The organism is Amycolatopsis sp. NPDC024027 (assembly GCF_040638975.1).
In the GTDB taxonomy this organism is placed as follows: Bacteria; Actinomycetota; Actinomycetes; order Mycobacteriales; family Pseudonocardiaceae; genus Amycolatopsis.
Genome location: NZ_JBEZYY010000023.1, coordinates 1 through 54,049 on the forward strand (window position 1 = coordinate 1; position 54,049 = coordinate 54,049).

General features: G+C 71.2%; 58 protein-coding genes and 1 pseudogene. 21 read left to right on the forward strand and 38 right to left on the reverse strand.

Translation table 11 applies throughout. The annotated features are described in order from the left end of the window. From AB0F52_RS40300 to AB0F52_RS40315, 4 genes are all read right to left on the reverse strand, one after another. On the reverse strand, positions 1-958 hold a 958-nt coding region (locus AB0F52_RS40300; protein WP_360182721.1), incomplete at its 3' end, for a 3-deoxy-7-phosphoheptulonate synthase. Between the two features lie 117 nt (positions 959-1,075). Then, positions 1,076-1,390 (reverse strand): hypothetical protein, encoded by a 315-nt coding sequence (locus tag AB0F52_RS40305; RefSeq protein WP_360182723.1) that lies wholly within the window; start codon positions 1,388-1,390, stop codon positions 1,076-1,078. Between the two features lie 50 nt (positions 1,391-1,440). Then, positions 1,441-2,835, reverse strand: a complete 1,395-nt coding sequence (locus tag AB0F52_RS40310; protein ID WP_360182725.1) for an alpha/beta hydrolase — start codon at positions 2,833-2,835, stop codon at positions 1,441-1,443. Positions 2,836-2,917: 82 nt separating this feature from the next. Next, complete coding sequence (locus AB0F52_RS40315) at positions 2,918-3,805, reverse strand: peptidase (RefSeq protein ID WP_360182727.1); 888 nt, start codon at positions 3,803-3,805, stop codon at positions 2,918-2,920. 143 nt (positions 3,806-3,948) lie between these two features. Here AB0F52_RS40315 and AB0F52_RS40320 point away from each other — a divergent pair, with 143 nt between their 5' ends. After that, positions 3,949-5,301: a pentapeptide repeat-containing protein gene (locus tag AB0F52_RS40320; RefSeq protein ID WP_360182728.1), complete on the forward strand. Its 1,353-nt coding sequence runs from the start codon at positions 3,949-3,951 to the stop codon at positions 5,299-5,301. A 52-nt stretch (positions 5,302-5,353) separates the two neighbouring features. On the opposite strand, the gene AB0F52_RS40325 is transcribed toward AB0F52_RS40320, so the two are convergent. Together AB0F52_RS40325 and gltB are read right to left on the reverse strand one after the other, a co-directional pair. Beyond that, positions 5,354-6,862, reverse strand: a complete 1,509-nt coding sequence (locus tag AB0F52_RS40325; protein WP_360182730.1) for a glutamate synthase subunit beta — start codon at positions 6,860-6,862, stop codon at positions 5,354-5,356. Next, complete coding sequence (gene gltB, locus AB0F52_RS40330; protein ID WP_360182995.1) at positions 6,855-11,408, reverse strand: glutamate synthase large subunit; 4,554 nt, start codon at positions 11,406-11,408, stop codon at positions 6,855-6,857. The genes AB0F52_RS40325 and gltB overlap by 8 nt, the downstream gene beginning before the upstream one ends. Positions 11,409-11,707: 299 nt before the next feature. Here gltB and AB0F52_RS40335 point away from each other — a divergent pair, with 299 nt between their 5' ends. Then, positions 11,708-12,496, forward strand: a complete 789-nt coding sequence (locus AB0F52_RS40335; RefSeq protein WP_360182732.1) for an SDR family oxidoreductase — start codon at positions 11,708-11,710, stop codon at positions 12,494-12,496. Between the two features lie 155 nt (positions 12,497-12,651). Here the strand turns inward: AB0F52_RS40335 and lgt are convergent, their stop codons facing one another. Genes lgt through AB0F52_RS40355 form a run of 4 tightly spaced genes read right to left on the reverse strand, consistent with a single transcriptional unit; the run spans position 12,652 to position 17,473 of the window. Continuing rightward, positions 12,652-13,725: a prolipoprotein diacylglyceryl transferase gene (gene lgt / locus AB0F52_RS40340; protein ID WP_360182734.1), complete on the reverse strand. Its 1,074-nt coding sequence runs from the start codon at positions 13,723-13,725 to the stop codon at positions 12,652-12,654. An 18-nt stretch (positions 13,726-13,743) separates the two neighbouring features. Further along, the gene (locus tag AB0F52_RS40345) at positions 13,744-14,913 is read right to left on the reverse strand and encodes an amidohydrolase (protein WP_360182736.1); all 1,170 of its coding nucleotides are present in this window, start codon (positions 14,911-14,913) and stop codon (positions 13,744-13,746) included. Next, complete coding sequence (locus AB0F52_RS40350) at positions 14,910-16,034, reverse strand: amidohydrolase family protein (protein ID WP_360182738.1); 1,125 nt, start codon at positions 16,032-16,034, stop codon at positions 14,910-14,912. Before AB0F52_RS40350 ends, AB0F52_RS40345 begins: the two co-directional genes overlap by 4 nt. Beyond that, on the reverse strand, positions 16,031-17,473 hold the full coding sequence (locus tag AB0F52_RS40355) for an APC family permease (RefSeq protein ID WP_360182740.1): 1,443 nt from the start codon (positions 17,471-17,473) through the stop codon (positions 16,031-16,033). Before AB0F52_RS40355 ends, AB0F52_RS40350 begins: the two co-directional genes overlap by 4 nt. A gap of 45 nt (positions 17,474-17,518) precedes the next feature. On the opposite strand from AB0F52_RS40355, the gene AB0F52_RS40360 reads away from it, so the two are divergent. Further along, on the forward strand, positions 17,519-18,880 hold the full coding sequence (locus tag AB0F52_RS40360) for a glutamine synthetase family protein (protein WP_360182742.1): 1,362 nt from the start codon (positions 17,519-17,521) through the stop codon (positions 18,878-18,880). On the opposite strand, the gene AB0F52_RS40365 is transcribed toward AB0F52_RS40360, so the two are convergent. From AB0F52_RS40365 to AB0F52_RS40400, 8 genes and pseudogenes are all read right to left on the reverse strand, one after another. After that, complete coding sequence (locus AB0F52_RS40365) at positions 18,872-19,531, reverse strand: peptidoglycan recognition family protein (protein WP_360182744.1); 660 nt, start codon at positions 19,529-19,531, stop codon at positions 18,872-18,874. The genes AB0F52_RS40360 and AB0F52_RS40365 overlap by 9 nt on opposite strands. Positions 19,532-19,578: 47 nt before the next feature. Then, positions 19,579-20,028 (reverse strand): annotated as a pseudogene (locus AB0F52_RS40370) (Uma2 family endonuclease); the annotation flags it as partial. A gap of 36 nt (positions 20,029-20,064) precedes the next feature. Next, entirely contained in the window at positions 20,065-20,442 is a 378-nt protein-coding gene (locus tag AB0F52_RS40375) for a MerR family transcriptional regulator (RefSeq protein WP_360182746.1), read from the reverse strand. Positions 20,443-20,475: 33 nt separating this feature from the next. Further along, positions 20,476-21,267, reverse strand: a complete 792-nt coding sequence (trpA, locus tag AB0F52_RS40380; RefSeq protein WP_360182748.1) for a tryptophan synthase subunit alpha — start codon at positions 21,265-21,267, stop codon at positions 20,476-20,478. Next, complete coding sequence (gene trpB, locus AB0F52_RS40385; protein ID WP_360182750.1) at positions 21,264-22,475, reverse strand: tryptophan synthase subunit beta; 1,212 nt, start codon at positions 22,473-22,475, stop codon at positions 21,264-21,266. The genes trpA and trpB overlap by 4 nt, the downstream gene beginning before the upstream one ends. Continuing rightward, positions 22,472-23,281 carry an indole-3-glycerol phosphate synthase TrpC gene (gene trpC, locus AB0F52_RS40390; protein ID WP_360182752.1) on the reverse strand — a complete coding sequence of 270 codons (810 nt, stop codon included), beginning with the start codon at positions 23,279-23,281 and terminating at the stop codon, positions 22,472-22,474. Before trpC ends, trpB begins: the two co-directional genes overlap by 4 nt. Positions 23,282-23,405: 124 nt before the next feature. Beyond that, the gene (locus AB0F52_RS40395) at positions 23,406-23,933 is read right to left on the reverse strand and encodes a Trp biosynthesis-associated membrane protein (RefSeq protein WP_360182997.1); all 528 of its coding nucleotides are present in this window, start codon (positions 23,931-23,933) and stop codon (positions 23,406-23,408) included. Positions 23,934-24,027: 94 nt separating this feature from the next. Further along, positions 24,028-25,587, reverse strand: a complete 1,560-nt coding sequence (locus AB0F52_RS40400; RefSeq protein WP_360182754.1) for an anthranilate synthase component I — start codon at positions 25,585-25,587, stop codon at positions 24,028-24,030. Between the two features lie 77 nt (positions 25,588-25,664). On the opposite strand from AB0F52_RS40400, the gene AB0F52_RS40405 reads away from it, so the two are divergent. Then, positions 25,665-26,297 carry a TetR family transcriptional regulator gene (locus AB0F52_RS40405; RefSeq protein WP_360182756.1) on the forward strand — a complete coding sequence of 211 codons (633 nt, stop codon included), beginning with the start codon at positions 25,665-25,667 and terminating at the stop codon, positions 26,295-26,297. Here AB0F52_RS40405 and AB0F52_RS40410 read toward each other — a convergent pair. Together AB0F52_RS40410 and AB0F52_RS40415 are read right to left on the reverse strand one after the other, a co-directional pair. Continuing rightward, on the reverse strand, positions 26,273-27,277 hold the full coding sequence (locus AB0F52_RS40410) for a DUF3592 domain-containing protein (RefSeq protein WP_360182758.1): 1,005 nt from the start codon (positions 27,275-27,277) through the stop codon (positions 26,273-26,275). The two genes, AB0F52_RS40405 and AB0F52_RS40410, sit on opposite strands and share 25 nt — an antisense overlap. After that, the gene (locus AB0F52_RS40415; RefSeq protein WP_360182760.1) at positions 27,274-28,293 is read right to left on the reverse strand and encodes a DUF3592 domain-containing protein; all 1,020 of its coding nucleotides are present in this window, start codon (positions 28,291-28,293) and stop codon (positions 27,274-27,276) included. The genes AB0F52_RS40410 and AB0F52_RS40415 overlap by 4 nt, the downstream gene beginning before the upstream one ends. Before the next feature lie 209 nt (positions 28,294-28,502). Between AB0F52_RS40415 and AB0F52_RS40420 the strand changes: the two genes are divergently transcribed. Beyond that, a complete protein-coding gene (locus tag AB0F52_RS40420) occupies positions 28,503-29,336 on the forward strand; it encodes a helix-turn-helix transcriptional regulator (protein ID WP_360182762.1) in 834 nt (277 codons plus the stop codon). A 13-nt stretch (positions 29,337-29,349) separates the two neighbouring features. Beyond that, positions 29,350-29,532 (forward strand): DUF397 domain-containing protein, encoded by a 183-nt coding sequence (locus tag AB0F52_RS40425; protein ID WP_103339784.1) that lies wholly within the window; start codon positions 29,350-29,352, stop codon positions 29,530-29,532. Here AB0F52_RS40425 and AB0F52_RS40430 read toward each other — a convergent pair. The 5 genes from AB0F52_RS40430 to hisF form a co-directional block, all read right to left on the reverse strand. Beyond that, complete coding sequence (locus AB0F52_RS40430; protein WP_360182764.1) at positions 29,508-29,939, reverse strand: hypothetical protein; 432 nt, start codon at positions 29,937-29,939, stop codon at positions 29,508-29,510. The two genes, AB0F52_RS40425 and AB0F52_RS40430, sit on opposite strands and share 25 nt — an antisense overlap. Positions 29,940-30,039: 100 nt before the next feature. Next, positions 30,040-30,402: a DUF1304 domain-containing protein gene (locus AB0F52_RS40435; protein ID WP_360182766.1), complete on the reverse strand. Its 363-nt coding sequence runs from the start codon at positions 30,400-30,402 to the stop codon at positions 30,040-30,042. Then, positions 30,399-30,761, reverse strand: a complete 363-nt coding sequence (gene hisI / locus AB0F52_RS40440) for a phosphoribosyl-AMP cyclohydrolase (RefSeq protein WP_360182768.1) — start codon at positions 30,759-30,761, stop codon at positions 30,399-30,401. The genes AB0F52_RS40435 and hisI overlap by 4 nt, the downstream gene beginning before the upstream one ends. Next, positions 30,758-31,135: a hypothetical protein gene (locus tag AB0F52_RS40445; RefSeq protein WP_360182770.1), complete on the reverse strand. Its 378-nt coding sequence runs from the start codon at positions 31,133-31,135 to the stop codon at positions 30,758-30,760. Before AB0F52_RS40445 ends, hisI begins: the two co-directional genes overlap by 4 nt. Next, positions 31,132-31,905: an imidazole glycerol phosphate synthase subunit HisF gene (gene hisF / locus AB0F52_RS40450; protein ID WP_285989544.1), complete on the reverse strand. Its 774-nt coding sequence runs from the start codon at positions 31,903-31,905 to the stop codon at positions 31,132-31,134. The genes AB0F52_RS40445 and hisF overlap by 4 nt, the downstream gene beginning before the upstream one ends. A gap of 129 nt (positions 31,906-32,034) precedes the next feature. On the opposite strand from hisF, the gene AB0F52_RS40455 reads away from it, so the two are divergent. From AB0F52_RS40455 to AB0F52_RS40465, 3 genes are all read left to right on the forward strand, one after another. After that, positions 32,035-33,207, forward strand: coding sequence for a phytase (locus tag AB0F52_RS40455; RefSeq protein WP_360182999.1), 1,173 nt, complete (start codon positions 32,035-32,037; stop codon positions 33,205-33,207). Between the two features lie 69 nt (positions 33,208-33,276). After that, complete coding sequence (locus tag AB0F52_RS40460) at positions 33,277-33,777, forward strand: SigE family RNA polymerase sigma factor (protein ID WP_360182773.1); 501 nt, start codon at positions 33,277-33,279, stop codon at positions 33,775-33,777. Beyond that, on the forward strand, positions 33,774-34,754 hold the full coding sequence (locus AB0F52_RS40465; protein ID WP_360182774.1) for a hypothetical protein: 981 nt from the start codon (positions 33,774-33,776) through the stop codon (positions 34,752-34,754). The genes AB0F52_RS40460 and AB0F52_RS40465 overlap by 4 nt, the downstream gene beginning before the upstream one ends. Here the strand turns inward: AB0F52_RS40465 and AB0F52_RS40470 are convergent. Continuing rightward, positions 34,744-35,682 carry a hypothetical protein gene (locus AB0F52_RS40470; protein ID WP_360182776.1) on the reverse strand — a complete coding sequence of 313 codons (939 nt, stop codon included), beginning with the start codon at positions 35,680-35,682 and terminating at the stop codon, positions 34,744-34,746. The genes AB0F52_RS40465 and AB0F52_RS40470 overlap by 11 nt on opposite strands. A 414-nt stretch (positions 35,683-36,096) precedes the next feature. Here AB0F52_RS40470 and AB0F52_RS40475 point away from each other — a divergent pair, with 414 nt between their 5' ends. Further along, positions 36,097-36,483, forward strand: a complete 387-nt coding sequence (locus tag AB0F52_RS40475; RefSeq protein ID WP_360182778.1) for a PPOX class F420-dependent oxidoreductase — start codon at positions 36,097-36,099, stop codon at positions 36,481-36,483. Here the strand turns inward: AB0F52_RS40475 and AB0F52_RS40480 are convergent. The 3 genes from AB0F52_RS40480 to AB0F52_RS40490 form a co-directional block, all read right to left on the reverse strand. Further along, positions 36,467-36,943, reverse strand: a complete 477-nt coding sequence (locus AB0F52_RS40480; protein WP_360182780.1) for a GNAT family N-acetyltransferase — start codon at positions 36,941-36,943, stop codon at positions 36,467-36,469. The genes AB0F52_RS40475 and AB0F52_RS40480 overlap by 17 nt on opposite strands. 48 nt (positions 36,944-36,991) lie before the next feature. Next, positions 36,992-37,333, reverse strand: a complete 342-nt coding sequence (locus AB0F52_RS40485) for a DUF1330 domain-containing protein (protein WP_360182782.1) — start codon at positions 37,331-37,333, stop codon at positions 36,992-36,994. Positions 37,334-37,397: 64 nt separating this feature from the next. Next, the gene (locus AB0F52_RS40490) at positions 37,398-37,988 is read right to left on the reverse strand and encodes a TetR family transcriptional regulator (RefSeq protein ID WP_360182784.1); all 591 of its coding nucleotides are present in this window, start codon (positions 37,986-37,988) and stop codon (positions 37,398-37,400) included. A 90-nt stretch (positions 37,989-38,078) separates the two neighbouring features. Here AB0F52_RS40490 and AB0F52_RS40495 point away from each other — a divergent pair, with 90 nt between their 5' ends. Then, entirely contained in the window at positions 38,079-38,369 is a 291-nt protein-coding gene (locus tag AB0F52_RS40495) for a hypothetical protein (protein WP_360182786.1), read from the forward strand. A gap of 50 nt (positions 38,370-38,419) precedes the next feature. After that, a complete protein-coding gene (locus AB0F52_RS40500; protein WP_360182788.1) occupies positions 38,420-38,650 on the forward strand; it encodes a dihydrofolate reductase family protein in 231 nt (76 codons plus the stop codon). Here AB0F52_RS40500 and priA read toward each other — a convergent pair. Then, the gene (gene priA, locus AB0F52_RS40505) at positions 38,647-39,384 is read right to left on the reverse strand and encodes a bifunctional 1-(5-phosphoribosyl)-5-((5-phosphoribosylamino)methylideneamino)imidazole-4-carboxamide isomerase/phosphoribosylanthranilate isomerase PriA (RefSeq protein ID WP_360182790.1); all 738 of its coding nucleotides are present in this window, start codon (positions 39,382-39,384) and stop codon (positions 38,647-38,649) included. The genes AB0F52_RS40500 and priA overlap by 4 nt on opposite strands. A 122-nt stretch (positions 39,385-39,506) precedes the next feature. Here priA and AB0F52_RS40510 point away from each other — a divergent pair, with 122 nt between their 5' ends. Next, positions 39,507-40,295, forward strand: coding sequence for a hypothetical protein (locus AB0F52_RS40510; protein ID WP_360182792.1), 789 nt, complete (start codon positions 39,507-39,509; stop codon positions 40,293-40,295). Here the strand turns inward: AB0F52_RS40510 and AB0F52_RS40515 are convergent. Genes AB0F52_RS40515 through AB0F52_RS40525 form a run of 3 tightly spaced genes read right to left on the reverse strand, consistent with a single transcriptional unit; the run spans position 40,292 to position 42,288 of the window. Continuing rightward, positions 40,292-40,768 (reverse strand): hypothetical protein, encoded by a 477-nt coding sequence (locus tag AB0F52_RS40515; RefSeq protein WP_360182793.1) that lies wholly within the window; start codon positions 40,766-40,768, stop codon positions 40,292-40,294. The genes AB0F52_RS40510 and AB0F52_RS40515 overlap by 4 nt on opposite strands. After that, entirely contained in the window at positions 40,769-41,392 is a 624-nt protein-coding gene (hisH, locus tag AB0F52_RS40520) for an imidazole glycerol phosphate synthase subunit HisH (protein ID WP_360183001.1), read from the reverse strand. Between the two features lie 32 nt (positions 41,393-41,424). Further along, positions 41,425-42,288 carry a hypothetical protein gene (locus AB0F52_RS40525; RefSeq protein WP_360182794.1) on the reverse strand — a complete coding sequence of 288 codons (864 nt, stop codon included), beginning with the start codon at positions 42,286-42,288 and terminating at the stop codon, positions 41,425-41,427. Positions 42,289-42,458: 170 nt separating this feature from the next. On the opposite strand from AB0F52_RS40525, the gene AB0F52_RS40530 reads away from it, so the two are divergent. Genes AB0F52_RS40530 through AB0F52_RS40540 form a run of 3 tightly spaced genes read left to right on the forward strand, consistent with a single transcriptional unit; the run spans position 42,459 to position 44,463 of the window. Continuing rightward, positions 42,459-42,635 (forward strand): hypothetical protein, encoded by a 177-nt coding sequence (locus tag AB0F52_RS40530; protein WP_360182795.1) that lies wholly within the window; start codon positions 42,459-42,461, stop codon positions 42,633-42,635. A gap of 48 nt (positions 42,636-42,683) precedes the next feature. Next, positions 42,684-43,859 (forward strand): acyl-CoA dehydrogenase family protein, encoded by a 1,176-nt coding sequence (locus AB0F52_RS40535; RefSeq protein ID WP_360182797.1) that lies wholly within the window; start codon positions 42,684-42,686, stop codon positions 43,857-43,859. 37 nt (positions 43,860-43,896) lie between these two features. Beyond that, positions 43,897-44,463, forward strand: coding sequence for an NIPSNAP family protein (locus tag AB0F52_RS40540; protein WP_360182799.1), 567 nt, complete (start codon positions 43,897-43,899; stop codon positions 44,461-44,463). Here the strand turns inward: AB0F52_RS40540 and AB0F52_RS40545 are convergent. Then, on the reverse strand, positions 44,449-45,018 hold the full coding sequence (locus tag AB0F52_RS40545) for an NUDIX hydrolase (protein ID WP_360182801.1): 570 nt from the start codon (positions 45,016-45,018) through the stop codon (positions 44,449-44,451). The two genes, AB0F52_RS40540 and AB0F52_RS40545, sit on opposite strands and share 15 nt — an antisense overlap. Positions 45,019-45,321: 303 nt before the next feature. On the opposite strand from AB0F52_RS40545, the gene AB0F52_RS40550 reads away from it, so the two are divergent. Next, positions 45,322-46,440: a hypothetical protein gene (locus AB0F52_RS40550; protein WP_360182803.1), complete on the forward strand. Its 1,119-nt coding sequence runs from the start codon at positions 45,322-45,324 to the stop codon at positions 46,438-46,440. Here AB0F52_RS40550 and AB0F52_RS40555 read toward each other — a convergent pair. Both AB0F52_RS40555 and AB0F52_RS40560 read right to left on the reverse strand, forming a co-directional pair. Beyond that, positions 46,418-47,308, reverse strand: a complete 891-nt coding sequence (locus AB0F52_RS40555; protein ID WP_360182805.1) for a transketolase — start codon at positions 47,306-47,308, stop codon at positions 46,418-46,420. The genes AB0F52_RS40550 and AB0F52_RS40555 overlap by 23 nt on opposite strands. Before the next feature lie 5 nt (positions 47,309-47,313). Then, a complete protein-coding gene (locus tag AB0F52_RS40560) occupies positions 47,314-48,006 on the reverse strand; it encodes a thiamine pyrophosphate-dependent enzyme (RefSeq protein WP_360182807.1) in 693 nt (230 codons plus the stop codon). A 52-nt stretch (positions 48,007-48,058) separates the two neighbouring features. Here AB0F52_RS40560 and soxR point away from each other — a divergent pair, with 52 nt between their 5' ends. Together soxR and AB0F52_RS40570 are read left to right on the forward strand one after the other, a co-directional pair. Further along, the gene (gene soxR / locus AB0F52_RS40565) at positions 48,059-48,520 is read left to right on the forward strand and encodes a redox-sensitive transcriptional activator SoxR (protein ID WP_103339802.1); all 462 of its coding nucleotides are present in this window, start codon (positions 48,059-48,061) and stop codon (positions 48,518-48,520) included. Between the two features lie 34 nt (positions 48,521-48,554). Then, positions 48,555-49,088 (forward strand): RNA 2'-phosphotransferase, encoded by a 534-nt coding sequence (locus tag AB0F52_RS40570; protein ID WP_360182809.1) that lies wholly within the window; start codon positions 48,555-48,557, stop codon positions 49,086-49,088. A gap of 218 nt (positions 49,089-49,306) precedes the next feature. Here the strand turns inward: AB0F52_RS40570 and AB0F52_RS40575 are convergent, their stop codons facing one another. Then, entirely contained in the window at positions 49,307-49,900 is a 594-nt protein-coding gene (locus AB0F52_RS40575; RefSeq protein WP_360182811.1) for a TetR family transcriptional regulator, read from the reverse strand. A gap of 206 nt (positions 49,901-50,106) precedes the next feature. Between AB0F52_RS40575 and AB0F52_RS40580 the strand changes: the two genes are divergently transcribed. Further along, positions 50,107-52,293, forward strand: coding sequence for an MMPL family transporter (locus AB0F52_RS40580; protein WP_360182813.1), 2,187 nt, complete (start codon positions 50,107-50,109; stop codon positions 52,291-52,293). Positions 52,294-52,334: 41 nt separating this feature from the next. Here AB0F52_RS40580 and AB0F52_RS40585 read toward each other — a convergent pair whose 3' ends face one another. Continuing rightward, positions 52,335-53,375, reverse strand: a complete 1,041-nt coding sequence (locus AB0F52_RS40585) for an epoxide hydrolase family protein (protein WP_360182815.1) — start codon at positions 53,373-53,375, stop codon at positions 52,335-52,337. A 38-nt stretch (positions 53,376-53,413) separates the two neighbouring features. Between AB0F52_RS40585 and AB0F52_RS40590 the strand changes: the two genes are divergently transcribed. After that, a complete protein-coding gene (locus tag AB0F52_RS40590) occupies positions 53,414-53,974 on the forward strand; it encodes a helix-turn-helix domain-containing protein (RefSeq protein ID WP_360182817.1) in 561 nt (186 codons plus the stop codon). The last annotated feature ends 75 nt before the right edge of the window (positions 53,975-54,049 follow it).

A 54,049-nucleotide genomic window follows, 5' to 3' on the forward strand; every position in this document is an offset into this window, starting at 1 on the left:
ACTCCAGCGCCTGCTCCGGCGTGGTCGTCGGGCCGATCTTCAACCCGATCGGGTTGGCCAGCAGCTCGGCGAACGCGATGTGCGCGCCGTCCAGCTGGCGGGTCCGCTCGCCGATCCAGAGGAAGTGCGACGAGAGGTTGTAGAGCTTCGGGTTGGCGGCGTCGGCGTTGTCGAGGCGCAGCATCGAACGCTCGTAGTCGAGCAGCAGCGCCTCGTGGCTGGCGAAGATCTCCGTCGACTGCAGGGACGTGTCGGTGACGCCGCACGCCGACATGAACCGCAGGCCGCGGTCGATCTCGTTGGCCAGCGACTCGAAGCGCTGCGCGGCCGGCGAAGCCGATACGAAGTCCTTGTTCCAGTCGTGCACCTGGTGCAGGTCGGCCATGCCGGCGGCGGTGAGGGCCCGGACCAGGTTCATCGCCGCGCCCGCGTTCGCGTAGGCGCGGATCATCCGGCCGGGGTCCGGCACGCGCAGCTCGGGCTTGGCGACCAGGGAGTTGATGATGTCGCCGCGGTACACCGGCAGGCCCAGCGCGTCCGTCGCGGCCGAGCGCGGCTTCGCGTACTGGCCGGCGATGCGGCCGACCTTGACCACCGGCAGGCTCGCGCCGTAGGTGAGCACGACGGCCATCTGCAGCAGCGTGCGCAGGTTGGCGCGGATGTGCGGCTCGGTGTTGGACTCGAACGTCTCCGCGCAGTCGCCGCCCTGCAGGAGGAAGGCCTCGCCGTTGGCGACCATCGCCAGCCGGCTCTTCAGCCGGTCGATCTCGGCCGGGACGGTGATCGGCGGCACGCTCTCCAGCACGCCGCGGACCCGCCGGGTCGCCTCGGGGTCGGGCCACTCCGGCTGCTGGGCGGCCGGCAGCGCCAGCGCCTTGTCGAGCCGCGTCCGCAGTTCGGGCGGCAGCGGCGGCAGCTCGGGCAGTGTGTCGACGGGGACGTCCACAGTCCAGTTCACGCAGACCAGGATAAGGTTCGCGCCTCGAAGCGCTTCGCCCGGTTGGCCACCGCGGCCGGTGACCGGGGTGGCGCGGTCACGCTGCGCGACCACCCCACCCCGGCGGGTGCGTCCCGCTCAGCAGGGCCGGGCCGAGGCGACCGTCAGCCACACATTGGCGCTCGAGAACGCCGGGATCCGCGTCGGGAAACCGACGTAGTTCGGCCGGGAATACAGGCACCAGTCGTCCTGACTGCCATTGCTTTCGGAAACCGCGGTGAACGGCGGGACGATCGACGGTTTCGGCGCTGCCGTGCAGATCGCGGTTCCGTCCGCCCCACGGAGCCAAAGGGCTTCCGGAATGCAGAACGGCCCTGGCGATGCGGCCTGCGCGGACGCCGAAGGGGCGGCCAGCAGGCCCACGGCCAGCACGGACACGACGAAGAACAACATTCTTTTCATCAGTTTTTCCCCTCATTTCCCCCGAGGGGGAAATGTCCCCCTCACCCTCCAGACTGACAGGCTCCATCGGTCGCGGGGAAGACCCCGTCACGCAGATAGCCCAGCACCGCCGCGTTTCCACAAGCGTTTTCCCGCGTGAAGACGCCGTGCCCGCCGGCGTCGACGGTCACCATCCGCGCGCGGGATCCGAACGCCGCCCGCGTCTCGCGCGCGCCGGACAGCGGGGTCGCCGGGTCGCGCAGGTTCTGCACCAGCAGGACGTTCGCCGGGCCGGGGCCGCCGACGCGCACCGGCGGCTCGGCGCGTTCGACGGGCCAGAACGCGCACGGGTTCACGTTCGCCGCGGCCGGGCCGAACATCGGGTGCCGCACCCGTTCGCGTTCGACCGCGCGCTGGTAATAGCCGACCTGCTCGGGCCAGTCGGCGTCGTTGCAGAGCACCTGCAGCTGCAGCGCGGCGTGGTTGTCGCCGTCGAGCGGCCCGGCCGCCGTGCGCGCGGTGCCCGCCCAGTTCCGGGCCACGGCCGGGAAGGACGCGTCGTCGTAGAGGCCGTTCCACGTGTCGGACCGGAACTCCGGCCCGCGGACGGCGGCGAGCTCGAAGAACTTCGCCGTCACCGCCGCCGGCGTCCGCCCCAGGTGGTAGCCGTCGTCGCGCTGGGCGGCCCACGCGGCGAAGTCCGGGAAGCGGTCGTCGAAGCCTTCGGCGAACCGCTGGTTGCCGCGGACGTCGAGGCCACGCGGGCCGAGGACGCTGTCGAGCACGATCCGGTCCGTGCGGGCCGGGAACATCGACGCGTAGGCGGCGCCGAGGTAGCTGCCGTAGGAGACGCCGTAGTAGGAGATCTTCTTCTCCCCCAGCGCTTCCCGGATCCGATCGAGGTCGCGGGCGGTGTTCGCGGTCGTCATGTGCGGTAGAAGGTCCGTTGTGGACGAGGCGCCGCACTTTTCGGCCACGGCCCGCGCTTTCTCGGCCGTGGCGACGACGTCCCGCGGCCCGCCGGCGTAGGGACCGAGCACGGCGCCGCGCTCTTCCGGCGTCGTCATGCCGCAGGTCACCGGCGTGCTGTAGGTGGTGCCGCGGGGGTCGAAGCCGATGACGTCGTAGGCGTCCGGCAGGCCGGAGCCGCCCATGCGCTGCTGCAGCTGGGCGGGCATGGCGAGCCCGGGGCTGCCCGGCCCGCCGGGGTTCATCAGCAGCACGCCGCGGCGCCGGCCGGGGGTGCCGAGGTGGCGGGACAGGGTGAGCTCGATGGTGCGGTCCGGGTGCGCGTAGTCGAGCGGCACGCGCAGGGTGGCGCATTCGAGGCCGGCGGTCGGGGACGGCGACATGCCGTAGTCCGGGCAGGGCACCGTCCACTGAAGGTTCGGGGCCGCCTCCGCCGCAGGGGCCGCGAGCGAGGGCAGGAAAGCCAGCGCGATCAGGGTTTTTCGCATGCCCCGAGCTTGCCGGGGGCCGGCCCGCGCCGACGTCAGCCCAGGGACCGGAACTCCCGCTCCGCCCCTGGGCTGACGGGGATCACGCGGCTTGCGCGCGGTTGTACAGGTTCTGCGCGTCGGTGCCGAAGTACGGCCCGAACATGTAGCCCGGCAGGAAGTTGTAGCCGAAGCTGTTCACCGAGGCCTGCACGCCGGCGCCGGTGCCCTCGTTGAACGAGAGGAACCACGGACCGCCGCTGGAGCCACCGGTCATGTTGCAGCTCATGCCGTGGTCCTTGGTCAGCAGGAAGTCGGTGAAGGTGGTGCCGCTGCAGTAGATCAGCTTGGTGCCGTCGTAGGGCGCCGCGGCCGGGTAGCCGAAGGTGTACATGTTCTGGTTCTTCGGCTGGTTGAAGGCGATGCCCTGCGCGCCCACGACATCGGTGAGCCGCCGGCCGTCGAGCGGGTTCACGACGGCCATGCCGACGTCGTAGTTGATGTCCTCACTGGCTTCCCACTGCGGCGTGGTGAGGGTGGTCTTCGCCGTCCACTGGCCGTAGGGGGCGTTGCCGTTGTCGTAGCCGGGTACGAAGGTCCATTGGGTGTGCCAGGTGCCCTGGTACTTCACGCAGTGCCCGGCGGTGACGACGACGCTGCCGTTGGTGCTGGTGACGGCGTCCCCGGAGCAGGAGGCTTTCTGGCCGTTGAAGAGGAAGAACACGCGCCCGGTGGTCTGGGTGACCTTGCCGCCGCCGGTCCAGGGCCCACCGCCGTTCGGGATGCTCCGGATGATTTGGCTCTGTCCCTTGGCCACGTCCGTCGGCGTTGCCGCCGGAGCTTTGACGAGGGATTCCATGGGCACGGCCGCCCGCATGGCATCGGGCGTCCAGAAGGGTTTCGGCGCGGCCTGGGCGGGCGCGCCGACCAGGGCCACGGCGAGCGAGAGGACGGCGGTGACCACCGCGGCCCGGAGTTTCGTGTGCTTCAAGACGCCCCACCTTCCGCAGAAGTGAATCGTCGCAAAGGCGACACAACTACTCGAAAGTAATTGCCGCACCACACACCGCACAGCCGCCGTCCGGCCTAACCGGCGGCTGTAGCACTTCTCCTGGCACCGACGACACTCCCAGCGTGAAACGCCCAGATCACGAGGCCACCGATCAGCCCTACCCCGTCCTGTCGAACAGGACGATCACCTGGGCGGCGGTGGCTTTGATCCTCTTCGGCGGCGGGCTGGCGACGATCCTCCTGATCACCTTGGGCGACGGCCGGCACGACGCCCAGCTCGAGGCGATCAAGACGGCAGGCACGATCGTGCTCGGCACCGGCGGCGCCGCGGCACTGTGGCTCACCGCGAGGCGCCAGCGGACGAGCGAAATCGCCCTGATCCAGAAGCACCTCGACCAGCAGGCCATCGATCGCGCGCACAAGCTGCAGGAGGAGGTCGCCAGAAGCGGCGAGGCGGACGCGGAGTCGCGCAGGATCACCGAGCTCTACGGCCGCGCGGTGGACCAGCTCGGCTCCGACAAGGCCCCCGTGCGCCTCGGCGGTCTTTACGCGCTGCGCCGGCTCGCCCAGGACAACCCGGAACAACGGCAAACCATCGTGGACGTGCTCTGCGCTTATCTCCGGATGCCCTATGATCCGGCAGAGGGAACTCAGGAGGAACAGGTTCGCCTGGCGGCCGAGCGCGTGCTGGCAAAACACCTCCGGCCAGGCAACGACGCCACCTTCTGGAGCGGAATCGAAATCGACCTCAACCACGCGACGCTGACGAACTTCGACCTTTCACACTGCCGATTCGGCCCCGCCGACTTCACCGGCGCGCGTTTTATCGGAACATCGAACTTCGGTCACACCGAATTCACCGGACCTGTTTCTTTCCGCGAGTCCTTGTTCCGCGGTAGTGTCGACTTCGAAAAAGCGACGTTCGGCGACACGTCTCACTTCACCGAGGCCACCTTCGAAGGCTTTACCAGATTCAAAAAGGCCCGCTTCGCAAAGTTTCTTAGCTTCATGAACGCAACCTTGTCCGGTGACGCATACTTCAGCGAATGCATCTTCCAAGGCAAAGCGATCTTCACGCAGTCCAATTTCATCAAGCATGCCGGGTTCACCGGTTCAGAGTTCATGCACGAAGCAGATTTCGGTGGAACCAATTTTCAGCAAGGCGCCAGCTTCCTGTCAGCGGAGTTCGCGAAGACCTCTTGGTTCTTCATGGCAAAGTTTCATGGACCAACATTTGTCCCCGACGGCTCTTTCAAGAATTTTCCCTTCAACACAACTGACCCCGATGGACCACTCAAAGAAAAGACTCTCTGGTGCTGGGCGCGTATCGATCTCGGAGTGTCGAAGCGCCACATATGGCCTCGGAACTGGGTGGTCGAGCCCTCACCCGACCGTCCGGACGGGGTGACCGAAGGTCGTTGGGGCCGGCTTTTGCCCCAAGACGAATCGCTCCGGGCATCGCTTCCCGACGACTGAACCAAGAAGAGGGACACCCGGCGCGCAGCCGGGTGTCCCTCTTCCGGACTGATCAGACGACGGCGAGCGGCAACGCCGTCGGGTGGACCGGGGCCGGGAGGTCCGACGCGCCCGTCAGGTACGTGTCCACGGCGTTGGCCACCGAACGGCCCTCCGCGATCGCCCACACCACCAGCGACGCCCCGCGGTGCGCATCACCGCAGACGAACACGCCCGGCGTCTCCGTCTGCCAGTCCGCGCCGCACGACAGGGTTCCGCGGCGGGTCAGCGACAGGCCGAGCCCGCCCAGCAGCGGCATCTCCTCGACGCCTTCGAAGCCGATCGCCAGCAACACCAGGTCGGCCGGGAGCGTCTCGATCTCGTCGTTCACCGGGATGACCTCGCGGCGGCCCGTCGCCGGGTCCTTCTGCACGCGGACCTGCTGCAGTTCCACCCCCGTCACGCGACCTTCGGCGGAACCGACGAACCGCTTGACCGCCACCGCGAACTTCCGCTCGCCCGCCTCCTCGTGCGCCGCGTACGTGCGCAGGATGTACGGCCAGGTCGGCCACGGCGACCGCTCGTCGTCGCGGGTGGTGGGGGGCATCGGGTACTGGTCGAGCTGCGTCACCGACAGCGCGCCCTGGCGGGTCGCCGTTCCGTACGAGTCCGCGCCGGTGTCGCCGCCGCCGATGATCAGCACGTGCTTGCCGCGCGCGTCGATCGCCGGGGGGCCGTCGCCCTCGACGTACTTGTTGGCCGGCACCAGGTGCTCCATCGCCAGGTGGATGCCCGCCAGCTCGCGGCCCGGCGTCGTCGTGTCGTCGCGGCCGCGCAGGGCGCCGACCGCGAGCACGACCGCGTCGTACTGCGCGCGCAGGTCCTCCACCGACAGGTCGACGCCGACCTCGCAGCCCGTCACGAACCGGGTGCCTTCCTTGCGCAGCTGCGCAAGGCGCCGGTCGAGGACCTTCTTCTCCATCTTGAACTCGGGGATGCCGTAGCGCAGCAGCCCGCCGAGGCGGTCGTCGCGCTCGAACACCGTGACCTCGTGCCCGGCGCGGGTCAGCTGCTGGGCGGCGGCCAGCCCGGCCGGCCCGGAGCCGACGACGGCGACCCGGCGCCCGCTGGACACCTCGGACACCTGCGGCTGGACGTACCCCGCTTCCCAGGACTGGTCGGCGATCGTCTGCTCGACGCGCTTGATCGACACCGGCCCGCCCGAGAGCGGCGAGATGGACAGCACGCAGCCCGCCTCGCACGGTGCCGGGCACAGCTTCCCGGTGAACTCGGGGAAGTTGTTGGTCGCGTGCAGCCGGTCGCTCGCCGCGGCCCAGTCGCCGCGGCGGACCAGGTCGTTCCACTCCGGGATGAGGTTGCCCAGCGGGCAGCCGGAGCCACCGGAGTGGCAGAACGGGATGCCGCAGTCCATGCACCGCGACGCCTGCTTGCGCACCTGTTCGTTGCGCTCGGCGGAAGGAACGTCCGCGTAGACCTCGCCCCACGAGGAAAGCCGTTCCTCGTGGGACTTCTTCTTCGGCTCTTCGCGGTCGTACTTCAGGAAACCGGTCGGGTCAGCCACGAGCGGCCTCCATGATCGCCTCGTCGACATCGCGGCCGGCAGCGCGCGCCGCCTTCGCCGCGTCCAGGACCCGCTGGTAGTCGCGCGGCATCACCTTCGTGAACGCCACCGACCGGCGCGGCCAGTCGCCGAGCAGCGAGGCCGCCACCGCGGAGCGGGTGAGATCGTAGTGCTGTTGCACGGTTTTCTTGAGCCACGCCAGGTCGTCGGCGGTCGGCCGCAGCAGGTCCACCATGTCCTGGTTGACCTTCTTCGCGTCGACGTCGAGGACGAAGGCGATGCCGCCGGACATGCCGGCCGCCAGGTTGCGCCCGGTCGGGCCGAGCACCACCGCGCGGCCGCTGGTCATGTACTCGAAGGCGTGGTCGCCGACGCCCTCGGCGACGACCGTGGCGCCGGAGTTGCGGACGCAGAAGCGTTCGCCGACCTGGCCGCGCAGGAAGATCTCGCCGCCGGTGGCGCCGTAGGCGATCGTGTTGCCCGCGATCGTCTGCGCCTCCGCGGCGAAGGACGCCTGCGGGTCGGGGCGGACGACGATCCGGCCGCCGGAAAGACCCTTGCCGACGTAGTCGTTCGCGTCGCCGACCATGTCGAGGGTGATGCCGCGCGGCAGGAACGCGCCGAGCGACTGGCCCGCCGACCCGGTGAGGGTGACGTGGATCGTCCCCTCGGGCAGGCCGTCCCCGCCGTAGCGGCGGGTGATTTCCGAGCCGAGCAGCGTGCCGACGGTCCGGTTGACGTTGCGCACCGGCAGCTCGATGTTCACCTGGTGCGCGTCTTCCAGCGCCGCCTCGGCGAGCTGGATGAGCGTGCGGTCCAGGGCGTGCTCGAGGCCGTGGTCCTGGCCGCGCGTGCGCCGCTTCGCGCCGCCGTACGGGGTGTCGGTCGGCATCTCGAAGATCGGCGCCAGGTCCAGCCCGGACGCCTTCCAGTGGTCGACGGCCTCGTCGGTGTCCAGCAGCTCGGCGTGGCCGATGGCCTCGTCGAGGGTGCGGAAGCCCAGCGCCGCCAGGGTTTCGCGGACCTCTTCGGCGACGAACTTGAAGAAGTTGACCACGTGCTCGACCTGGCCGGTGTAGCGCTTGCGCAGCTCCGGGCTCTGCGTGGCGACGCCGACCGGGCAGGTGTCGAGGTGGCAGACGCGCATCATGATGCAGCCCGCGACGACGAGGGGGGCCGTCGCGAAGCCGTACTCCTCGGCGCCGAGCAACGCCGCGATTACGACGTCGCGCCCGGTCTTCATGGCGCCGTCCACCTGCACGGTGATCCGGTCGCGCAAGCCGTTGAGCAGCAACGTCTGCTGGGTCTCGGCGAGGCCGATCTCCCACGGCGTGCCCGCGTGCTTGAGCGAGTTCATCGGCGACGCGCCGGTGCCGCCGTCGTGGCCCGAGATGAGCACGACGTCGGCGTGTGCCTTGGACACGCCGGCCGCGACCGTGCCGACCCCCAGCGCGGACACCAGCTTCACGTGGATGCGGGCGTGCTCGTTGGCGTTCTTGAGGTCGTGGATCAGCTGGGCCAGGTCCTCGATGGAGTAGATGTCGTGGTGCGGCGGCGGCGAAATGAGGCCGACGCCCGGCGTGGAGTGCCGGGTGCGCGCGATCCACGGGTACACCTTGTTCGGCGGCAGCTGGCCGCCCTCGCCGGGCTTCGCGCCCTGCGCCATCTTGATCTGGATGTCGTCGGCATTGACCAGGTACTCGCTCGTGACCCCGAAGCGGCCCGAAGCGACCTGCTTGATCGCGCTGCGGCGCTCGGGGTCGTAGAGCCGCTCGGGGTCTTCGCCGCCCTCACCGGTGTTGGAGCGGCCGCCGATCCGGTTCATCGCGATGGCCAGGGTTTCGTGCGCCTCGGCCGAGATGGAGCCGTACGACATCGCGCCCGTGTTGAAGCGCTTGAAGATGGCCTCGACCGGCTCGACCTCGTCGAGCGGCACCGGCTCGCGGACGCCGTCCTTGAACGCGAACAGCCCGCGCAGCGTGCCGCCCTCGCGGTAGAGGCGGTGCACCTCTTCGGTGTACTTGCGGTAGACCTCGTCGCGGCCGGTCTTGGACGCGTGCTGCAGCAGGAACACCGTCTCCGGCGTGAAGAGGTGCAGCTCGCCCTCGCGGCGGTAGGCGTACTCGCCGCCGGTGTCGAGTCCACGGTGGACGCGATCGGTCGGGTTTTCCGGGTAGGCGCGGCGGTGCCGGACAGCGACCTCTTCGGCGAGCACCTCGAGGCCGACGCCACCGAGCTTCGACGACGTCCCGGTGAAGTACTCGTCGAGCAGGTCCTGGCTCAGGCCGAGGGATTCGAAGACCTGGGCGGCGGTGTACGCGCCGACCGTCGAGATGCCCATCTTGGACATGATCTTCAGGACGCCCTTGACCAGCGCCTGCACGTAGTTGCGGATCGCCTTGGCGGCCTCGATGCCGGTGACCGCGCCCTGCCCGATCATGTCTTCGATGGTCTCGAAGGCCAGGTACGGGTTGACCGCGGCGGCGCCGTAGCCGAGCAGCAGCGCGATGTGGTGCACCTCGCGCGCGTCGCCGGATTCGACGACCAGCGCGACGCGCAGGCGCTCCTTGGTGCGGACCAGGTGGTGGTGCACCGCGGAAACCAGCAGCAGCGACGGGATCGGCGCCATCCGGTGGTCGGAGTCGCGGTCGGACAGCACGAGCGTGCGCGCGCCGGCCGCGATGGCCTCGGACGCCTCCCGCCGGACGCGTTCGATCGCGCCGGCGAGCGCTTCCGCCCCACCGTCCACTTCGTACAGTCCGGAAAGGACGCTGCAGGCGAAGCCGGGGAGGTCGCCGTCGTCGTTGATGTGGATGAGCTTGGCGAGCTCGTCGTTGTCGATGACCGGGTACGGCAGCTTCAGGTGGCGGCAGGACGCCGGGCCGGGGGCCAGCAGGTTGCGTTCCGGGCCCATGATCCGCGCCATGCAGGTGACGAGTTCCTCGCGGATCGCGTCCAGCGGCGGGTTGGTCACCTGGGCGAAGTTCTGCTTGAAGTAGTCGTAGAGCAGCCGGGACCGCTTCGACAGCACCGCGGGCGGGGTGTCGGTGCCCATCGAGCCGATCGGCTCGGCCCCCTTCTCGGCCATCGGCGCGAGCAGGATCTTGAGCTCTTCTTCGGTGTAGCCGAAGGAAAGCTGGCGCCGCAGCACGGAGTCGTGGCTCTGCACGACGTGGTCGCGGTCGGGCAGCTCGGCGATCTTGAGCAGGCCCGCGTGCAGCCACGAGTCGTAGGGCAGCTCGGCGGCCAGCGCGGACTTGACCTCTTCGTCGTCCACGATCCGGCCGGCCTCGGTGTCGACCAGGAACATCTTGCCGGGCTTGAGCCGCCCCTTGGCGACGACGTCCTTCGGGGCGACGTCCAGCACGCCGGCCTCGCTCGCGAGGACCACGCGGTCGTCGGCCGTGCGCCACCAGCGCGCGGGGCGCAGGCCGTTGCGGTCCAGGACCGCCCCGACCAGGCTGCCGTCGGTGAAGGTGACGCAGGCCGGGCCGTCCCACGGTTCCATCAGGCTGGCGTGGAACTGGTAGAAGGCGCGGCGCTCGGGCTTCATGGTGGCGTGGTTCTCCCACGCCTCCGGGATCATCATCAGCACCGCGTGCGGCAGCGACCGGCCGCCCAGGTGCAGCAGCTCGAGGACCTCGTCGAAGGACGCCGAGTCCGACGCGTCCGGCGAGCAGATCGGGAACAGCCTGCTCAGGTCGCCGGAGATGACGTCGGATTCCAGCAGCGCCTCGCGGGCCCGCATGCGGTTGCGGTTGCCGCGGATGGTGTTGATCTCGCCGTTGTGGGCCACGAACCGGAACGGGTGCGCCAGCGGCCACGACGGGAAGGTGTTGGTGGAGAAGCGGGAGTGCACCAGCGCGATGGCGCTTTCCAGCCGCTCGTCACGCAGGTCGGCGAAGAACGCGGGCAGCTGCTCCGGCGTCACCATGCCCTTGTAGACGATCGTCCGCGAGGACAGCGAAGGGAAGTAGGTGCCGCAGCCGGCGTTCGCGCTCTCGTTCTCGACGCGCTTGCGCAGGCAGAAGGCGAGCCTGTCCAGCTCCACGCCCGATTTCCGGTCACCGGCCACGAAGAGCATGGCGAAGTGCGGCATGACCGAGCGGGCGGTCGGGCCGATGTCGGCGCGATCGGCGTCGACGGGGACCGCCCGCCAGCCGAGGACCTCCAGGCCCTCTTCGACGGCGATGCGTTCGGCGAGCCCGACGGCCTTGCGGCGCTGCTCGGCGTCCTGCGGCAGGAACGCGATGCCGGCGGCGTAGGTCTGGTGCCCCTGCTCGTCCGGCGCGGGCAGCTCGAAGCCGGCTTCGGCCCGCAGCAGCGCGTCGGGCAGCTGCAGCAGGATGCCGGCGCCGTCGCCGCTGGTGGGCTCGGCGCCCGCGGCGCCGCGGTGGTCGAGGTTCGTCAGCGCGGCCAGGCCGTCGGTGACGATGCCGTGGGAGCGGCGCCCGCGGATGTCGGCCACCATGGCCACACCGCAGGAGTCCTGCTCGGTCTCCGGGTCGTACAGACCCTGCTTGCCGGGCATGGCGGAGAAGATCAACGGGACCTCCTTCGTCGTCTTGTCGTGCGGGGCCGGGTTACCGGCCGGGGAGCGCACGGGACGACGATGGCCCGCTTGTTAGCGCGACTTTAACACCTGGGAAACACCGCAGCAGCACTTCAGAGCGCCTCGGACGACGTCGGACGGTAACGATCTGGCTGCGCGGAACGACAGAGTTCCTGATGGGTTCCCGGTAGTTCGTTCCGCTAAGTATACGGCCCGCCAACCCCGCTCAAAACCACTGTGGCGTGATCGCCGCACTGTGTCCCCGCTCACTAGAACGTGTTACATTTCGCCGCATGATCCTCGATCGGTTCAAGCTCACCGACCAGGTCGCGGTGGTCACCGGCGCCGGACGCGGAATCGGCGCGGCCACCGCGGTGGCCCTCGCCGAAGCGGGTGCCGACGTGGTGATCGCGTCCCGCACTTCCGCGCAACTCGACGAGGTGGCTTCCCGCGTCTCGGCTCTGGGCCGCCGGGCTTTCCCGGTGCCCGTCGACCTCTCGTCGCCCGAAGCGGCGGCCGCGCTGGCCGCGACGGCGGTGTCCGAGTTCGGCCGGCTCGACCTGGTGGTCAACAACGTCGGCGGCACGTACCCGCGCCCGTTGCTGGAGTCGACGGTGGACTTCATGGAGGAGGCGTTCCGCTTCAACGTGGCCACGGCCCACGCGCTGACGGTGGCGGCGGCGCCATCGCTGGTGAAAACCGGCGGCTCGGTGGTCAACATCTCGTCGGTGATGGGCCGGGTCGCGGGCCGCGGCTTCGCGGCGTACGGAACGGCGAAGGCGGCCCTGGCGCATTACACCCGCCTGGCGGCGGCGGACCTGGCCCCGCGCGTCCGCGTCAACGCGATCTCGGTGGGATCGGTGGCGACGTCGGCCCTGGAGATCGTGGTCGGCAACCCGGAGCTGAAGGAGAAGATGGAGTCGGCGACACCGCTGGGCCGCATCGGCGAGGCCGAGGACATCGCGGCGACGGTGGTGTTCCTGGCGTCGCGGGCCGGCGGGTACATCACGGGCAAGATCCTCGAGGTCGATGGCGGGTTGCAGGCGCCGAACCTGGAGCTGGGGCTACCGGACCTCGGCTGATCGGCCTGTTCCGGCCGCCCGAAACTGTCGGTGGCACCCGGTAGCGTGGAAACCGGGGGCGGAGCCCCAAGCCCGCACACACACTGGGCGCCCAAGCCCGCAAACGACGAAGGCCGCCACCAGGCATCCTGGGGCGGCCTTCGCAACGCGAGCGATCAGCTCTCGTCGGTCTTCTTCGGCTCCTGGGCCGGCGTCTCCGTGGAAACTGGCTTGTCCGCGACAGCCGGGGCATCGGCCGCCACCTTCGCGGGCTCCGGCTCGCCGTCCTCTGACGAGACCGCCTCCGACGAGGAGGCCGCGTCCGAAGAGGAGGCCGCTTCCGAAGAAGCCACCGGGACCTCGTCCGGCCCGACAGCGTCCTTGCTCACCAGCATCTCCGGCGCCTCCCGCGGCCCGCGCCGGCCGGCGAGCACGAAGTACACCACCGCCGCGACGAACAGCAGGATCGACGTCCACACGTTCACCCGCAGGCCGAGGATGTGGTTCGCCGTGTCCGTCCGCATCATCTCGATCCAGCCGCGGCCGACCGTGTAGCCCGCCACGTACAGCGCGAACGCGCGCCCGTGCCCGAGCTTGAACTTCCGGTCCGCCCACACCACCAGCAGCGCGACCAGCAGGTTCCAGAGCAGCTCGTACAGGAACGTCGGGTGGACCGGGCTCTCCGGCAGCGGGATGTGCCCCGTCGCGACGCCGTTCAGCAGGTTGTCCGGGTCCTCCGGGTTGAAGCGCTGGTAAACCTCCAGGCCCCACGGCAGGTCCGTGTGCGCGCCGTACAGCTCCTGGTTGAAGTAGTTGCCGATGCGGCCGATCGCCTGCGCGACGACGATGCCGGGGGCGAGCGCGTCGGCCATCGCCGGCAGCGGGATGCCCTTGCGGCGGCAGGCGATGAGCGCGCCCACCGCGCCGAGGGCGATCGCGCCCCAGATGCCGAGGCCGCCGTCCCAGATCGCGAACGCGTTCCACGGGTTGCGGCCCTCGGTGAAGTACAGCTCGGGGTCGGTGATCACGTGGTACAACCGGCCGCCGACCAGGCCGAACGGCACCGCGAACACCGCGATGTCGATCACCGTGCCCTTGGTGCCGCCGCGGGCCGCCCAGCGGCGCTCGCCCCACCAGATCGCCACGATGATGCCGGCGATGATGCACAGGGCGTACGCGCGGAGCGGGATCGGTCCCAGGTGCCAGACACCACGGTCGGGGCTGGGGATCGTCGCGAGGTAGGCGCTCATCACGCGGCCACCGTAGCGCTAGTGTGCCGAAGCATCCAAGGCGGCCAGGTACCCCGCCACCAGCGCGTGGGCGACCTGGGTGACGGCTTGGTCGCGCGGCAGGAACCGTTCGTCGTGCAGGCTCGGCACGCCCGCGGTGTCGCCGAGGCCGACGAACAGCATCAGCCCGCGGGTCGCGCCGCCGCAGTAGTGGGCGAAGTCGTCGGCGCCGAAGGAGCGGAACTGGTCGTCGACGGTGAAGCCGGCGTGGCGGAGCCACTGCTGTGCGCCCGCGGCCAGCACCGGGTCGTTGTCCAGGACCGGCTCGCACGGGCTGATGTCCAGCTCGGCGGTGCAGCCGTGCGCCCGCGCGGTGCCGTGCACGATGTCCGTGAGCGTCTCGAGGGCGCGTTCGCGGTCCTTCGCGCGCATCACCCGCAGGGAGCCGAACGCGGTCGCGCTGTTCGGGATGACGTTGGCCGCGGCGCCGCCCTGGATGCGGCCGATCGAGCAGACCGCGCCGAACACCGGGTCGATCCGGCGGGACGCGAGCTGCTGCAGGCTCACGACCAGCTGCGACAGCGCCAGGATCGGATCGCGCAGCAGGTGCGGGTACCCCGCGTGGCCGCCCTGCCCCTGCATGGTCACCTCGAACTCGTCGGTGGAGGCGTTCACCGGCCCCGGCGCCGCCGAGACGACGCCGTGCGCGATCCGCGGCTGGACGTGCGCGCCGATCACCGTATCCACCCCGTGCTCGGCCAGCACCCCGGATTCGACGACGTCGAGCGCGCCGGGCGGGGACGTCTCCTCCCGCGGCTGCAGCAGCGCCAGGATCGGCCGCGGCACGCCGACGCGCCGCGCGGCCCGGCAGACGGCGACCACCGCGGCGAGGTGGACGTCGTGGCCGCACGCGTGCATCAGCTCGTTCCCCGACGCCCACGGCACGCCGGTGCCCTCCAGCACCGGCAGGGCGTCGAGCTCGGCCCGCAGCGCCACGGCGGGGCCGTCCCCACCGGGCAGGAGGATGGCCCGGCCGGTCTTGGCGACGCGGGTGCCGTCGCCCGCGCCGAGCGCCCCGGCCACCAGACGGGCGGTGTCCTCCTCGTCGCCGGACCCCCGGGGGTCGGCGTGCACGGCGTGCCGCAGCTCGACGGCGGCGGGCAGTTCCTCGGCGATCGCCTGCGTCCACCGGGTCCACAGATCACTCACACGTGCTCCAAGCGGTAGATCCTGTTCGCGTTCTCGTGTCCCACCAAAGCACACAGCCGGACGGCGTCCTTTTCGGACATCGCGTCCGCGTCGAGCGCGGTGCGGACTAAGTCCGACAAACCCTGCCGGAACAGGGCGGTGCCCAGGTGGTACAGCTCGGCCAGGCCGAAGGCGTCGGTGGAGAAGAGCACCTTCCCGAACGGCGCGAGCTCCAGGAGCTCGGCCAGCACGGCCGGCGCCCGGAACCCCGCGTTGTGCGTGATGAGCCCGGCGTCGACGAACACGTGCTCGAAGACCTGCGCCAGATACGCGGCGTGGCGGTGGAACGGGTAGTTGTGCAGCAGCAGGATCGGCACGCCGAGGTCACGGGTGGCCCGCAGCAGCCCGGTGAGCAGCAGCGGGTCGCCGCGGTGCAGGTCGACGTCGGAGTCGCCGTAGCCGACGTGGAACTGCACCGGCAGGCCGAGGTCGAGGCCGGTGAACACGAGGTGCCGGTGCAGGACCTCGTCGGCCAGCCGGCCGCCGCCCGCGGCGAGCCACCGCCCGGCGGCGGCCTCGACTTCGGACGGCGACGGCCGCTCCCCCGCCAGTTCCAGCCCGGTGCGGTATGCGGCGATCGACTTGAGCCCGACCGCCGTCGCGGCGCGTTTCCCCAGCTCATCGGCGAAGGCCGCGGCGAATCCGGCCGCGGTGGTCCCGCCGATCACCGCCTCCGCGACCTGCTCCAGCCGGACGACGTCGTGCGCACGCCTGCCCGCGAGCCCGGCGAACTCCGCGGTCGTGGTCAGCGAGTCCGGCAGGAACCCGCCGTCCACCAGGAAGTCGGTCGTGCCGGTGGCCCGCAGGAACCGCCGGGCCACCTCGGCCGCGCCGAGTTCGGCGCGGCGCTCGAGGTAGGCCTCGGCCGGAGCGTGTTTCGGGAGGTCGAGCACCGGCGCGCAGCGGGCACGCACGGCCAGCCCGATGAGCGAGTCGAACAGGCTGGTGCCCCACGGCGACGGCGCGTCGGCCTCCGTCAGCATCGCCTCGAAGTCCGCGCGGGTGACGTCCCGGGTGACGACGCCGTGGCAGTGGTGGTCCACCAGCGGCAAGTCCGCGACGAACGGGAGCAGACTTCTCATGTGCCTCCGTCCACACTCGTCAGCCTCTCCCCCACCCTACGAGCGTAGGCGGGCGCGGACAGCACCAAGATCACCGCGAGCCCGAGCACCGCGGCGGCCACCACCGGGAACCAGCGCGCCGGGCCCTCCGTGGGGTAGGGCACCACGTTGACGTACACGGTGTACCCGAGCACGGCGAGCGCGCCGATCGGGAACACGAGGTGCCACCCCGGCACGCGCATCCGCCGCTTCACGAACAGCAGCAGGATCGCGCCGGCCGTCGTGAGCAGGTAGATCACCAGCAGGATGAGCGTGCCGATCGAACCGCTCCACGCGAAGGTGTCCGACGCCGTCGCGCCGAAGAAGAGCGCGCACACCAGGATGATCACGACGGCGGCGCCCGTCACCGCGCTGACCGCCGCCACCGGCGTGCCACGCGAAGACGTCCGGCCGATGCCCCGGCCGCCGACCGCGTCGCGGCCGAGGGCGTAGAGCAGCCGCGAGCCGCCGACGACGCAGGCGAGGCAGCAGCCGAACGCGCTGATCGCGGCGCCCACGCTGATGACGTCGCCGGCCCACGCGCCCGCGTACCGGCTGCCGAGGTCGCCGAGCAGGGACGGCGAGTCGTGGAACGCGGCCGCGTCGCTGCCGAACGCCATCATCTCGACGGCGGTCACCACCACGAAGTAGAGGCCGCCGAAGATCGCCGTGCCGAGGATCGCGCGCGGGATGTCGCGCTTCGGGTCGTGGGTTTCCTCCCCGAGCGTCGCGGCGGCTTCGAACCCGGCGAAGGACAGGAACCCGAAGACCGCGCCGAGGAACACGCCCGACAGCCCGGTTTCCGGGACGAAGACGGCCATCGTGAATCGGGCGCCACCGGGCGCGCTTCCCGCGAGTAGCCGGACCAGGATCACCACGGTGACCAGCAGGATCACCGCGATCGTCGCGCCTTCGACGGCGAGCAGGGTGCTCGTGCCGCGGCGGGCGGGCAGCACGGCGAGCAGCCAGGCACCGATCAGTGCGACGGCCGTCAGCACGAACGGCCCCCAGGACGGCGGGTCCGGCCAGATGCCCACCTGCGTCAGGAAAGCCGTGCCCAGCGTGCCCGCGGCCGAGCTCGTCACGACGGCGTAGAACGTGTACGTGCCGAGCAGCCCGATGCCGGAAACGACCCCCGCGCGCGGGCCGAGGGTGGCGCCGACGAAGGCGTACACCGAGCCGGCGTGCTGGTAGTACTGGCAGAGCTTGACGAAGCCGTACGCGACCAGCAGGACGCCGACCGCCGAGAGCAGGAAGGCGAGCGGCACGGCGCGGCCGGCGGCCGCCGCGGTCTGCTGGGGGTTGATGTTGGCGGCCATGCTCGGGGCCATCAACGCCACGGACAGGCCGACGGCCTGCCAGACGGAGAGGGATCGGCGCAGCCCTGGACGGGTTTCGACGGTGTCTGACAAGATCTTCACCTCTTTCTCAGGTGAGCGGATCCAGTGAACAGCGATGGGGGCACGATGAGCCAGCTCGATCGGGCGGAACTCGCCCAACAAGGCGCACTCCGGGCCGACGGCCTGCGCGCTGCCGGCGTGGAGCTCGTCGCGCTGACCTTCGTGGACAACAGCGGCATCGCGCGGGTGAAAGCCGTGCCGGTGGACCGGCTGTGGTCGGCGGCGGCGTGGGGCGTCGGCGCGTCGAACTCGTTCGACTTCTACCTGGCCACCGACGACATCGTGAGCGGCACGCATTCGCGCGGCCCGGTCGGCGACCTGCGGCTGCACCCGGACCTCGACGCGCTCGTGCCGCTGGCCGCGCAGCCCGGCTGGGCGTGGGCGCCGGCGTGGCGGTACGACCAGGAAGGCGCCCCGCACCCGCAGGACGCGCGGGCGCTGGCCGCGGCCGCGACGGCCCGGCTCGCGGAACTGGGCTACAACGCGCGGACGGCGTTCGAGATCGAGTGGGTCGTCACGGCGGCCGACGCGCCGGACGACCCGCGCTCGGCCACCGCGGGGCCGGCCTACGGCTACGCGCGGCTGTCGTCGCAGGCGCGCTACCTGCGCACGCTGGTGTCCACGTTGGCCGCCCAGGGCGTCGCGGTGGAACAGATCCACCCGGAGTACGCGGCCGGGCAGTTCGAGGTGTCCGTGGCGGCCGGTGACCCGGTGCGCGCCGCGGACGTCGCGGTGCTGACGCGCGAGACCATCCGGACGGTCAGCGAGCACCACGGCCTGCGGGCGTCGTTCACGCCGAAGTTCGCCCCGGACGGCGTCGGCAACGGCGGCCACATCCACCTGAGCCTGTGGGACGGCGACCGCAACCTGTGCGCCGGCGGCGACCGGCGGTTCGGGCTCACGGAGACGGCGGAGGCGTTCGGCGCCGGGATCCTTTCCCGGCTGCCGGCGCTGCTGGCGATCGGCGCGCCTTCGGTGGTCAGCTACCTGCGGCTCGAGCCGCACCACTGGGCCGGGGTGTTCCGCGTGTGGGGCCTGGAAAACCGCGAGGCGCCACTGCGGCTGGTGCAGGGCCCGGCCGGGCAGCGCGACCGGGCGGCGAACTTCGAGGTCAAGTGCTTCGACCTGACGGCGAACCCGTACCTGGTGGTGGCGGCGCTGATCTTCGCGGGCCTGGCCGGGCTTTCGGCGGAGGAGTCGTTGCCGGAGCCGGTCGACGTCGACCCCGGAACGCTCGGGGATGTGGTGGAGCGGCTGCCGACTTCGCTGGCCGAAGCGGTGGCGGCGTTCGAAGCGGACTCGGCGTTGACGACGGCGTTCGGCCCCGAGCTGGCGACGACTTTGGTGGACGTCCGCCGCGGCGAGTTCGACCGGCTCGGCGCCCTGCCGCCGGACGAGCTGTGCGCCGTGATGCGGTACCTACATTGATTGGAGCGCCTTGGCGACCTCGCTGCGCAGCTGCGGCAGTTTCGCGTAGAGGCGATCGCCCGGGCATTCGGTGTTGTAGAAGTCGCGGTGGCCCTTGATCTCCTCGACCGGGATGCCGTACTGCCGGCAGATGTAGGCGCAGAAGACGACGAGCGAGGCGAACTGCGTCTCGGGCGGCTCGACGCTGGTGTAGAGGCCTTCGTTTTCGATGCCGATGGCGTTGGTGTTCTGCCCCGGGCAGTGCGCGCCCTGGATCATGGTGGTGCGCCCGCGCAGCGCGTCGAGGCTGCCGTGCCGCCCTTCGAGCCGGTACCCGCCACGGCTGACGGTGAAGTGCTGCCCGGTGTCGGACCAGCCGTTGTTGTCGATGTGGTCGTGCTGGTCGTCGCGCGCGACCTGGAAGGCGTGCGCGAGGGAGTAGTCGGTGCTGTTGGCGCTGGCGATGTGGTGGATGAGGATCCGGTTCGCGGGGTGGTCGAGCGTGGTGAGGGCGTCGGCGGGCGGCCGGGCACCCCACTCGGCACAGCTGTAGATCCGCGGCGCGGCGGCGGCTTGGGCGGCTCGCGGGAGGACCAGTCCGGCGGCCCCGGCGACGGCGAGGCCGGCGGCACCGCGGAGGAAGCTGCGCCGCGGGAGGTGTGCGATGTCCATGGGGCGGACTTTGCCGCGGGGGCGTACAGCTTTCGTACAAACGCCGGTCAGGCGAGGCGGATTGTGGCGCTGAAGGGGCGGGTGATCTCGATATCCGTTTCGCCGCTCTTGGCGATGGGTTCGTACTCGCCGCCTTGGAGTTCGAAGAAGGTCGCCGCGATGGGTTCGCCGGGCTCGACCAGGAGGTAGTACGGGATCAGGGCTTCGGCGTAGATGGCCCGCTTGAGGATCCGGTCCTGCACCTTGGTCGGTGGGGAGACGATCTCCGCGGCCAGCAGGACATCGCTCGCCGCGTAGGCCACGGTGTCGATCCCAGGGCAATTGAGGATCACCAGGTCGGGGATCAGCAGCCGTTGCGTTCCGATGCGCACGTTCACGCCGGGCAGCAGCTCGGTGCCATCCGGCAGCGCAGGTGCAAGGGCGAATTGGAGTTTCCGCAGGAGCCGCTGGTGCTCCAGCCCCGGCCACGGGCTCACCAGGAGCACCCCGTCAACGAATTCGACCCGCGGGCGTCACACCGGTACGACAGCCCCTCAGCCCGCCGACACCATCTCCGGTGCGCCGCTGTACATCCGGATCTTGAACCGGATGTGGTCCTGGTGCTCCTCCAACCGCGCGATCTGGGAAGCCACCCGGGCCTCGTGCTCCCGCAGCACCTCGACCCGCTCCTCGCGCGTGGCCTCGCCCGAGCGCAACAGCGAGACGAACCGCAGCATCTCCGCCACCGGCATGCCCGTGTAGCGCAGGCAGCGCAGCAGCTGGAGGAACTCCACGTCCTGCTCGGTGAAGAACCGCCGCCCGCCGGCGGTGCGGCCCACCTCGTGGAGCAAGCCGATGCGCTCGTAGTACCGGAGCGTGTCGATCGTGAAACCGGTCTTTTCGGTCACCTGGGCCGGAGTGTAGGACGTCACCGGCCCAGCCTCGCACCTGGAGCGCACTCCAGGTCAAGCGGTGGCGACCGCCCGGCGCACGCCTTCGGCCAGCTCGGCCGACAGGGCACGAACGCCCGACGAGCCCTCGGCCGCCGCCGTGACCAGGGCCGAGCCCACGATCACCGCGTCCGCGAACGAGGCCACCTGGGCCGCTTGCTCGCCCGATCGCACGCCCAGGCCCACGCCGATCGGGAGCGAGGTGTGGACCCGCGTGCGGCGCACCAGCTCCTCCGCTCCCGCGCCGACCTGGTCGCGGGCGCCGGTCACGCCCATCACCGCGGTCGCGTAGATGAAGCCCGACGACGCGGCCGCCGTCAAAGCGAGCCGCTCCTCCGACGACGAAGGCGCCACCAGGAACGTGCGGTCCAGGCCGTGCTCCTTCGAAGCCGTCATCCAAGACGATGCCTCGTCCGGGATCAGGTCCGGCGTGATCAGGCCGAGCCCGCCCGCCGAAGCGAGGTCGCGCGCGAAGCGGTCCACGCCGTAGCGGTTCACCGGGTTCCAGTACGTCATCACGACCGCGCGGCCGCCCCGCGAAGACACCGATTCGACCACCTCGAACAGGTGCTTGAGGCGGAAGCCGTTGTCCAGCGCGGTCACCGAGGCGGCCTGGATGGTCGGGCCGTCCATCACCGGGTCCGAATACGGGACGCCGACCTCGATCAGGTCCGCGCCGCCGTCGACGCAGGCCGCGATGAGGTCCTTCGAGCCGTCGACCGTCGGGAAGCCCGCCGGGAGGTAGCCGATCAGCGCGGCGCGCCCCTCGGCGCGCGTCGTGGCGAAGAGGTCGTCGAGCCCGCTCATCCGTTCACCAGTCCGAACCACTTGGCCGCCGTGTCCATGTCCTTGTCGCCGCGGCCCGACAGGTTCACCACGATCAGCCCGTCCGGGCCCAGCTCGCGGCCCAGCACCAGCGCGCCGGCCAGCGCGTGCGCCGACTCGATCGCCGGGATGATGCCCTCGGTGCGGGACAGCAGCTTGAACGCGTCCATCGCCTCGGCGTCGGTGACCGGCCGGTACTCGGCGCGGCCGGTGTCCTTGAGCCACGCGTGCTCCGGGCCGACGCCCGGGTAGTCGAGCCCGGCCGAGATCGAGTGCGACTCGACCGTCTGGCCGTCCTCGTCCTGCAGCAGGTACGTCATCGCGCCGTGCAGGTTGCCCGGGGTGCCCTTGGTCAGGGTGGCGCCGTGGCGGTTGCCCTCGATGCCCTCGCCGCCCGGCTCCAGGCCGACCAGCCGCACGGACGGGTCGTCGTAGAAGCCGGAGAAGATGCCGATCGCGTTCGATCCGCCGCCGACGCAGGCCGCGACGACGTCGGGCAGGCGCCCGGCCTGCTCGAGGATCTGCTCGCGGGCCTCGGTGCCGATGACGTGGTGGAAGTTGCGCACCATCGTCGGGAACGGCGCCGGCCCGGCGGCCGTGCCGAAGAGGTAGTGCGTGGTGTCGGCGTTGGTGACCCAGTCGCGCAGCGCCTCGTTGATCGCGTCCTTCAGCGTCCGCGACCCGGTCTTGACCGGGATCACCTCGGCGCCGAGCAGCCGCATCCGGGCCACGTTCAGCGCCTGGCGCTCGGTGTCGACCTCGCCCATGTAGACGACGCAGTCGAGGTCGAGCAGCGCGCACGCGGTGGCCGTCGCGACGCCGTGCTGGCCCGCGCCGGTCTCGGCGATGACGCGCTTCTTGCCCATCCGCTTGGTGAGCAGCGCCTGGCCCAGCACATTGTTGATCTTGTGGGAGCCGGTGTGGTTCAGGTCCTCGCGCTTGAGGAACACCCGCGCGCCGCCGGCGTGCTCGCCGAAGCGCTTGGCCTCGGTGAGCAGCGACGGACGGCCGGCGTAATCGCGAAGCAGGCGGTTGAACTCGTTCAGGAACTCCGGGTCGTGCCGGGCCTTGTCGTACTCGGTGGCGACCTCGTCGACGACGCCGATCAGCGCCTCCGGCATGAATCGGCCGCCGTACGGGCCGTAGTAGCCACGCTCGTCGGGGTCGTGCTTGCCGTGCTCTTCCGTCACCGCGACGGCCTCGGGCAGGCGGGGTGGGAACCGGCCGTGACCAGCTTGACCAGGGCACCCTTCGGGTCGCCGGAGGCGACGAGCCCCTCGCCGACCAGCACCGCGTCGGCGCCGTGGCCCGCGTAGGACATCAGGTCGCCCGGCCCGCGGACCCCGGATTCGGCGACCTTGTAGACGTCCATCGGCAGGCCGGGGGCCAGCCGCGAGAAGACGTCCCGGTCCACCTCGAGGTTGTGCAGGTTGCGCGCGTTGACGCCGATGACCTTGGCACCCGCCTCGAGGGCCCGGTCGGCCTCCTCGGCGTTGTGGATCTCCACCAGCGCGGTCATGCCGAGCGATTCGACGCGGTCGAGCAGCGAGACGAGCGCGTTCTGCTCCAGCGCGGCGACGATCAGCAGCACCATGTCGGCGCCGTGCAGGCGGGCCTCGTGCACCTGGTAGGGGCTGACGACGAAGTCCTTGCGCAGGATGGGGATGTCCACCGCCGCGCGGACCGCGTCCAGGTCGGCCAGCGAACCGCCGAAGCGGCGCTGCTCGGTGAGCACGCTGATCACGCGCGCCCCGCCGGCTTCGTAGTCCTTCGCCAGCGCGGCCGGGTCGGGGATGTCGGCCAGGTCGCCCTTCGAGGGGCTGCGCCGCTTGACTTCGGCGATCACGCCGATGCCGGACTCGCGCAGGGCGGCCATCACGTCGCGCGGCGCCGGGGCGGCGGCCGCGCGGATCTTCAGCTCGTCGAACGGCAGCGCGGATTCCCGCACGGCGAGATCTTCCCGCACGCCGGCGACAATGTCTTCGAGCACGCTCACCGGGCGCCCCCACCAGGGCACGTGCTCACGGATTCACTCGCAAGGTCGCTCACAAAAACCTTCCCCTTCCCGCCGAAACGATGCTAACCCCCGCATCCGAGACGCCCGGTTCCGGGTGTGCGCGTTACTCCGAATGCCTGCCCCGGACGTCCGTGGGATCTTCCCCTTCGGACAGGGCTTCCCACAGCTCGGCGTCGGGGTCACGGACCTTTTTCCGGGTGGCCGGCGCCGCGTACTTCGTGCCGAGGCGCGCGGCCCGGCCGGCGCCCTTGACGGCCACCAACCCGCCGGCGGCGACGAGAATTCCCCCGAGCACGGCCAGGCCGCGGCCCAGCAGCATCTCGGTCACCGGCAGGCCGTCCGCGTAGCCGCCGAACCGGACCCCCGCGACGCCGCTCCAGATCGCCGCGGCCCCGGCGAGCGCCAGCACGACGCCGAGGACGCGCCGCGCCCAGCCGCCGGTGGCCACCACCCCCGCCACGCCGGCCAGCGCGAGCAGGGCCAGCGGCACCAGCGCGGTCGCCTGCTGCTCGCCGGTTTCGCGGTGGAGCACCGTGCCGCGGACCCCGCCGTCGCGGAACTCGGCGAACCAGGTCAGCCGTGACGCACCCCACAGCGCGAGCGCGCCCAGCAGGAGCGCGACCACGATCATCCACAGTGGACGCTTCGAGGCCGTCGCCACCGCCGGAGCCGCCGTGTCCGCGGCCGGGGAGGCGACGCCCGGCCGCCGCGGCGCGTCCGGCGTGTCAGACATGAGCGGCGTCCGCGGCCGGGTCGAGCGCACCCGCCGCCACCATCGTCTGCGCGGCGGCCACCGCGGAGAGCACGGTCCTGGCCTTGTTCAGCGATTCGGTGTCCTCGTAGTCCGGCACCGAGTCGGCGACCACCCCGCCGCCGGCCTGGACGTGCGCGATGCCGTCCTTCACCAGCGCCGTGCGGATCGCGATGGCCGTGTCGGCGTCGCCGGCGAAGTCGAGGTAGCCGACGACCCCGCCGTACAGCGCGCGGCGGACCGGTTCGAGCTCCTCGATCAGCTCCATCGCGCGGACCTTGGGCGCGCCGGACAGCGTCCCGGCCGGGAAGCACGCGGTGACCGCGTCGAACGCCGTCTTGCCGTCGGCCAGCTCACCGGTGACGGTGGACACGATGTGCATCACGTGGCTGTAGCGCTCGATCTGGAAGAAGTCGACGACGCGCACGGTGCCCGGCTTGCAGACCTTGCCGAGGTCGTTGCGGCCGAGGTCGACGAGCATCAGGTGCTCGGCGCGCTCCTTCTCGTCGGCCAGGAGGTCCTTGGCCAGCTGCGCGTCTTCTTCGGGGTCGGCGCCGCGCCAGCGGGTGCCCGCGATCGGGTGCGTGGTCGCGCGGCCGTCCCGCACCGTGACCAGGGATTCGGGGCTGGAGCCGACGATGTCGAAGCCCTCCAGCCGGAGCAGGTACATGTACGGGCTCGGGTTGGACGTCCGGAGCACGCGGTAGATGTCGAGCGCGTCGGCGGCGGTGGGGATCTCGAACCGTTGCGACGGCACGATCTGGAACGCTTCGCCGGCCTTGATCGCCTCGACGGCCTTCTCCACCGCCGCGTGGAAGTCCGCCTTCGAACGCTTCCGGGTGAATTCCGGCACGGGCCGGTCGAACGCGGCGATGGTGGCGGGCGCGGCCACCTGCAGCTGCTCGGTCATCGCGCTCAGCCGGGCGACGGCGTCGTCGTAGGCTGCGTCCACGCGCTCGGGCGAGTCGTCCCAGTTGACGGCGTTCGCGATGAGCGTGACCGTGCCCTCGTGGTGGTCGAAGGCGGCCAGGTCGGTGGCCAGGAGCATGGTCAGCTCGGGGATGTCGAGGTCGCGTTCGGCCAGCTCCGGCAGCTTTTCCAGCCAGCGCACGGCGTCGTAGCCGATGTAGCCGACCATGCCGCCGGTCAGCGGGGGCAGGCCGGGCAGCGGCTCGGTGTGCAGGGTTTCGATGGTCTCGCGCAGGACGTCGAGCGGGTTGCCTTCGGACGGCAGGCCGACCGGCGGGGTGCCGGTCCAGGCCGCTTCGCCGTCGCGGACGGTCAGCGCGGCCGGGCTGCGGACCCCGATGAACGACCAGCGGGTCCAGGACGCGCCGTTCTCGGCGGACTCGAACAGGAACGTGCCGGGCCGGTCGGCGGCGAGCTTGCGGTAGACCCCGATCGGCGTCTCGCCGTCGGCGAGGACCCGGCGCACGACCGGGATCACGCGGCGGCTTTCGGCGAGGGCGCGGAAGTCCTCGCGGGACGGGCTGACCGTGCCGGGACCGGTCGAACCGGCGGATGCGCTGACCATGGACCTCATTGTGCCGCCCCGGCGGATCCCGCCCACGCCGGGCCCGAAATTCAATGAGTGTTGAATTCAGCGGGCGCATGGGTCATGATGGAGCCGTGAGCACCACGGACAACAGCGAGACTACGGCCCGCCGCCGCGGCCGGCGGCCCGCCGGCCAGGACACCCGCACGGCGCTGATCGAAGCCGCGCGGTCGGTGTTCGCCGAAAACGGCTACGACGGTGCGACCGTGCGCGCGATCGCCACCCGCGCCGGCGTCGACGCGGCGATGGTCAACCACTGGTTCGGCAGCAAGGAGGGCCTGTTCGCCCAGGCGGTCCTCGAGCTGCCGTTCGACCCCCTGGAGCTGCAGAAGATCCTGCGCAACGGCCCCGACGACGAGCTGGGCGAGCGGATCGTCCGCACCTTCATCACCCGCTGGGACAGCGCGGGCGGCGGCCAGTTCGTGGCGCTCATCCGCAGCGTCACCGGCCACGAGCAGGCCGGGCACGTGCTGCGCGACTTCTTCCAGCGGTTCTTCAGCGCGCTGATCACCTCGATGGGCGCGGACCGCACCCCGCTGCGGATGAACCTCTGCGCCTCCCAGATGGTGGGCCTGGGCATGGTCCGGTACGTGGCGAAGTTCGAGCCGCTCGCCACCGAGGACGTCGAGGTCCTGGTGCGGGCGATCGCGCCGAACCTGCAGCGCTACCTGACCGGCGAAATCGGCTGAACCCGCGGCCCGGCCGCGATCACCGGGAAGTGGCCCGGCCCGGGCGGGAACAGGACGACCAGCTGCCGTCCCCAGCCGCCGATCCACGCCCGGCGGCGGACCGGGGTGCCGGGGTCGTGCAGCGACGGCGCGCAGCGCAGCACGATGCCGCTGCCGTCGCGGTAGCGGGCCTCGATGTCCGCCCGGCGCCCGCCGGGCGGCACAGCAGTCACTGTCGCGATCCGCCAGCCGGTGGCCGCGACCGCGCGTGCCCGCCGCCACCAGCCCAGCGCCACCGTCGCCGCGACCGGCAACGCGACGAAGCCGGTCACGAGGAACACGACGCCGAACCCCACCAGGACCGGGTTTCCGTTCGCCTCGGCGGTGGTGCGGACGTGCGCCGGGTCGGCGGGGTCGTAGACGACGGTCACCGGCTCGCCGACGTGGTACTCGTGCCCGGAGCCGACGGCGATGTCCTCGATCCGGGACACCTCCGGCGCGGGGTAGCGCACCCGGATCGACGGCGAGCCCCGGGCCGGGTCGAAGACGTCGATCACCGTGCCTTCCCCGCGCACGCCCGTGGCCAGGAGGTCCGCGGCGGCGCGGTCGGCGGCGATCACCCCGGCGAGGCCGGCCGCGAACAGCGCGGCCCAGGCGGCGGCGATCCCGGCGGCCCGCAGGGCGGTCCGGCGCAGGCGCGCGGCCTGCGCGCCGAGGTCGACCCGGCCCGCACCGTGGGAGCCGTCCCGCGCGGGCAGCCAGGCGCCGAAGTCCGGCACCTCGGCGAGCAGCCGGCGGTCCGGGGCGTGCAGGCGGTGGACGCCCACCGCGGCGAGGGCCAGGGAGCCGGTCAGGATGCCGGCCTCGCCGAGGAGTTCGCCGTCCGCGAACTCGTAGTCCGGGGTCAGCAGTGAGTACGCCGTGCCCGCGCCGAAGAACAGGAAGACGAGCGCCGCGGCCACCGTCACGACGCACCACCCGGTCCGCCGCTCGCCGGTCACCGGCGGCCCCTGCCCTCGGTGCGCAGGTTCAACGCGAAGGCCGGCACCGCGTACGGACCGGGGCGGCTCGGGCCGTTCGGGAAGAGGACGACCATGTGCCGTCCCCAGCCGCCCACCCACGCGAGCCGGTCGGTGAAGTCCGCCAGCGCGTTGGCGCCGTGCGTCGACGACATCGCCTTCAGCACGATGCCGGTGCCCTCGCGGTAGCGGACGTGGATCTCCGGCGGGGGCCGCCTCAGCGAGCGGCCGTTGCGCGCGAAGACGCGCACGATGTCGACCGTCGCGTTCCGCCACCCGGTGGCCGCGACCGCGCGGGCCCGGCGCCACCAGCCCACCGCGGCCCAGAGGGCGAACGGCGTCCCGAGCGAGCCGGCCACGAGCAGGACGTAGCCGAGGTTGACGAGGAACCGGCTCTTGTTCTCCTCTTTCGTGGTCCGCACGCGGTCCGGATCGGCGGGGTCGAAGACCACGGTGACCCGCTCGCCGGCGAGGTAGGAGTTCTTCGAGTCGCGGACGATCTCCGCGGTCCGCGAGCCGTAGCGCACCTCGAACGTCATCCCGCCGTCCCGGGTGTAGGTCCGCACGGAAACGACCTCGCCGGTGGTCCGGGCGCCGGTCGCGAGGAGGTCGCCGGCGGCTTTGTCGAGCAGGACCAGATCCGCGGCCCCGGCCCCGGCCAGCGCCAGCCAGGCGAGGACGAACGCCGCGGTACGAAGCGCCACCCGGCGCAGCCGCCCGGTTTCGGCGGCGAAGTCGATCCGGCGGTCGTGGTCGTGACCGGTCGGCGGCGGCAGCCAGCCCCTGAAACCGTTTTCCCGCGCGGCGGCGCGGTTCCGGGCCGACACCCGCAGACGCCAGACGGCGCAGCCGAACCCCACCGCGAGCAGCACGGCGACCGCGGCAACCACCCCGAAATCCGTCACCACATCCGGCGAAAAGGCGAGGACGGTCACCACGGCCACCGGGAGGGCGAACCACACCCACCGCCGTTTGACGAAACCGCCGAAGGGGTCCATCAGCCGAGCTTAGAAGCCTTGAGCAGCGCCGATGCTGCGAGAAACGGCACAGGACGGCGAGGCAACCGGACGGCCGCGCCGAGCGTGCAAGGGAGCAGGCCCGACGGTCACCCGTCGTCACCCGGATGCCGGAAGGAATGGCTATTCCTCGCATTTCGTGGACACCATTCGCACATTCGGGGAATCGACGGGATTCGTATTATCGGCTCATGAAGCCAACGTCTTCGGGTCCCGCCGCGAGAACTCTCGCCGCTTCGCTGCGCGAAGAACGCGAAGCACGCAAAGTCGGTCTGCGCGTTCTCGCCGACGAGCTGGGAATCCTCCCCCAGCTGTTGTCGGCGTGGGAGAAGGGGCATCGACTGCCGAGCGTGGAGGACGTGTCGGCGATCCTCGCGCTGCTGGGCATCCGCGGGGAGAAGCGCGACCGGATCCGCACCCTGGCCCGGCACGCGCGCGAGCCCAATTGGCTGGCGTCGAGCAACGCCGACATCTCCCATGCCCTCACGGCGCTGCTGGCCTTCGAGAGCACCGCAACCAAGATCACCGCCTGGTCGCCCTTGCTCGTGCCCGGACTGCTGCAGACTCCGGACTACATCCGGTCGATCATGGAGGCTTCTTCGGTTCCGGTCGAGGAGGCCGACAAGCGCCTGCGCATCCGGCTCAAGCGGCAGGCGGTGCTCACGCGGCGGGACCCGGTCGCGCTCCGCGCCCTGATCGGCGAATGGGCGATCCGGGAAACCGTCGGCACCGCAGAGGTCATGTCCGACCAAATCGATCATCTGCTCGAAATTTCGCAGCGGACGAACGTTTCCGTGCGGGTGGTGCCCGCCGGAATCGGCTACCACACCGGTCTGCTGGGACCGTTCGAGATCTACGAGTTCCCCGGCACGCCCCCGATCACTTTCGTCGAGCACGCCCATTCGAGCGCGTTCCTCCACGAAAAAACGCAAACCGTCGCCCACCAGCGGGTGGTTAAGATGCTTGGCGAGCAGGCGTTGAGCGAAGCCGCCTCCCGGGAACTGCTCGAGGAGGCAGCACACTAGCGGAGGCGACCACATGGCCGTTTGGCGGAAGTCCTCGTACAGCGGGGAAAACTACAGCTGTGTCGAGGTGGCGCTCGGGCCGGTCGTGGGCGTGCGGGACACGAAGGCCCGCCGGGCCGGTCAGCTGACCGTCTCCGCCCGGGCGTGGCGTTCGGTGCTCGACCGCCTGGCTCAGGATTCCGGCAGCCACCGGTAGGTGTCGGCGCGCGCCGCGAACAGCACCGTCTTCTCGCGCAGGGGCGGCTTGGGCGGGATGAGCACCGTCAGCGCCGCGGGGCCGTCCCCGGCGACGAGCGCGGGCAGGTCCGGCAGTTCCGAAAGCGCCTGCACCGCGTTCCCGGCTTCCCGCGGCCGCAGGTCGATGCGGCTGCCGTCGGCGAACCGCACGGCGACGGTGCCTGACGTGCCGAGCGTGGCCACGCCGGTGAGCGTCACCGTCGCGGTGCGCCAGCCCGTCCGGCGGGCGGCCACCGCCTGCCGGTGACACGCGAAACTCCAGTAGCCGGGCACCACGGTGAGGACCGCGGCCCCCACCGCGGGCACCACGAGACCGGCGAACAAGCACGCCGCGGCGATCAGCACGCCCACCACCGTGGCGAACACCCAGCGCGCGAACCTCGACTGCAGCGTCGCCGAACCCCAGGCCGCCCAGTTCGGCTCGGCGCGCTCCGGCGGCGGCAGCCAGTTCCCGGCCAGGGGGTGCCTACCGCGCGAGCAGCAGCGCGATGAGCGCCAGCGTGCCCGGGACCACCTGGACGAACAGGATCCGCTTGCTGGCCGTCGCCGCCCCGTACAGGCCCGCGATGATCACGCAGACGATGCCGTACAGCTTGAGCTGGAAGCCGGTCGGGTCGCTCGCGATGAGGCCCCACACCAGCGCGAGCGCCAGGAAGCCGTTGTACAGGCCCTGGTTCGCGGCGAGCGTCTTGGTCTCCTCCGCGAACTCCTTCGTCAAGCCGAAGCCGGCGCGGGCGCGCGGCGTCGTCCAGAGGAACATCTCCAGGACGACGATGTAGAGGTGGATCAGGGCGACGAGCCCGACCAGGATGTCGGCGACGATGGTCACGCGAGCTCTTTCTCATCGGCCAGGAGGAGGCGTTCCTCGGTGTCGAAGCAGGTGTGCGTGCCGGTGTGACAGGCCGGGCCGGTCTGGTCGACGCGCAGCAGGACGGTATCGCCGTCGCAGTCGATCCGCACTTCGCGAACGTGCTGGTAGTGGCCGGACGTCTCGCCCTTGACCCACAGCTTCCGCCGGCTGCGCGACCAGTACGTGCCGCGGCGGGTGGTGAGGGTGGCGGCGAGGGCGTCGTCGTTCATCCAGGCCATCATCAGCACGTCCGAAGTGGCGTGCTCCACGACGACCGCGGCGATCAGGCCGTCGGCGTTGCGCTTGAGGCGCGCCGAGACGGCCGCGTCGAGGGTCATGCGTTGGCTCCCAGGATGTGCCGCTTGAGCGGCATCGAATTCAGCAGGACGAACGCGTAGCCGTAACCGGCGAAGGAGAGGCCGGAGAACAGCTTGTTGAACCACAGCTCGGCACCGAGCAGCAGGAACGCGTGCAGCAGCGCGAACACCACCGCCACGACCAGGCCGCCGATGCGCGCGCTGCCGTGTTTGAGGACGAGCCCGGTGGTGACGACGCCGCCGAGGATCAGGGCGAGCGCGGGCATCCGGTAGATGACCAGGCTCGCTCCGGCGCTCAGCACCGGGATCAGGTCGAGCAGCGCCCACGCGACGGGCAGCCCGATCAGCAGACCGGCGGTGACCTTCACCTCGGCGGGTGCCTGCCAGGCCTTCACCGGACCTCGACCCCGCCTTCGCGGAGGGCGTCCTTGACGTCCCCGATCTTCAGCTGTCCGAAGTGGAACACGCTGGCGGCGAGCACGGCGTCCGCCCCGGTCCGCACGGCGGGCAGGAAGTGCTCGACGGCCCCGGCACCTCCGCTGGCGATCACCGGGACGCGCACGGCCTTGCGCACGAGCTCGATGAGCTCCAGGTCGAAGCCGTTCTTGGTGCCGTCGGCGTCCATGGAGTTCAGCAGGATCTCCCCGACGCCGAGTTCCTCGCCCCGCGCGGCCCACTCGACGGCGTCGATCCCGGTCCCGCGGCGGCCGCCGTGGGTGGTCACCTCGAAGCCGGAGGCCGTCGGCTCGCCGCCTTCGGGCACGCGCCGGGCATCGACGGACAGCACGATGCACTGGGCGCCGAACCGCCTCGACGCCTCGCTGAGGAACTCGGGCCGCGCGATCGCGGCGGTGTTGATGCTGACCTTGTCGGCGCCGGTCCGCAGCAGCCGGTTGACGTCGTCGTTGCTGCGCACCCCGCCCCCGACGGTGAGCGGGATGAAGACCTGCTCGGCAGTCCGGCGGACGACGTCGTAGGTGGTCTCGCGGTCCCCGGAGGAGGCCGTGACGTCGAGGAAGGTGAGCTCGTCGGCGCCTTCGGCGTCGTAGCGCCGGGCCAGCTCGACAGGGTCACCGGCGTCACGGAGGCCGGCGAAGTTGACCCCCTTCACCACCCGGCCCGCGTCGACGTCGAGACAGGGGATCACCCGCACCGCGACAGACATGGCCACCAGCGTAGTCAAGGGGCTCCGGACATCGGTCAATGGCACGGCCGGTGCGGCGATCCGGCATCCGCCGTTCACGCTCCGGCCACCCGATTCGTCTAGTTTCCGCGCGTGCGCAGACTCCTCCCGGTGGCCGTCGCCGCCGTCTCCCTGCTGACCGCCGTCCCCGCTTCGGCCGCGCCCCGCGAGCCGGCGCCCGTCCTCCAGACGCAGGCCTTCGTCGACGACGCCGGCGCCTCCCCCGCCAACGCCGATGCCGACGACCCCGCGATCTGGGTGCACCCCCGCGACCCCGAACGCAGCGTCGTCCTCGGCACCCTCAAGAAGGGCGGCCTCGCCGCGTTCGACCTGGGCGGGCGGACCCTGCAGCTGGTCCCGGCCGGGCCGGGCGGGCGGTTCAACAACGTCGACGTCGTCGGGGACCTGGCCGTCGTCAGCGACCGGGGCCGGGACCGCGTCCGCGTCTACCGGATCGACCCGGCGGGCTCGGCCGCCGGCGCGCACGTGCTGCGCGACGTCACCGACCCCGCCGCCGCGCCGGTGTTCTCCGCGTCGGAGTCCGAAGTGGACGAGCAGCGGACCGCCTACGGCCTGGCCGCGGGCCGGGACCCGCACACCGGCGTCCGGTGGGTGGCGGTGACCCGACGGCACGAGACGCGGGTGGCGCTCCTGCGGCTCGTCGACCGGCCGGGCGGCACCGTCGGCACCGCACCGATCGCCACCGTGGACCTGCCGTCGACGTTCCGCCTTCCGGACGGTTCGGCCTGGTCGCCGTGCGAGGAGCCCGGAGAGGGGCCGCAGCTGGAGGGCTCGGTGCTCGACGGGCGGGTGCTCTACACCGCCCAGGAGGATGTCGGGATCTGGCGGATCCCGCTGACGCCGTCCGGCTTCGGCCGGCCCGAGCTGAGCGACCGCGTGCGCTCCTTCGGCGTCCCTTCGCGCTGGGACGCGGCCACCGAGGAGTGCGTCCCGGCCGGCCCCGACCCCGGCTTCGGCGGCCGGTGGCTGACCGCCGACGCGGAGGGTCTCGCGCTGGCGGACGGCACGCTCTTCGCCTCCAGCCAGGGCGACTCGCGGTTCGTCGTCTACGGCAAGCACGTCCGTGACCTGCGGATCGTCGCGGGCCGCGGCACGGACTCGGTCGAGCACTCCGACGGCTCGGCGATCAGCACGGCGTCCCTGGGCCGCCGCTTCCCGCACGGGCTCCTGGTGGTCCACGACGGCGAGCGCCGCCCTTCTGCCGGCGACCTGCCGACCACCGGCTTCGCCTTCGTCCGGCTGGAGGACGTCCTGGCGCGATAAAAAACTTCCGTCCGCCACGCAGCGGCCGGGCCCCCTCGCGCGTCCACAGTGGTGACCGAAAGGACGCGTGTGACCTTCGAAGAGTTCGTGGCGGAGCGGCTCGACGGGCTGCTCCGCTACGCCACCGTCCTGACGAACGACCCGCACCTGGCGCAGGACGTCGTCCAGGACGTGCTCCTGCGCGCCCAGCAGCGGTGGGACGACATCGCCGCGCCGCCGACCTACGTGCGGCGGATGGTCACCAACGAGTACCTGTCGTGGCGGCGGCGGGCGGTGCGGCGGATGGTGTCGAGCAGCCACGACGTCCTCGACGCGCTCGGCCCGCCCGAACCGGACCCCGCGGCCGCCTACGACGAGCGGGACGCCATGCTCGGCCTGCTCGCCACGCTGCCCCGCAAGCAGCGCGCGGCCGTGGTGCTGCGGTACTACGAGAACTACTCCGACAGCGAGATCGCCGCGATCCTGCGGTGTGGCGCCTCCACCGTGCGCAGCCAGATCTCGCGGGCACTGACCACCCTGCGCGAAGCCGGGTTGAAGCACACCGTCGTCACCACCGGAGCCCCCGAATGACCCGCAGCGAGCACGAGACCGAGACGCTGATCCGGGACAGCCTCGACCGCCTGGCCGCCCGCGCCCCGGACGGGGCGGCGGTGCACGAGGCGCTCGCGCGCGCCGGCCGGAACCGGCAGCCGGCGTCCCGGCTGGCCCTCGTCGCCGCCGCCGTGGTCGTGCTGGTCGTCGGCATCATGGTGGGCACGCAGCTGCTGACCACGCCCCCGGCCCCGGTGCCGGCCGCGGGCCGCCCGGTGCTCACCTACGGGCCGGGGTGGCTGCCGGCGGGCCTCACCGAGCAGCACCGCGAAGGCGGCCCCGGGATCACCCCGGGGGTCCGGCGGTGGCTGGCCGGCCAGGCCGCGGTGACGCTGCTGGCGTACTCCACCGCCGACCCCGACTGGTCGCAGGCGGCGCTCAAGATCGCGTCGCTCAAGGACCAGGTCCTGGTGCGCGGCCGGGTCGCGATGGACACCGGTTCCGGCAGCGACGCCCAGGTCACCTGGCTGGCCGACGACCAGCACGTGCTGGTCGCCTCGGTCACCGGAATCCCGGACGCCCGCACGGTCGCCAAGCGGATCGCCGACTCCGTCACCACCGAACCGGTCGACGTCCACGGTGAGCTGAGGTTCGGCCCGCTGCCGGCGGGGCTGGCCGAACGGTCGGCCGCGGTGACGGGCACCGGCCCCGGCGACGCGCGCACCGCGCTGACCGCGGCCGACCCGGCCCGGCCGGCCATCCCCGTGGTGCGGGTCACCGCCGGCGCGAGCGCCCCCCGGATGACCGGCGCCGCGCCGGTGACCGTCCGCGGCGGCGAGGGCCTCTTCGCGGCCCCGCAGAACGGGCGGGACGCGCTGGTCGCGGTCCGGCTGCCGTCGGGGCGCTGGCTGACGGTGTCGGGGGCGCGGCCCGAGGCCGAGCTGATCGCCGTCGCGAACGGCGTCCAGCCCGACCCGGCACCCGACTACCGCTGGCTCGGGCGGCTTACCAGTTGATCATCGGGAACCAGATGATCCCGAGCCTGCCCAGCACGCGGACGTCCCAGTAGAGCAGCGTGAACGTGCCGCCGACGAGCAGCGCCACGCCCGTCACGGTCGCGATCCGCGCCGGTTTCGCGGCCAGCCAGCGCTGCACGCGCCCGCCCGTGGCGCGCGTGAGGATCAGGAATAGCACCGCCATGACGACGATGTTGCCGAGCGACTGGAGGGCGAACGCGGCGGCGCCGTAGAGGACGTTGTGCTGCTCCGCGGCGCTGCGGAACATCACCCGGAAGAGCGGGTACGGCCGGCCGATGAGGAACCCGCCGATGAGGGCGCCCATCAGCACCAGCGGCGCCGCGGGGTGGCGGCGGGTGAAGCCGGCGAAGGGGTTGCGCAGGATGCCCAGCGCGATCAGGCCCATCAGCAGGAAGACCAGGCCGACGACCCCGAAGGCGATCATGGACTGCACGCTGCGCGGGGAGAGCCCGGTGGTCTTCGCGGTGTCGAACTGCGGCATCCGCGTGCCGACGAGCGCGACGATCACGCCGTAGGCGACCGAGACGGTGAGCATGCCGGCGGCGATCCAGCCGAGCGGCTTGAGCGCGCTCCGCTTCTCCCCCGCCTGGTCGCCGACCAGGGGCGCGACCGCGCCGAAGGCGGCGATGTTGCAGGCGGTGAACGACCCCGCGAGGCCGGAAACGAACGCGAAGAGCGTCCCGGCGAGGACGCTGCTGATCGGGGTGGCCTTCGCGTCGTAGCCGAGGAGTCCGTTCGCGACACTGTCGCCGATCACGGAGTCGACGAACGGCGCCGACCAGATGGCGGTCAGCACGAACCCCGCCACGACGGCGGTGAGCGCGATGACGGCCCGGCGCGCGGGATACGGCCCGGCGCCGAAGAACCCTGCCTGTGGATGAACCGGTATTTGCTGGCCGACCGCCATCGATGCCCTCCAGGGTGCGGGAATGCAGCCCCGAAAGCGTTGCAGGTGGACGAGTTGAAGCGCGTCCTCCAGGCGTGCGGGGTTTCGGTGCCGAACGGCCTAGGCATTTCTCACACCGGTTACGGTGGGCGATGACCTTCCCCGGCAGCGCCGCGTGGGCGGTGCGCTACCCCCTCGCCGTGGGTCCACAGTGGACGCTGCGATCGGCGCGGATCGCCGGCCTCGGTGCGCGGGAACCTCGACCTCGAGGCGTCCGCGATGACGTACACCTTCCCGGTGCACCGGCTCGCCCCTGCCGGCCGGCGGCCGGCCCGAGGCGCCGTTCGGCTTCGCCTGCGTCCTCGAATGCGACGACACGGGCCTGCTCACCCGCTATCCCGGCATCGCCGTCCGCCACCCGGCTACGGTGGGCGCATGACCTCCGAGACCGACCGCCTCGCCGCCGAGCGCTACGTCGTCCTGACCACCTTCCGGCGCGACGGGCGGGCCGTGCCGACCCCGATCTGGGTGGCCGGCCGCGACGGCGAACTGGTGCTGTGGTCGGAGCGCGCCGCCGGCAAGGTCAAGCGCATCCGCAACGACGGCCGGGTCGAGGTCCAGGCCTGTGACGTCCGAGGGAAGAAGACGCACGGCGCGAAGGTCTCCGGCCAGGCCCGGCTGCTGGACGCCGCCGAGAACGAGCAGGTCCGGCGGGCGATCGCCCGCAAGTACGGGATCGTCGGGCGCGTCACGATGTTCTTCTCGAAGCTGCGCGGCCCGGAGGACCGGACGATCGGCATCGCGGTCAAAGTGGACGGCTGAAGCTCCGGAAACCGCGCCGCAGGTAGTTCGGCAGCGCGTTGGGGTGGTCGAGGGTCGAGGTGTGCAGCCAGACGCGCCGCGTCCCGGGCAGCGCCCACGCGTCGGCGACGACCAGGGTGAGCGCGAACCCGCCGAGTCCCTTGCCGACGAACTCCGGCACCAGGCCGAACGTGGTGATCTCGACGTCGTTCCCGGGCTGCGGCTCGAAATCCGCGGCGCCGGCGACCTCGCCGCGGTACTCGACGAGCCGGTATTCCCGGCGGGGCGCGGCGAGCCAGCGGGCCCATTCCTCGTCGCCGCGGGACGCGCTCGGCCACCGGTGGGGCGTCCCGATCCGGACGTGCAGCTCACGGATCAGCGGCCCCGGCCGGATGGCCCGCAGCGCAACGCCCTCGACGAGCGGAGCGGGGTTGAGCTGATCGGCGGCGGTCATTTCGAGCTGGGTGACGATCTCCTCCACCCGCGGCAACCTACTCCTCCGGAGGCGGCTGTCAGCCGCTTTTCGGCGTCAAGCGGCGCCGCGCAGGGCCGCCGCCAGCGCGGCGGAGTCGTGGTCCGGCCCGCAGCCCTCGACCAGGATCAGGTCACCCGGGATGTGGTCCGCGCGCAGGGGCAGGATCTCGCGGTAAGCGGGCGAGTCGTACCATTCGCGGGCCACGGCGAGGCTCGGGAACCCGATGAGCACGAGGCTGCCGGGCCAATCTCCTTCGACGACCTGCACCGGCGCGCCGTGCACGAGGAACTTGCCGCCGTACGGGTCGAGCGTCGCCTGGATGCGCTCCAGGTACTGGAAAGCTTCTTCCGGCAGCACAGCGGGCGGGCGCAGGTGCGCGAGGCCGTAGGCGGTCATGGCGGTTCCTTCCGGTTGTCCTTGTCGTGGAAGGAATCCTGGCCGCTCGCCGGCATGGCGTCGATTACCCCGGAGGTAAGGGCTGCCCGGCCAGCAGCCGCTCCACCAGCGCCGTGACGAGGTCGTGGCGCTGCTCGTCGGTGAACAGGTCCGGCAGCGTCAGCCGTTCCATGATCAGCCAGTTCAAGGCCAGCCACAGCAGGACCACCGTCGTGCCGTCGCCGGGCAGGCCGGACTTCTCGTGGTATTCGACGTTGAAGTCGACGTCCGCGCGGATGCGCCGGGTCAGCACCTCCCGCAGTTCCGGCCGGCGCACGGCTTCGAGCCGCAGTTCCAGCAGCGCCAGGAATCCCGTCGGGAACGCGGCCACGCGATCGACGAGGTCGTGCATCAGCTCGGCGACGCGGGCCCGGTCGCGCGGCCCCTCGAGGCCGCCCGCGAGCACCGCGTGGTCCACCAGCCGCTCGTAGACCCGCTCCCCCGCGTGCTTGAGGATCTCGCCGCGGCTGGAGAAGTAGTTGGAGGCCGTGCCGACCGGGACGCCGGCCTGCTGGTCGACGGCGCGGAAGGTGAGCCCGCGCGCGCCGTCGTTGGCCAGGACCTCGATCGCGGCGTCGAGCAGCGCCGCGCGTCGCTCGGGGTTGCGTCGCACCATGATGTTGACACCACTCCAGACGTAGTACTACGGTCGCCACCACTGCACGCAAAGTACTACACACGGAGTTATTCCGACAGGGGGACCTTCATGCGCAAGCTCGTCTACTTCACCGGCGTCAGCATCGACGGCATGATCGCCGGACCCGGCGGCGAGACCGACTTCGACCCGCTCGCCCCGGACATGGTCGCCCATGTGCGCGCGGAGTTCCCGGAGACCATGCCGCGGCACATCCGGCCGCTCATCGGAATGGCCGCGGACACGCCGAACAAGCGGTACGACACGGTGATCATGGGCCGCGCCACCTATTCGATCCCCCTGGCCGAAGGCATCCCCGATCCGTACCCCCCCTGCGGCAGTACGTCGTCTCGCGGTCGCTGACCGAGGCCGACCCGGCTGTCACGCTCGTGCCCGGCGATCCGCGAGCGCTGATGCGGCAGCTCAAAGCCGAGGCAGGCTTGGACATCTGGCTGTGCGGCGGCGCGGACCTGGCCGGTCAGCTGCTGCCGGAGATCGACGAACTGGTGGTCAAGTCGTACCCGGTGATCGCGGGCGGCGGCACACCGATGTTCACCGGCGGCTTCGGGCCACGCGCATTCACCCCCACCGAGGTCCTCACCTTCGGCCACGGCGGCACGATCACGACCTACCGGCCGAGCTAGAGCTTCGCGACCGCGGCAAGGGCTTCCGGCAGCGTGAACGCGCCGGCGTAGAGCGCCTTTCCGACGATGGACCCCTCGACGCCGTCGGACGCCAAGCCCGCCAGGGCGACGAGGTCGGCCACGCTCGACACCCCGCCGGAGGCGATCACCGGCGCGTCCGTGCGGGCGACGACGTCACGCAGCAGCTCGAGGTTCGGGCCGCGCAGCGTGCCGTCCTTGCTGACGTCGGTGACGACGTAACGGGACGCGCCGTCGCGGTCGAGGCGCTCCAGGACGTCCCACAGGTCGCCGCCGTCGGAGGTCCAGCCGCGGGCCGAAAGCCGGTGGCCGGCCTCGGTGATCCGCACGTCGAGGCCGATCGCGACGCGGTCGCCGTACTCGCCGATGACCCGGGTGGTCCACTCCGGGTCTTCGAGCGCGGCGGTGCCGAGGTTGACCCGCCGGGCCCCGGTGTCCAGGGCGGCCTTCAGCGACGCGTCGTCGCGGATGCCGCCGGAGAGCTCCACCTGCACGTCGAGCCGGCCGACGACCTCGGCGAGCAGCTCGCGGTTGCTGCCCTTGCCGAACGCGGCGTCGAGGTCGACCAGGTGGATCCACTCGGCGCCGTCGCGCTGCCAGGCCAGCGCGGCCTCCAGCGGGCTGCCATAGGAGGTCTCGGTGCCGGCCTCGCCCTGGACGAGTCGCACGGCCTGGCCATCGGCCACATCAACGGCGGGAAGGAGCGTGAAAGTCACGCGGCTCACTCTAGGGCGGAGACCCGGATCACCCGGTCAGAGGGTCGCCAGCCCGACCGGTTCGGCCGATACCCACCTGCGCCGCGCGGCCGTACTCTCACTGCGGTTCCGGAAGGGGGTTGGTGGAAGCGTCTGACAACGAAGCCGGGTACTCCTTCTCCGAGCGACTGCCGTTCTACGTCGTCGTCCAGCTGGTGAGCGTCCTGTTGCCGGGGGCAGGTGTGCTCACCGAAGCGACCTTGTTGGGAATCCACTACGCCCGGCACCCCGGAACGGATCTCGGGTTCTTCGTCGACACGTTGTCCGGCGTCCGCGGCGCGGGCATCGTGCTGTTCGCCGCCGTGGGCCTGTCGGGCGCGTTCGTGCTCGGCTACCTCTCCCGCGAGCTGGCGTTCGTCACGGTGGGCAGGCTGGAGAAACGCAGACGCCGCCGTCACTCGGACCCGCCGGGCTGGCCGCGGGTGCGGAAGCTGGTGGGCAAGGAGACGGCCGACGCGCTCGTCCGGCAGCATCCGGTGCTCGAACTGGTCGACGGCGACGGCAAGTCCCTCGGAGAGCGGGCCGGTGCGGGCGGCGGGCACGTCGCCGACGCCGATCTCGAGGTCTTCGCCTACAGCAAGCTGTGGCTGCGCGGCCGGTCGGCGGCGTTCCGGCTGGACTTCCTCGAGCTGGAGATCAACGTCCTGGCCGGCCTGCTGGTTCCGGTCCTGCTCTGCACCGTCGACGTGCTGGCCATCGGCGACGAGCCGGTGGCCATCCGGATCGCCGCGGTCCCGACCGGGCTGCTGGTGTGCACCGCCCTGCTGCGGTCGATTCGGCGGCTGCGGCGGACGGAACGCTGGGAAGCACTGCGCAACATGGCGTTCGAAGCCGTGATCCAGCGGGCCGAGGCCAAGCGAGTGGCCGGCTAGAAGCGCAGGTCCGGCAGCATGCCCTCATCCTGTGGGCCGTGGACGGCGAACAGGAGCAGTCGCAGGTTCCCTCCGGTTCGGTGGGCCGCGACCGCCCGGTGCGTGCCGTCCAGCAGCAGGAACCCGCAGTCACCGAGGACGTAGACCGGGAGCGGAAGCTGGACGGGTCCGGCGTCGGCGCGGAAGCGGGCCTCGAACTCGGCGATCCGAGCGGCGCGCTTGGCCGGCCACGAGGCTTCGGTGAGGGCGGCCTCACGGACCCGCAACGGTCTGGCGCCCGCGTCGCGAAATTCGCTGTTCCGGCCGTCCGGCCCGGCGTACCAGACGGTTCGCAGGTCGCCGAGCACGGCCGCCGACCGGCTGGTGATCGTCTCGATCCGGCACTCCGTGGCCAGCCTCCTCCAGTCCAGCAGGACGCGGATGCTGCCGTCGCCGAAGAACCGGACGAAGTCGGCCACCGGGACCTCGGTCACTCAGCTCCCCACGAAGTCCAGCCAGTTGCGCAGCAGCTGCGCCCCGGCGTCGCCGGACTTTTCCGGGTGGAACTGGGTGGCCCACAGCGGCCCGTTTTCGACCGCGGCGACGAAGTCCTCGCCGTGGTGGGCCCAGGTGACCTTCGGTTCCTGCCCGGCCAGGCCGTCGAGCTCCCACTTGCGCGCGGCGTAGGAGTGCACGAAGTAGAACCGCTCCTCGGGGTCGAGACCGGCGAAGAGCTGCGAGTCCGCGGGCGCGCGCACGGTGTTCCACCCCATGTGCGGCAGGACGTCGGCGTGCAGCCGGTCGACGACCCCGGGCCATTCCCCGGTGCCTTCGGTCTCCTCGCCGTGCTCGACGCCGCGGGAGAACAGGATCTGCATGCCGACGCAGATGCCGAGCACCGGGCGCCCACCGGCGAGCCGCTTCCCGATGATCCGGTGCCCCTGCACGTCCAGCAGCCCCGCCATGCAGGCGGAGTAGGCACCGACGCCGGGTACGACCAGGCCGTCGGCTTCGACGGCGGCATGCGGGTCGGCGGTGACCTCGACATCGGCCCCGGCGCGCGCCACAGCGCGTTCGGCGGAGCGGAGGTTGCCGGAACCGTAGTCGAGGATCACCACACGAGACACGCCACCCAGCGTAGCCGTCGCCCTCAGCGGCGCTCGAAGGAATAGACGTCGGTCACCGTGTTGCAGGGTGACGGCGGCACGACCTCGACGCGCAGCACGCCGTCGTCGTAGTCGACGCCTTCCGGCGTGAAGGTGCCCGTGCAGGTGCTGACCAGCGGAACCTGGCCGATCTCGCGGACCCGGGCGGGCACGTCGTGGCCGTTCAGCGGGCGCGCGAGGTCGATCTGCAGGAGCTGCAGGTTCGTCGGGTACAGGTCGTTGTACGGGTCGCTGGTCGCGCAGATCAGGCGCGTCGCGCCGGCGAAGTCGCAGCCCTGGGCACTGCGGATGTGGTGGTCGAGGTGGATGCGGGCGGCGACCGGGAGGTCGCCGGCCACCTTCGGGCCGCGCGGGTTCAGGAAGGGCGCCGGGGAGACGAAGAGGCGGTCGACCTCCCCGAGCGGGCCGGAGACGAGCCACTGCCCGTCGGGCGTGGCCGCGACCTGGGCGTTCGCGTTGGCGGCCGGCTCGTCGGGCTGCAGCGGGTGGACGAACTCCGTCGTCGTCCCGTCCGGCTTGGTGACCAGGTACATCTTCGTGGCCGGCGTCGGAGTCCGGGTGTCCTGGTAGACGTCGAAGACGTAGCCGCGCAGCGAGTCGGGGTCGCCGACGTGGCCCCAGCCCTCGTCCTTGAGCGGCTGCGGGATGGTGGCGCCGTTGCGGTAGACGATCTCGGGGGCGTGGCCGGGCAGCCGGAGTGTCGCGAGGCCCTCGCCGCTGATCCGGTTCTCGGCGGTGGTGTGGCCGACCTGCTGCCAGCGGGTGCCGTGCGCGGTGGCGACGCCGGCGGCGGCGAGCAGGGTGGCGGTGGTGAGGGCGAGCAGACTTGCCGTCCGCAGTGCGCGCATGTGCGCTCCTGGAGGTCGAGGCCTTGGCGGCGGCGACGCCATCCTGCCACAGAGCGCGCGCCGGCCGGAAAAATCTTGAAGAAATCCGTTTGACCGTCCCGCTCCCCGGGTATCACTTCACCCGATCGTGTGCGCTCAGCCCGGCACGACCGGACGCCAGGGAGGCGAAGATGGCCGAGGACGATCTGCTGTCCCAGATGCTGCACGCCTGGCGTGACGACATCGAAAGCGTGCCGTTTCCGCAGTTCAGCGAGCTGCTGATCCCACGGCAGCAGACCCGCCCGCGGTGCTCGCCGAGCGCGTCTGCTGCCCGCGTGACGAACGCCACGCGGAGAACAGACGCCTGACTGTGGTTTCCTGCGGTGGCCGCATCGACGCGTCCACCGGGAGCCCTCATGAGCAGCCGCACCCCTGACCCGCACGACTTCCTCGACCTCGACGCCGGGCTCGCCGAAGAGGAACGCGCCATCCGCGACGCCGTCCGCGCATACGCGAAGGACCACCTGCTCGACCACGTCGCCGACTGGTACGAAACGGGCGCGCTGCCCGCGGCGGAGCTGGCGAAGGGCTTCGGCTCGCTCGGCCTCCTCGGCATGCACCTGGAGGGCTACGGCTGCGCCGGCACGAGCGCCATCGCGTACGGCATCGCGTGCCGCGAACTGGAGGCCGTCGACTCGGGCCTGCGCAGCTTCGTCTCGGTGCAGGGGTCGCTGGCGATGTACGGGATCCACAAGTGGGGCAGCGAAGAGCAGCGGCAGGAGTGGCTGCCGCGGATGGCCACCGGCGAGGCGCTGGGCTGCTTCGGCCTGACCGAACCGGACGCGGGCAGCGACCCCGGTTCGATGCGGACCCGCGCGGTGCGAGACGGCTCCGACTGGGTGCTCTCGGGCACGAAGATGTGGATCACCAACGGAACCGTCGCCGACGTCGCGGTCGTCTGGGCGCAGACCGACGACGGCATCCGCGGCTTCGTCGTCCCGACGTCGACGCCGGGCTTCACGGCGAACGAGGTCAAGCACAAGCTGTCACTGCGGGCGTCCCTGACGGCGGAACTGGTCCTCGACGGCGTCCGGCTGCCTGCATCAGCGGCGTTTCCCGAGGTCCGCGGGCTGCGCGGGCCGCTGTCCTGCCTCAACGAAGCCCGCTACGGCATCCTGTTCGGGGTCGTCGGCGCGGCGCGCGCGTGCTACGAAGCCGCGTTGGAGTACACGCTCTCGCGGTCGCAGTTCGGGAAGCCGCTCGCCGGGTTCCAGCTGACCCAGCGCAAGCTCGCCGACCTGCTCGTCGAGGTCAACCGCGCCGGGCTGGTGGCGCTGCAGATCGGGCGGCTCAAGGACGCCGGCGCCCTGCACCACAACCACGTCAGCTTCGGGAAGATGGCGAACGTCCGGTCGGCGCTGGACGTGGCCCGCACCGCGCGTTCGATGCTCGGCGCCAACGGGATTTCGCTGGAGTACCCGGTGATGCGGCACATGGCGAACCTCGAGACGGTGCTGACCTACGAAGGCACCGAGGAGATGCACGCGCTGTCCCTCGGCCAGGCGGTCACGGGGCTGGCGGCGTTCCGCTGACCGGTTTTTGTCGGTGGTGCCCGCTAGCTTCTGCACCATGACTTCTTCCGAGACTGTCACCGAGCCTTACTCCGCGTTCGAAACCGTGGTGGAGCTGCGGCGCTACACCTTGCACCCCGGCCGGCGCGACGAGCTGATCGAGCTGTTCGAGCGCGAGTTCGTCGAGCCGCAGGAGGCCGCGGGCGCGCACTTGTTCGGGCTGTTCCGCTCGCGGGCATCCCCGGACGAGTTCGTGTGGCTGCGCGGCTTCCGCTCGATGTCCGAGCGCAAGGCGGCGCTGGCGCAGTTCTACTTCGGCCCGGTCTGGAAGGAGCACCGATCGGCGGCGAACGAGACGATGATCGACTCCGACAACGTGCTGTTGCTGCGCCCCCTCCGCCGCGGCCTGGCTTCCCCGCCACCGGGAACGGGCCTGCACGTGACGGTGTCGTCGCCCGCGTCCCCACCGGATTCGGCGTTCGCGGCGTTCGAGACGGAGCCGGCTCCGAACACGTTCCCGCAGCTACCGGTCCGCACGGACGGCCCGTTCTCGGTGTGGTTCAGCCGGGTGGCTGCGGATTCCTCGTTCGAGCTCGTACCGACTTCGCGGTCACTGATCCGCTGAAAGGAGTTCGAGGAGCCCAGCGGGGTAGAGGATCTTGCTGCCGTCCCGGAACTCGCGGACGTCGACCCACCGCGCGGTGGCGGGGTCGTCGAGGATCTTCATCTCGTCGCGCCGGTAGAAGCTGTCATCGACGAACTCGGCGGTGAAGACGAAGGCGATCTCGTGCCCGCGCCGGTCACGCCAGGTGAAGACGTTCTCGAGCACCCCGAGCCGATCACCGACCTTGATCTCGGCACCGAGTTCCTCGCCGAACTCGCGCACGAGGGCATCTTTGCTGCCCTCGCCGAACTCGACCCCGCCCCCGAGCGGCCGGTAGTAGGTCTCGCCTTTGAAGTCGTCGCGCCCTTCGAAGACGAGCAGTGCGTCGCCGCGCCAGATGATCCCGAGAGCGAGCGGCCGGATTGTGAGCCCCATGTGCATCACGGTATCGGTCCGCGCCTCCCGCAGCACGAGCCCGGCCACCCACCCGGCCCCGGCAACACCGAGCACGCCGACGGCCAGCCACGCCCACCCACCCCCGAAAACCCCGGCCACGGCAACGGCAACGATCCCCACGGCAGGCACCGCCCAGGGCGAAACCCCCATGACCACCTCGTCCCAGCTTGTCGACTGGGCCTGAATGCTGGCCTAACATGGTCGGATCCTGGAGGGCGGGGTGAGGCGGATGCGCAGGTTGCGGTTCGTTCGCCGGATCACGCAGCTCACGAGCAATCCGCCGCCGACGCTTCCCGGCCACCGGCGGCGCCACGCTGGCCGGTCCTGCCCGCAATGCGGAACCCTGGTCCGCCGGGAGGGGAACCGGGACTGGTGCCCGGTCTGTGAAGAGTACGTCGACGAGATGCGCGGCTAGGCACGAGGATGGCGAGTCCCTCACTTCCGACGGTCGCCGTCGACCTGGCCGGACGGATCGGTCGCTACTTCAGCATCGTCAGCGTGGTGCCGGCGCTCTTCCTCACGGCGTGGACCACGGCCCTGGTGACCAGCGACGCCTGGAAGACCGCGCCGGATCTGCACCTGATGGTGCACCGCTTGGCGGGCATCAACCTGGCCGGCGCGGTATGGCTGGTCCTGACCACCACGATGTTCGCCCTGTTCCTCCACCCGCTTCAGCTGGGTATGACCCGGCTCCTCGAGGGCTACTGGGGAAGTTCCTGGTTCTCGCGGATCCTGCTCCGGAGAGCGATCACCCGCCACCGCAAGCGCCGCTCCAGATTGCACCGGCGCTACGCCGCGCTTGCGGCTGCGCGCGATGAAATCCTCCTCGACCAGTTGGTGGCCGGATACGAAGAAAGGCGAGCGAAGAACAAGCCCCACCGGGGAGATCCCCTGTCGTGGGAAAAAGCGCGCCTGGAACGGGCGCTGATCGGGCAGCTCGCATCCGACAAGGCCCACGCGGCCAGTGGGCTTCACGCTGCTTCGACCGCGGCGGACGTGGCGTTCGACCGCTATCCCGAAGCCTCGAGGGTAATGCCGACCCGGCTGGGCAATGCGCTTCGTTCGGCCGAAGACGATATCGGGTCGCAATACGGCCTCGATGCCATCCTCACCGCGCCGCACGTGGCTTTGATCGCACCCGCTGAACACGTCGGTTACCTCAATGATTCACGCCAACAGCTCGACACCTCGGTGAGGCTATGCGTGGTCGCCCTCATAGTCACCATCGAAACCGCCGGCTGCCTCCTCTCGGACGGGTGGTGGCTGCTCGTCGTCTTGGCGCCGTACTTCCTCGCGTGGATCGCCTACCGTTCCTCCGTCGCGGCTGCTGACTACTACATGGCGATCGTCGGCACCGTGCTCGACCTCAACCGGTTCAAGCTTTACGAAAGCCTCCACGTGAAGCTGCCGATGAACACGGTCGAAGAACGGTGGAACAACCAGAAGCTGATGGCCGTTCTCGAGCGGGAAAGGAACTCGAACATCCGCTACGAACACCCCAGCGCCGGCGACACTCCTCCTACTCCCCCAAAAACTCCCTGATCGCCAACCCCAGCGACCCGGCATCCAGCCCATGCGCCAGATCGTGGTCCGCGATCTCCCCGTACGTCCGCACCTCCACATCCCGCCGCACCCCGAGCGCCTTCGACCGGTGCGGCACGTCCGAAAGCGCCTCCGCCACCCACGAAGAAGACGTCCCCGCCAGGTACGGCTCCACCAGCACGACAGAAGCCGAAGACGAGAGCACCGCCGATCGCAAACCGGCCGCGTCGAACGGCCGGATCGTCGACGCGTACAGCACCGTCACGTCCAGGCCCGCGGTCGCGCGCAGGACGCGGTCCAGGACCGGGCCCACCGCCACCACCACGCCGTCAGTGCCGGAACGCAAGCGGGTGAAGCCCACCCCCAGGTGCGGGGAAGCGTTTTCCTGCGCCGAAAGGCGCAGGTACACGCGGCCGTCGCCCGGGATCGACTCCAGGAGCAGCCGGCGCGCCTCCTCCGGGTGGCCCGGCACGTGGACCGTCCAGGCCGGCAGGGAATCGATCAGTGCGACGTCGGCCGGGGACTGGTGGGTGCGGCCCGCCGTCGACATGTCGTACGACGCGCCCCACGACACCAGGACGCCGCCCACCTCCTGGTGCGAGAAGTCCAGCTTGATCTGCTCGAAAGCGCGCTCCACCAGGAACGACGGGAACGTGTGCACGATCGGCCGCAGGCCCGCGAGCGCCAGCCCGGCGCCCGTGCTGACCAGCAGCTGCTCGCGGATCCCGACGTTGATCACCCGGTCCGGGTGCCGCCGCGCGACGCCGGCGAGCTGCGCGGCCGAGATGTCGGCCAGCACGACCGCGACGTCCGGGTCGGCGTCGATGATCCGTTCGGTCGTGGCCAGGAAGGTTTCCCGCATCGGCATCGGGTTCAGCCCTTCGGTTCGACGACGGCGACCACGGCCAGCGGCCGGCCGGGGTGGGTGGCGGTGAAGGCTTCGTGCAGCGCGTCGTGGTCGCGGCCGGACACCGTGCGCGTCTCCCAGCCTTCGACGGCGAAGCGGCGGGCGATGCCACCCGGCCAGCCGCGCGTCGACGACCGGTTGTCGATCACCACCGTGGTCAGGTTTTCGAGGCGGTCCCGCGCCGCGACGACGATCGCCTCGTGGTTCGAGCCCTCGTCCAGCTCCGCGTCGCCGACGAGTGTCACGACCTTCGCGCTCGTCAGGCCGCGGGCGCGCAGGCCGAGCGCGGTGCCGAACGCGATCGGCAGGCCGTGGCCGAGGGAGCCGCTGGAGATTTCGACGCCGGGGATGCGGCGCCGGTCGGGGTGGTAGCCGAGCCGCGACCCCGGGCCGGACCACGTCGCCAGCTCGGCCTCGGCGATGAAGCCTTTCGCGGTGAGCACGGCGTAGTACGCCATCGGCCCGTGCCCCTTGGACAACAGGAACCGATCGCGGCCGGGCTCGCGGAAGTTCTCGGGCGTGACGTCGAGCACGCGGTCGTAGAGCACCCACAGTACGTCCAAAGTGGACTCCGCGGCGGCGCTGTGCTTTTCGTCGCCGGTCATCAGCGATATCAGCCGGGGCAGGTCGGCGTAGCCCGGCGCGGTCACAGTGGTCATGACCCGACGATGCAACCTCGACTAAACTCGAAGTCAAGGATAGCCTGAGCTGGTGACCAGGCTCGCTGAACATCTCAGCATCGGACAGGTGGCGGAACGCAGCGGGGTTCCGCACACGGCATTGCGGTTCTACGAGGAGAAGGGGCTGATCAGTTCGGAGCGGTCGGCGGGCAACCAGCGCCGGTACCCGCGTTCGGTGCTGCGCCGGATCGCGTTCATCCGTGCCGCGCAACGGGTCGGGCTCTCGCTCGAGGACATCAGCTCGGCGCTGGCCACGCTGCCGGCGGAGCACGCCCCGACGAAGGCGGACTGGGGCCGCCTGTCCCGCGACTGGCAGCACGAGCTCGACGCGCGCATCGACGCCCTGCAACGGCTTCGCGACCGGCTCACCGGCTGCGTCGGCTGCGGCTGCCTTTCCCTGCGCAGCTGCGCGTTGTACAACAACGACGACGAGCTGGCCCGCTTCGGGCCCGGCGCGAGCAAGCTGCGTCCCGCGGTCGAGGGCGGCATCTAAACCGCTTGCGCCCGGGGAGGATGCTGGGAAGGCAATGAACGAAAGAGAACTGATCCGCATCTCGAAGCGGCTGTCGCGGCACCTTCGCCACGACCCCGCCGCCCTCGGCCTCACGCTCACCCCCGACGGCTGGGTCCCGGTCGACGCGCTCGTGCGCGCCCTCGCGATCACCCGCGCGGAGCTCGACGAAGTGGTCGAGAAGAACAACAAGCGCCGCTTCGCCTTCGACGAAACCGGAACGCGCATCCGCGCGAGCCAGGGCCACAGCGTCACGGTCGATCTGGGCCTCCCGGACGCCACCCCGCCGGACGTGCTCTACCACGGCACGGTGGCGAAGTACCTCGACGCGATCTTCCGCGAAGGCCTGCGCCCGATGAACCGCCACGCGGTCCACCTGTCGGCCACGGTGGAAACGGCCGGAATCGTCGGCGCCCGCCGCGGCAAGCCGGTGATCCTCCGGGTCGACGCCGCCGCGATGGCCGCGGAAGGTCACGCGTTCCAGGTGAGCGCGAACGGAGTCTGGCTCACCCCCTCGGTCCCCCCGCACCACCTCGCCCACCTCACCTGAGCCGTGTCGTCCCGCCAATCACGCAAGATGCCCCGCTGATCACGCAAGATGCCCCGCTGATCACGCGAGTTCCGCCGCCGTCCACACAATCCGACCCTCCCGGTACGCGAACCGACCGTCCAAGTACGCGAACTCGCGTGATTGCCGAGTCAACACACGTGATTTAAGGGTCGACACACGTGATTGGAGGGTCGACTCGCGTACCTCGAGGGTCGGGGTCAGAGCGCGGGGACTGGGGTGGTGGCTCGGCGGCGGGGGCGGCCGAGGAGGCGGCGGCCCACGTCGAGCAGCTCCGTGCGCAGCTCTTCGCCGCCGAGGGCGGCCAGATCCGGGGAGCCGCCCGCCATGGCGATGCCCGTCAACGTCACCAGGGCGTTGACGCGGGCCGTCGTGTCCGGGTCGGGGCCCGAAAGGATGTCCAGCAATGCCTGGCCGAAGCCCTCCATGCCGCCGTGGGCCGACTTCTCGATCGCGCGGGCGATGCCCGGGTCGCTCGAAAACAGCGCCACCAGCGCCCGGTGGCGGATCACCAGGTCGACGAACCCCTCCAGCAGCAGGTCCACCTGCGCACCCCGGCGCTTCTGCGCCGCGGCCCGGCGGACCAGCTCGTCCAGGTCGCGGACGCCCGGCTCGGCGACCGCCTCGGTGATCTCCGCCTTCGTCTTGAAGTGGTAGTACACAGCCGCCTTGGTGATGCCCAGCGCGTCGGCGATCATCTGCAGCGACGTGCCCTCGACCCCGTGTTCGGTGAACAGGCGCAGCGCGGTCTGCAGCAGACGGGTCCGGGTGTCCTCGGCCGGGCCGGCGGTCATTCTTCCTCCTCAGCAGCCGTCGGAGCCTACGTCACGCCCTGTCGATCGGCAAACCGACTTACTAGCCGAACGGCAAGTAATAAACCTTGCTGTTCGGCAAGTCACATCCTTGCCGATCGGCTTGGACCTTCCCTTGCCGATCGGCTAGCTTGGGAAGGGACCTGATGGAGTGAACCGAGCCCGTTCGGGCGAAACGGAGCTGACTCGTGGCGACCTTCCTGTACCGGCTCGGCCGGTTTTCCTTCCGGCGCAGAGCGCTGGTCGCGGCCGTCTGGGCGGCGGTCCTGGTGGCACTGGGCCTGGGCGCGCTGACGCTGTCGGGTCAGCTGTCGAACTCGGTGACGATCCCCGGCACCGAGTCGCAGCGGGCGATCGACCAGCTCACCGAGAAGTTCCCGCAGGCCAACGCCGGTGGCGCCACCGCGCGCGTCGTCATCGAGGCCCCGGCCGGGACCACGGTGACCGACGCGAAGGGCAAGGCCGCCGTCGAAGCCCTGGTCGGGCAGCTGAAGACGGCCCCGAAGGTCGCCGCGGTGGTCGACCCGTTCCAGGTGCAGTCGATCTCACCCGATCAGCGCGTCGCACTCGCTCAGGTCAGTTACGGAGCGAAGGCGTACGAGCTGACCGACGAGGACCGTCAGGCGCTCCTGGACACCGCGAACGCCGGACGCGCCGCCGGGTTCACCGTCGAGTTCGGCGGTGACGCCGTGCAGGGTGTGCCCGCGACCGGGGCCACCGAAGGCCTGGGCGTCGCGGTCGCCGCCGTCGTGCTGGTCATCACCTTCGGCTCGCTGCTCGCGGCCGGGATCCCGCTGCTCACCGCGCTGATCGGCGTCGGCACCGGCATGGCGGGCATCTTCCTCGCCTCCGGCTTCCTCGAACTGAACTCGAACACCCCGGTCCTGGCGCTGATGATCGGCCTGGCCGTCGGCATCGACTACGCGCTGTTCATCGTCTCGCGCTACCGCCACGAACTGGGCATCGGCCGCGACCCCGAAGAAGCCGCCGGACGCGCCGCCGGCACCGCCGGGTCCGCCGTCGTGTTCGCCGGGCTCACCGTCATCATCGCGCTGGCCGGGCTCACCGTGATCGGCATCCCGTTCCTCGGCCAGATGGGCGTCGCCGCGGCCGTCACCGTCGCGGTCGCCGTGCTCATCGCCCTGACGCTGCTGCCCGCGATCCTCGGCTTCTCCGGAGCCCGGGTCGCCGGCAGCCGCATCCGGCTGCGCCGCAAGCCGGTCGAAACGACGCACGGCGAACGCTGGGCGCGATTCGTCGGCCGCCACCGGATCCCGGTGCTGCTGGTCGCGCTGGCCGGGATGGCCGTCGTCGCGCTGCCCGCGCTGAGCATGCAGCTCGGCCTGCCCAACGACAGCACGGCCGCACCGGAGTCGACGCAGCACAAGGCGTACGAGATCGCGAGCCGCAGCTTCGGCCCCGGCTCGAACGGGCCGCTGCTGGTCGTCGTCGACGTCTCTTCGAGCACGAACCGCCAGGCCGCCCTCGGCCGGGCCGCGGCCGACATCCAGAAGCTGCCGGACGTCGCCGCCGTCACGCCGCCGCGGGTCAACCAGACCGGTGACACCGCGCTGCTCACGGTGATCCCGAAGAGCGGCCCGAGCAGCTCGCAGACCGAAGACCTGGTGGCCGCGATCCGCACCGAATCCGGCGCGCTGGAGACCGGGACGGGCGCGAAGCTGTCCGTCACCGGCCAGACCGCGGCGAACATCGACGTCTCCGAGAAGCTGTCGGACGCGATGCTGCCCTACCTGGCACTGATCGTCGGGCTGGCGTTCGTGCTGCTGATGCTGGTGTTCCGCTCGGTGGTGGTGCCGCTGAAGGCGACGATCGGCTTCCTCGGCTCGGTCGCGGCGACGTTCGGCGCGGTGGTCGCGGTGTTCCAGTGGGGCTGGCTCACGGACCTGCTCGGCGTCGCCTCGACCGGCCCGATCATGAGCATGCTGCCGATCCTGCTCATCGGTGTCCTCTTCGGACTCGCGATGGACTACCAGGTGTTCCTGGTGACGCGGATGCGCGAGGAGCACGTCCACGGCGCGGAGCCCCAAGAAGCGATGGTCACCGGCTTCCGGCACGGCGCGCGCGTGGTGGTCGCGGCGGCGCTGATCATGATCAGCGTGTTCGCCGGGTTCGTGCTCGCGGAGTCGTCGCTGATCCAGTCGATCGGCTTCGCCCTGGCGTTCGGCGTGCTGGTGGACGCGTTCGTGGTCCGCATGACGCTGGTCCCGGCGGTGATGTCCCTCCTCGGCCGCGGCGCGTGGTGGCTGCCGAAGTGGCTGGACCGGATCCTGCCGGACGTCGACGTCGAGGGCGAGAAGCTCACGAAGCACCTCGACGAGCCCGAGGAGCGGGAACTGGTCGGCGCGAGCCGCTGAGTTTCGGTGCCTGCCCCCGCCGCGGTGGGGGCAGGCACGCTTCAGCCGCCCAGCTTGATCGCCCGGCGCAGGTCTTCGGCGTACGCCTCCGGCTGTTCCCAGGCCGCGAAATGGCCGCCGACCTCGTGTTCCACGTACTCGCGGACGTTCAGGAACGCCTCCGCGTAGCTCCGCGGCTCCGGTTTGGTGTCCCGCGGGAACACCGAAAGCACGGTCGGCGTCTCGACCCGGGCGGGCAGCGCCGCCGGTTCGGTGTAGGTGGCGAACGAGGTGCCGATCGTGCCAGTGACCCAGTAAGCCGTGACCCAGGTGAGCAGCTCGTCCACCGTGAACGCCCCCTCGCCCGACCACGACTCGAGCTTCTCGACGATCCACGCCGCGAGGCCGGCGGGTGAGTCGCCGAGGGCGACGGCAAGGGTGTTCGGCCGCGTCGACTGCTCGGCGATGTACCCGCCCTCGGCCCGGAACCACTGCCCCGCCCGGGCTGGATAAGCCGCTGCGTCGGGCGGGAGCTTCGCCGGATCCACCGTGAGGGCGCGCTGCGGGGCGACGTTCGTGAGGTGCAGGGCGGCCACCCGGTCCGGGTGCTCGCCCGCGAGGATCTCCGCCACGGTGCCGCCCACATCGCCGCCCGACAGCGTGTACCTCGGGTAACCGAGCTCGGCGAGGGCGGCCGCGATGATCCCGGCCATCCGCCCGGCCGACATCCCCGGTGTGGTGAGCGGCGCCGCGAACGGGAAGCCCGGCAGCGCGGGCACCACCACGTGCGCGTCCGCGAGCAGCGGCAGGACGCGCTCGAACCGCAGCACCGAGTCCGGCCAGCCGTGCAGCAGCACGACGACCGGCGCGCCCGGATCCGCGGACCGCTGGTGGACGACCCGCAGGTCGGTGCCGCCCGCCCGCACCGTCACCCAGGGCCACTCGCCGATGCGGCGCTCGTGCACTGCCCAGTCGTACCCGTTCGCCCAGCGGTCGAGGAGCGCGTCGAGGCGGGTGCCGCCGATGCCGCGCGTGCGGTCCTCGCTCCACGGGGTCGTGACCCGCCGGGTCCGCCGGAGCCGGGCACGCATCTCGTCGTCCATGTGTATCAGCGTACACATCATTGTGTATGCTCGTACACATGAGTTCGCGCGACGCGGCCGCCACCCGGCAGCGGATCCTGGAGCACGCTCGACGCCACTTCGCCCGGCACAGCTACACGGCCGTCACGGTCAAAGGCGTGGCCGACGCCGCCGGCGTGTCGCCCAACCTCATCACGCGTTACTTCGGGGGCAAGGACGGCCTTTTCCTGGCCGCAACGCGCGTGGAGATCGCCGTCGCGGACTCCTTCGACGGCGACCGGTCCACGCTGGGGACCCGGCTCGCGGCGAACATCGTCCGGCGCTGGTTCGGCGCCCCCGGGGAGGATCCGCTGCTGGTGCTGCACCGCGCGTCCGGCGAACGCCCGGAGGCGGCGGAGGCGCTGGCCGCGTTCCTCGACACGAACTCGCTGGAGCCGCTGCAGCGCTACCTGCGCGAAAGCGGCCTCACCGACGCGGACGCCCGTAGCCGGGCCGCCGCGATCGACGCGTTCGTGCTCGGCGTTTCCACGCGCCGCCGGGTCCTGCGGTCCGAACTCGGCGAGCCCGCCGCACTCGAGGCTTGGCTGGGCGCCACCATCCAGCGGCTGGCCGACGGGTGAGGGCTGCCTGGTGTCGCGCGTCTGATGTTCGTTGACAGCCTCCTGGCAGCGGCTGGTCCGACGACATGAATGACT

What these genes read in the sequence shown, in the direction of transcription:
- AB0F52_RS40305 (WP_360182723.1), bottom strand. Translation starts at nt 1,390, where the DNA reads ATGTTGTTCTTCGTCGTGTCCGTGCTGGCCGTGGGCCTGCTGGCCGCC.
- AB0F52_RS40310 (WP_360182725.1), bottom strand. Translation starts at nt 2,835, where the DNA reads ATGCGAAAAACCCTGATCGCGCTGGCTTTCCTGCCCTCGCTCGCGGCC.
- AB0F52_RS40335 (WP_360182732.1), top strand. Translation starts at nt 11,708, where the DNA reads ATGATCCTCGATCGGTTCAAGCTCACCGACCAGGTCGCGGTGGTCACC.
- lgt (WP_360182734.1), bottom strand. Translation starts at nt 13,725, where the DNA reads ATGAGCGCCTACCTCGCGACGATCCCCAGCCCCGACCGTGGTGTCTGG.
- AB0F52_RS40350 (WP_360182738.1), bottom strand. Translation starts at nt 16,034, where the DNA reads ATGAGAAGTCTGCTCCCGTTCGTCGCGGACTTGCCGCTGGTGGACCAC.
- AB0F52_RS40360 (WP_360182742.1), top strand. Translation starts at nt 17,519, where the DNA reads ATGAGCCAGCTCGATCGGGCGGAACTCGCCCAACAAGGCGCACTCCGG.
- AB0F52_RS40365 (WP_360182744.1), bottom strand. Translation starts at nt 19,531, where the DNA reads ATGGACATCGCACACCTCCCGCGGCGCAGCTTCCTCCGCGGTGCCGCC.
- trpA (WP_360182748.1), bottom strand. Translation starts at nt 21,267, where the DNA reads ATGAGCGGGCTCGACGACCTCTTCGCCACGACGCGCGCCGAGGGGCGC.
- AB0F52_RS40395 (WP_360182997.1), bottom strand. Translation starts at nt 23,933, where the DNA reads ATGATCGTGGTCGCGCTCCTGCTGGGCGCGCTCGCGCTGTGGGGTGCG.
- AB0F52_RS40400 (WP_360182754.1), bottom strand. Translation starts at nt 25,587, where the DNA reads ATGGTCAGCGCATCCGCCGGTTCGACCGGTCCCGGCACGGTCAGCCCG.
- AB0F52_RS40405 (WP_360182756.1), top strand. Translation starts at nt 25,665, where the DNA reads ATGGGTCATGATGGAGCCGTGAGCACCACGGACAACAGCGAGACTACG.
- AB0F52_RS40415 (WP_360182760.1), bottom strand. Translation starts at nt 28,293, where the DNA reads ATGGACCCCTTCGGCGGTTTCGTCAAACGGCGGTGGGTGTGGTTCGCC.
- AB0F52_RS40420 (WP_360182762.1), top strand. Translation starts at nt 28,503, where the DNA reads ATGAAGCCAACGTCTTCGGGTCCCGCCGCGAGAACTCTCGCCGCTTCG.
- AB0F52_RS40425 (WP_103339784.1), top strand. Translation starts at nt 29,350, where the DNA reads ATGGCCGTTTGGCGGAAGTCCTCGTACAGCGGGGAAAACTACAGCTGT.
- hisI (WP_360182768.1), bottom strand. Translation starts at nt 30,761, where the DNA reads ATGACCCTCGACGCGGCCGTCTCGGCGCGCCTCAAGCGCAACGCCGAC.
- hisF (WP_285989544.1), bottom strand. Translation starts at nt 31,905, where the DNA reads ATGTCTGTCGCGGTGCGGGTGATCCCCTGTCTCGACGTCGACGCGGGC.
- AB0F52_RS40465 (WP_360182774.1), top strand. Translation starts at nt 33,774, where the DNA reads ATGACCCGCAGCGAGCACGAGACCGAGACGCTGATCCGGGACAGCCTC.
- AB0F52_RS40470 (WP_360182776.1), bottom strand. Translation starts at nt 35,682, where the DNA reads ATGGCGGTCGGCCAGCAAATACCGGTTCATCCACAGGCAGGGTTCTTC.
- AB0F52_RS40475 (WP_360182778.1), top strand. Translation starts at nt 36,097, where the DNA reads ATGACCTCCGAGACCGACCGCCTCGCCGCCGAGCGCTACGTCGTCCTG.
- AB0F52_RS40485 (WP_360182782.1), bottom strand. Translation starts at nt 37,333, where the DNA reads ATGACCGCCTACGGCCTCGCGCACCTGCGCCCGCCCGCTGTGCTGCCG.
- AB0F52_RS40490 (WP_360182784.1), bottom strand. Translation starts at nt 37,988, where the DNA reads ATGGTGCGACGCAACCCCGAGCGACGCGCGGCGCTGCTCGACGCCGCG.
- AB0F52_RS40495 (WP_360182786.1), top strand. Translation starts at nt 38,079, where the DNA reads ATGCGCAAGCTCGTCTACTTCACCGGCGTCAGCATCGACGGCATGATC.
- AB0F52_RS40500 (WP_360182788.1), top strand. Translation starts at nt 38,420, where the DNA reads ATGCGGCAGCTCAAAGCCGAGGCAGGCTTGGACATCTGGCTGTGCGGC.
- AB0F52_RS40525 (WP_360182794.1), bottom strand. Translation starts at nt 42,288, where the DNA reads ATGCGCGCACTGCGGACGGCAAGTCTGCTCGCCCTCACCACCGCCACC.
- AB0F52_RS40530 (WP_360182795.1), top strand. Translation starts at nt 42,459, where the DNA reads ATGGCCGAGGACGATCTGCTGTCCCAGATGCTGCACGCCTGGCGTGAC.
- AB0F52_RS40535 (WP_360182797.1), top strand. Translation starts at nt 42,684, where the DNA reads ATGAGCAGCCGCACCCCTGACCCGCACGACTTCCTCGACCTCGACGCC.
- AB0F52_RS40540 (WP_360182799.1), top strand. Translation starts at nt 43,897, where the DNA reads ATGACTTCTTCCGAGACTGTCACCGAGCCTTACTCCGCGTTCGAAACC.
- AB0F52_RS40550 (WP_360182803.1), top strand. Translation starts at nt 45,322, where the DNA reads ATGGCGAGTCCCTCACTTCCGACGGTCGCCGTCGACCTGGCCGGACGG.
- AB0F52_RS40555 (WP_360182805.1), bottom strand. Translation starts at nt 47,308, where the DNA reads ATGCCGATGCGGGAAACCTTCCTGGCCACGACCGAACGGATCATCGAC.
- AB0F52_RS40560 (WP_360182807.1), bottom strand. Translation starts at nt 48,006, where the DNA reads ATGACCACTGTGACCGCGCCGGGCTACGCCGACCTGCCCCGGCTGATA.
- AB0F52_RS40570 (WP_360182809.1), top strand. Translation starts at nt 48,555, where the DNA reads ATGAACGAAAGAGAACTGATCCGCATCTCGAAGCGGCTGTCGCGGCAC.
- AB0F52_RS40575 (WP_360182811.1), bottom strand. Translation starts at nt 49,900, where the DNA reads ATGACCGCCGGCCCGGCCGAGGACACCCGGACCCGTCTGCTGCAGACC.
- AB0F52_RS40585 (WP_360182815.1), bottom strand. Translation starts at nt 53,375, where the DNA reads ATGGACGACGAGATGCGTGCCCGGCTCCGGCGGACCCGGCGGGTCACG.
- AB0F52_RS40590 (WP_360182817.1), top strand. Translation starts at nt 53,414, where the DNA reads ATGAGTTCGCGCGACGCGGCCGCCACCCGGCAGCGGATCCTGGAGCAC.